58 protein-coding genes and 1 pseudogene (2 of these 59 running past the window's edge) are annotated in these 54,023 nt (G+C 66.9%); 20 read left to right on the top strand and 39 right to left on the bottom strand.

Annotated elements, in window-relative coordinates:
• Positions 1-647, bottom strand: the 5' portion of a protein-coding gene (locus AB4Y98_RS01780) for a hypothetical protein (protein ID WP_363733400.1). The gene continues 331 nt to the left of window position 1, outside the view; 647 of the gene's 978 nt are visible here — the first part of the coding sequence; its start codon is at positions 645-647; its stop codon lies beyond the left edge, outside the window.
• Between the two features lie 2 nt (positions 648-649).
• Positions 650-2,230, bottom strand: a complete 1,581-nt coding sequence (locus tag AB4Y98_RS01775; RefSeq protein ID WP_312109781.1) for an AAA family ATPase — start codon at positions 2,228-2,230, stop codon at positions 650-652.
• 117 nt (positions 2,231-2,347) lie between these two features.
• On the opposite strand from AB4Y98_RS01775, the gene AB4Y98_RS01770 reads away from it, so the two are divergent.
• Both AB4Y98_RS01770 and AB4Y98_RS01765 read left to right on the top strand, forming a co-directional pair.
• The gene (locus AB4Y98_RS01770) at positions 2,348-3,460 is read left to right on the top strand and encodes a DNA glycosylase AlkZ-like family protein (protein ID WP_442243632.1); all 1,113 of its coding nucleotides are present in this window, start codon (positions 2,348-2,350) and stop codon (positions 3,458-3,460) included.
• A gap of 159 nt (positions 3,461-3,619) precedes the next feature.
• Positions 3,620-4,310 (top strand): annotated as a pseudogene (locus AB4Y98_RS01765) (exodeoxyribonuclease III).
• On the opposite strand, the gene AB4Y98_RS01760 reads toward AB4Y98_RS01765, so the two are convergent.
• From AB4Y98_RS01760 to AB4Y98_RS01715, 10 genes are all read right to left on the bottom strand, one after another.
• The gene (locus AB4Y98_RS01760; protein ID WP_442243631.1) at positions 4,307-6,025 is read right to left on the bottom strand and encodes a sensor domain-containing diguanylate cyclase; all 1,719 of its coding nucleotides are present in this window, start codon (positions 6,023-6,025) and stop codon (positions 4,307-4,309) included. The pseudogene AB4Y98_RS01765 and the gene AB4Y98_RS01760 sit on opposite strands and share 4 nt — an antisense overlap.
• Before the next feature lie 70 nt (positions 6,026-6,095).
• Positions 6,096-6,290: a hypothetical protein gene (locus AB4Y98_RS01755; RefSeq protein ID WP_025874451.1), complete on the bottom strand. Its 195-nt coding sequence runs from the start codon at positions 6,288-6,290 to the stop codon at positions 6,096-6,098.
• Complete coding sequence (locus tag AB4Y98_RS01750) at positions 6,287-6,922, bottom strand: DNA-3-methyladenine glycosylase (RefSeq protein WP_442243630.1); 636 nt, start codon at positions 6,920-6,922, stop codon at positions 6,287-6,289. The genes AB4Y98_RS01755 and AB4Y98_RS01750 overlap by 4 nt, the downstream gene beginning before the upstream one ends.
• A gap of 70 nt (positions 6,923-6,992) precedes the next feature.
• On the bottom strand, positions 6,993-7,943 hold the full coding sequence (locus AB4Y98_RS01745; protein ID WP_442243629.1) for a cation diffusion facilitator family transporter: 951 nt from the start codon (positions 7,941-7,943) through the stop codon (positions 6,993-6,995).
• A 117-nt stretch (positions 7,944-8,060) separates the two neighbouring features.
• Positions 8,061-8,657, bottom strand: coding sequence for a nucleotidyltransferase family protein (locus tag AB4Y98_RS01740; RefSeq protein ID WP_442243628.1), 597 nt, complete (start codon positions 8,655-8,657; stop codon positions 8,061-8,063).
• A complete protein-coding gene (locus AB4Y98_RS01735; RefSeq protein ID WP_442243627.1) occupies positions 8,654-9,646 on the bottom strand; it encodes an XdhC family protein in 993 nt (330 codons plus the stop codon). The genes AB4Y98_RS01740 and AB4Y98_RS01735 overlap by 4 nt, the downstream gene beginning before the upstream one ends.
• Complete coding sequence (paoC, locus tag AB4Y98_RS01730) at positions 9,643-11,844, bottom strand: aldehyde oxidoreductase molybdenum-binding subunit PaoC (protein ID WP_442243626.1); 2,202 nt, start codon at positions 11,842-11,844, stop codon at positions 9,643-9,645. Before paoC ends, AB4Y98_RS01735 begins: the two co-directional genes overlap by 4 nt.
• A complete protein-coding gene (locus AB4Y98_RS01725) occupies positions 11,841-12,797 on the bottom strand; it encodes an FAD binding domain-containing protein (protein ID WP_223482540.1) in 957 nt (318 codons plus the stop codon). Before AB4Y98_RS01725 ends, paoC begins: the two co-directional genes overlap by 4 nt.
• Positions 12,794-13,438: an aldehyde dehydrogenase iron-sulfur subunit PaoA gene (paoA, locus tag AB4Y98_RS01720; protein WP_032974655.1), complete on the bottom strand. Its 645-nt coding sequence runs from the start codon at positions 13,436-13,438 to the stop codon at positions 12,794-12,796. The genes AB4Y98_RS01725 and paoA overlap by 4 nt, the downstream gene beginning before the upstream one ends.
• A gap of 144 nt (positions 13,439-13,582) precedes the next feature.
• Positions 13,583-16,378, bottom strand: coding sequence for a PAS domain-containing protein (locus AB4Y98_RS01715; protein WP_442243625.1), 2,796 nt, complete (start codon positions 16,376-16,378; stop codon positions 13,583-13,585).
• Between the two features lie 158 nt (positions 16,379-16,536).
• Between AB4Y98_RS01715 and AB4Y98_RS01710 the strand changes: the two genes are divergently transcribed.
• Positions 16,537-17,319, top strand: a complete 783-nt coding sequence (locus AB4Y98_RS01710; protein WP_248150105.1) for a CHAD domain-containing protein — start codon at positions 16,537-16,539, stop codon at positions 17,317-17,319.
• 91 nt (positions 17,320-17,410) lie between these two features.
• Here the strand turns inward: AB4Y98_RS01710 and AB4Y98_RS01705 are convergent, their stop codons facing one another.
• The 13 genes from AB4Y98_RS01705 to AB4Y98_RS01645 all read right to left on the bottom strand — a co-directional run bounded on the left by AB4Y98_RS01705 (position 17,411) and on the right by AB4Y98_RS01645 (position 31,112).
• Positions 17,411-17,671: a hypothetical protein gene (locus tag AB4Y98_RS01705; protein ID WP_025874461.1), complete on the bottom strand. Its 261-nt coding sequence runs from the start codon at positions 17,669-17,671 to the stop codon at positions 17,411-17,413.
• Positions 17,668-19,017 (bottom strand): TFIIB-type zinc ribbon-containing protein, encoded by a 1,350-nt coding sequence (locus tag AB4Y98_RS01700; protein WP_442243624.1) that lies wholly within the window; start codon positions 19,015-19,017, stop codon positions 17,668-17,670. Before AB4Y98_RS01700 ends, AB4Y98_RS01705 begins: the two co-directional genes overlap by 4 nt.
• Positions 19,018-19,041: 24 nt before the next feature.
• The gene (locus tag AB4Y98_RS01695; protein WP_442243623.1) at positions 19,042-20,190 is read right to left on the bottom strand and encodes an SPFH domain-containing protein; all 1,149 of its coding nucleotides are present in this window, start codon (positions 20,188-20,190) and stop codon (positions 19,042-19,044) included.
• A gap of 218 nt (positions 20,191-20,408) precedes the next feature.
• Positions 20,409-22,847, bottom strand: a complete 2,439-nt coding sequence (locus AB4Y98_RS01690) for an aminotransferase class V-fold PLP-dependent enzyme (protein ID WP_363733384.1) — start codon at positions 22,845-22,847, stop codon at positions 20,409-20,411.
• Positions 22,848-23,048: 201 nt separating this feature from the next.
• On the bottom strand, positions 23,049-23,582 hold the full coding sequence (locus AB4Y98_RS01685) for a lipocalin family protein (protein WP_442243622.1): 534 nt from the start codon (positions 23,580-23,582) through the stop codon (positions 23,049-23,051).
• 14 nt (positions 23,583-23,596) lie between these two features.
• Positions 23,597-24,673 (bottom strand): SAM-dependent methyltransferase, encoded by a 1,077-nt coding sequence (locus AB4Y98_RS01680; protein ID WP_442243621.1) that lies wholly within the window; start codon positions 24,671-24,673, stop codon positions 23,597-23,599.
• A 5-nt stretch (positions 24,674-24,678) separates the two neighbouring features.
• Positions 24,679-25,455 carry a DUF1295 domain-containing protein gene (locus AB4Y98_RS01675; RefSeq protein WP_442243620.1) on the bottom strand — a complete coding sequence of 259 codons (777 nt, stop codon included), beginning with the start codon at positions 25,453-25,455 and terminating at the stop codon, positions 24,679-24,681.
• The gene (locus AB4Y98_RS01670) at positions 25,455-25,997 is read right to left on the bottom strand and encodes a DUF2878 domain-containing protein (RefSeq protein ID WP_025874468.1); all 543 of its coding nucleotides are present in this window, start codon (positions 25,995-25,997) and stop codon (positions 25,455-25,457) included. The genes AB4Y98_RS01675 and AB4Y98_RS01670 overlap by 1 nt, the downstream gene beginning before the upstream one ends.
• 1 nt (position 25,998) lies before the next feature.
• Entirely contained in the window at positions 25,999-27,264 is a 1,266-nt protein-coding gene (locus tag AB4Y98_RS01665) for a cyclopropane-fatty-acyl-phospholipid synthase family protein (RefSeq protein WP_363733378.1), read from the bottom strand.
• Positions 27,261-28,028, bottom strand: coding sequence for a DUF1365 domain-containing protein (locus tag AB4Y98_RS01660; protein ID WP_363733377.1), 768 nt, complete (start codon positions 28,026-28,028; stop codon positions 27,261-27,263). The genes AB4Y98_RS01665 and AB4Y98_RS01660 overlap by 4 nt, the downstream gene beginning before the upstream one ends.
• Positions 28,025-29,302 carry an NAD(P)/FAD-dependent oxidoreductase gene (locus AB4Y98_RS01655; RefSeq protein WP_313248365.1) on the bottom strand — a complete coding sequence of 426 codons (1,278 nt, stop codon included), beginning with the start codon at positions 29,300-29,302 and terminating at the stop codon, positions 28,025-28,027. Before AB4Y98_RS01655 ends, AB4Y98_RS01660 begins: the two co-directional genes overlap by 4 nt.
• 1 nt (position 29,303) lies before the next feature.
• Complete coding sequence (locus tag AB4Y98_RS01650) at positions 29,304-30,260, bottom strand: acyl-CoA desaturase (RefSeq protein ID WP_025874472.1); 957 nt, start codon at positions 30,258-30,260, stop codon at positions 29,304-29,306.
• A gap of 84 nt (positions 30,261-30,344) precedes the next feature.
• Positions 30,345-31,112: a hypothetical protein gene (locus tag AB4Y98_RS01645; protein WP_442243619.1), complete on the bottom strand. Its 768-nt coding sequence runs from the start codon at positions 31,110-31,112 to the stop codon at positions 30,345-30,347.
• 144 nt (positions 31,113-31,256) lie between these two features.
• On the opposite strand from AB4Y98_RS01645, the gene AB4Y98_RS01640 reads away from it, so the two are divergent.
• From AB4Y98_RS01640 to AB4Y98_RS01625, 4 genes are all read left to right on the top strand, one after another.
• Positions 31,257-31,880, top strand: a complete 624-nt coding sequence (locus AB4Y98_RS01640; RefSeq protein ID WP_025874474.1) for a sigma-70 family RNA polymerase sigma factor — start codon at positions 31,257-31,259, stop codon at positions 31,878-31,880.
• Positions 31,877-32,551: a ChrR family anti-sigma-E factor gene (locus AB4Y98_RS01635; RefSeq protein ID WP_442243618.1), complete on the top strand. Its 675-nt coding sequence runs from the start codon at positions 31,877-31,879 to the stop codon at positions 32,549-32,551. The genes AB4Y98_RS01640 and AB4Y98_RS01635 overlap by 4 nt, the downstream gene beginning before the upstream one ends.
• 19 nt (positions 32,552-32,570) lie before the next feature.
• Positions 32,571-33,254, top strand: coding sequence for an NAD-dependent epimerase/dehydratase family protein (locus tag AB4Y98_RS01630; RefSeq protein WP_442243617.1), 684 nt, complete (start codon positions 32,571-32,573; stop codon positions 33,252-33,254).
• A 71-nt stretch (positions 33,255-33,325) separates the two neighbouring features.
• Positions 33,326-33,637 carry a hypothetical protein gene (locus AB4Y98_RS01625; RefSeq protein WP_442243616.1) on the top strand — a complete coding sequence of 104 codons (312 nt, stop codon included), beginning with the start codon at positions 33,326-33,328 and terminating at the stop codon, positions 33,635-33,637.
• Here AB4Y98_RS01625 and AB4Y98_RS01620 read toward each other — a convergent pair.
• Both AB4Y98_RS01620 and AB4Y98_RS01615 read right to left on the bottom strand, forming a co-directional pair.
• Complete coding sequence (locus AB4Y98_RS01620; protein ID WP_363733372.1) at positions 33,634-34,119, bottom strand: TspO/MBR family protein; 486 nt, start codon at positions 34,117-34,119, stop codon at positions 33,634-33,636. The two genes, AB4Y98_RS01625 and AB4Y98_RS01620, sit on opposite strands and share 4 nt — an antisense overlap.
• Before the next feature lie 80 nt (positions 34,120-34,199).
• Positions 34,200-36,395, bottom strand: a complete 2,196-nt coding sequence (locus tag AB4Y98_RS01615; RefSeq protein WP_442243615.1) for a hypothetical protein — start codon at positions 36,393-36,395, stop codon at positions 34,200-34,202.
• A 120-nt stretch (positions 36,396-36,515) separates the two neighbouring features.
• Here AB4Y98_RS01615 and AB4Y98_RS01610 point away from each other — a divergent pair, with 120 nt between their 5' ends.
• Positions 36,516-38,369 carry an XVIPCD domain-containing protein gene (locus AB4Y98_RS01610; RefSeq protein ID WP_442243614.1) on the top strand — a complete coding sequence of 618 codons (1,854 nt, stop codon included), beginning with the start codon at positions 36,516-36,518 and terminating at the stop codon, positions 38,367-38,369.
• Positions 38,370-38,417: 48 nt separating this feature from the next.
• Here the strand turns inward: AB4Y98_RS01610 and AB4Y98_RS01605 are convergent, their stop codons facing one another.
• From AB4Y98_RS01605 to AB4Y98_RS01585, 5 genes are read right to left on the bottom strand one after another with little or no spacing between them, the layout of a single operon-like run.
• Complete coding sequence (locus AB4Y98_RS01605) at positions 38,418-39,407, bottom strand: alpha/beta fold hydrolase (RefSeq protein WP_442243613.1); 990 nt, start codon at positions 39,405-39,407, stop codon at positions 38,418-38,420.
• Positions 39,404-39,730, bottom strand: a complete 327-nt coding sequence (locus tag AB4Y98_RS01600; RefSeq protein ID WP_033831163.1) for a DUF6958 family protein — start codon at positions 39,728-39,730, stop codon at positions 39,404-39,406. Before AB4Y98_RS01600 ends, AB4Y98_RS01605 begins: the two co-directional genes overlap by 4 nt.
• Positions 39,723-40,259: a GFA family protein gene (locus AB4Y98_RS01595; RefSeq protein ID WP_134832598.1), complete on the bottom strand. Its 537-nt coding sequence runs from the start codon at positions 40,257-40,259 to the stop codon at positions 39,723-39,725. The genes AB4Y98_RS01600 and AB4Y98_RS01595 overlap by 8 nt, the downstream gene beginning before the upstream one ends.
• A 28-nt stretch (positions 40,260-40,287) precedes the next feature.
• Positions 40,288-41,208 (bottom strand): TolB family protein, encoded by a 921-nt coding sequence (locus AB4Y98_RS01590; RefSeq protein ID WP_442243612.1) that lies wholly within the window; start codon positions 41,206-41,208, stop codon positions 40,288-40,290.
• A complete protein-coding gene (locus AB4Y98_RS01585) occupies positions 41,205-42,269 on the bottom strand; it encodes a hypothetical protein (protein ID WP_442243611.1) in 1,065 nt (354 codons plus the stop codon). Before AB4Y98_RS01585 ends, AB4Y98_RS01590 begins: the two co-directional genes overlap by 4 nt.
• An 88-nt stretch (positions 42,270-42,357) precedes the next feature.
• On the opposite strand from AB4Y98_RS01585, the gene AB4Y98_RS01580 reads away from it, so the two are divergent.
• From AB4Y98_RS01580 to AB4Y98_RS01565, 4 genes are read left to right on the top strand one after another with little or no spacing between them, the layout of a single operon-like run.
• Entirely contained in the window at positions 42,358-43,287 is a 930-nt protein-coding gene (locus tag AB4Y98_RS01580; RefSeq protein WP_442243610.1) for a LysR substrate-binding domain-containing protein, read from the top strand.
• On the top strand, positions 43,284-43,745 hold the full coding sequence (locus tag AB4Y98_RS01575; RefSeq protein ID WP_025874482.1) for a helix-turn-helix domain-containing protein: 462 nt from the start codon (positions 43,284-43,286) through the stop codon (positions 43,743-43,745). The genes AB4Y98_RS01580 and AB4Y98_RS01575 overlap by 4 nt, the downstream gene beginning before the upstream one ends.
• A gap of 11 nt (positions 43,746-43,756) precedes the next feature.
• The gene (locus AB4Y98_RS01570; protein ID WP_132825028.1) at positions 43,757-44,188 is read left to right on the top strand and encodes a VOC family protein; all 432 of its coding nucleotides are present in this window, start codon (positions 43,757-43,759) and stop codon (positions 44,186-44,188) included.
• Positions 44,185-44,415, top strand: coding sequence for a hypothetical protein (locus AB4Y98_RS01565; protein ID WP_099842541.1), 231 nt, complete (start codon positions 44,185-44,187; stop codon positions 44,413-44,415). The genes AB4Y98_RS01570 and AB4Y98_RS01565 overlap by 4 nt, the downstream gene beginning before the upstream one ends.
• Positions 44,416-44,496: 81 nt before the next feature.
• Here the strand turns inward: AB4Y98_RS01565 and AB4Y98_RS01560 are convergent, their stop codons facing one another.
• Positions 44,497-45,237, bottom strand: a complete 741-nt coding sequence (locus tag AB4Y98_RS01560) for a DNA/RNA non-specific endonuclease (RefSeq protein ID WP_363733365.1) — start codon at positions 45,235-45,237, stop codon at positions 44,497-44,499.
• Between the two features lie 659 nt (positions 45,238-45,896).
• Here AB4Y98_RS01560 and AB4Y98_RS01555 point away from each other — a divergent pair.
• From AB4Y98_RS01555 to AB4Y98_RS01540, 4 genes are all read left to right on the top strand, one after another.
• Complete coding sequence (locus AB4Y98_RS01555) at positions 45,897-46,478, top strand: hypothetical protein (RefSeq protein ID WP_363733363.1); 582 nt, start codon at positions 45,897-45,899, stop codon at positions 46,476-46,478.
• 123 nt (positions 46,479-46,601) lie between these two features.
• A complete protein-coding gene (locus AB4Y98_RS01550) occupies positions 46,602-46,949 on the top strand; it encodes a hypothetical protein (protein WP_363733362.1) in 348 nt (115 codons plus the stop codon).
• Between the two features lie 124 nt (positions 46,950-47,073).
• The gene (locus AB4Y98_RS01545; RefSeq protein ID WP_442243609.1) at positions 47,074-47,838 is read left to right on the top strand and encodes a DUF72 domain-containing protein; all 765 of its coding nucleotides are present in this window, start codon (positions 47,074-47,076) and stop codon (positions 47,836-47,838) included.
• Positions 47,831-48,643 carry a DNA-formamidopyrimidine glycosylase family protein gene (locus tag AB4Y98_RS01540; RefSeq protein ID WP_312785867.1) on the top strand — a complete coding sequence of 271 codons (813 nt, stop codon included), beginning with the start codon at positions 47,831-47,833 and terminating at the stop codon, positions 48,641-48,643. Before AB4Y98_RS01545 ends, AB4Y98_RS01540 begins: the two co-directional genes overlap by 8 nt.
• Here the strand turns inward: AB4Y98_RS01540 and AB4Y98_RS01535 are convergent.
• From AB4Y98_RS01535 to AB4Y98_RS01515, 5 genes are all read right to left on the bottom strand, one after another.
• Entirely contained in the window at positions 48,613-49,206 is a 594-nt protein-coding gene (locus AB4Y98_RS01535; RefSeq protein WP_442243608.1) for a cysteine hydrolase family protein, read from the bottom strand. The two genes, AB4Y98_RS01540 and AB4Y98_RS01535, sit on opposite strands and share 31 nt — an antisense overlap.
• A 120-nt stretch (positions 49,207-49,326) precedes the next feature.
• Positions 49,327-49,581, bottom strand: a complete 255-nt coding sequence (locus AB4Y98_RS01530) for a hypothetical protein (protein WP_051501597.1) — start codon at positions 49,579-49,581, stop codon at positions 49,327-49,329.
• Positions 49,582-49,691: 110 nt separating this feature from the next.
• Positions 49,692-49,979 (bottom strand): hypothetical protein, encoded by a 288-nt coding sequence (locus AB4Y98_RS01525; protein ID WP_088100018.1) that lies wholly within the window; start codon positions 49,977-49,979, stop codon positions 49,692-49,694.
• Positions 49,980-50,051: 72 nt separating this feature from the next.
• Positions 50,052-50,549 carry a YciE/YciF ferroxidase family protein gene (locus tag AB4Y98_RS01520; protein WP_032974702.1) on the bottom strand — a complete coding sequence of 166 codons (498 nt, stop codon included), beginning with the start codon at positions 50,547-50,549 and terminating at the stop codon, positions 50,052-50,054.
• Positions 50,550-50,696: 147 nt separating this feature from the next.
• Complete coding sequence (locus AB4Y98_RS01515) at positions 50,697-50,966, bottom strand: hypothetical protein (protein ID WP_032974703.1); 270 nt, start codon at positions 50,964-50,966, stop codon at positions 50,697-50,699.
• 175 nt (positions 50,967-51,141) lie between these two features.
• Here AB4Y98_RS01515 and AB4Y98_RS01510 point away from each other — a divergent pair, with 175 nt between their 5' ends.
• Positions 51,142-51,612: a BLUF domain-containing protein gene (locus tag AB4Y98_RS01510; protein ID WP_354275320.1), complete on the top strand. Its 471-nt coding sequence runs from the start codon at positions 51,142-51,144 to the stop codon at positions 51,610-51,612.
• A complete protein-coding gene (locus AB4Y98_RS01505) occupies positions 51,609-52,055 on the top strand; it encodes a hypothetical protein (protein WP_313248406.1) in 447 nt (148 codons plus the stop codon). Before AB4Y98_RS01510 ends, AB4Y98_RS01505 begins: the two co-directional genes overlap by 4 nt.
• Positions 52,056-52,107: 52 nt before the next feature.
• Here AB4Y98_RS01505 and AB4Y98_RS01500 read toward each other — a convergent pair whose 3' ends face one another.
• A complete protein-coding gene (locus tag AB4Y98_RS01500) occupies positions 52,108-52,347 on the bottom strand; it encodes a hypothetical protein (RefSeq protein ID WP_394195610.1) in 240 nt (79 codons plus the stop codon).
• A 248-nt stretch (positions 52,348-52,595) separates the two neighbouring features.
• Here AB4Y98_RS01500 and AB4Y98_RS01495 point away from each other — a divergent pair, with 248 nt between their 5' ends.
• On the top strand, positions 52,596-53,129 hold the full coding sequence (locus AB4Y98_RS01495) for a sugar dehydrogenase complex small subunit (protein ID WP_088100014.1): 534 nt from the start codon (positions 52,596-52,598) through the stop codon (positions 53,127-53,129).
• A 46-nt stretch (positions 53,130-53,175) separates the two neighbouring features.
• A protein-coding gene (locus AB4Y98_RS01490; protein ID WP_442243607.1) for a GMC family oxidoreductase crosses the window boundary here: on the top strand, positions 53,176-54,023 show its 5' portion. Its footprint extends 793 nt past the window's final position; only the first 848 of its 1,641 coding nucleotides appear in the window; the start codon lies at positions 53,176-53,178; its stop codon lies off the right edge, out of view.

The raw sequence follows: 54,023 nt of genomic DNA, 5'->3' as shown, positions 1-54,023 counted from the left end.
CCGCGCAGGTCGACGCTGCCCTGCCGCGGATTCCACCAGCGGTCCTGCTCAAGCTGGACCCGGACCGAGGCCAGATCACCCGCATCGATGCCCAGCACGGCGGCGACCGTATTCGCGGGCAGGGCATCGATACGGGCAAGGGCAGGGCGGCGCAGCTGCACCATCCCCGCCTGCCAGGCACAGAGCGCCCCGATGTCGCGCAGTTCCGGCAAGGATGTGCACACGCCTGCATGCGCAGCCATCGCATCGATCCACTGCGCGACGCGAACGTCCGGACTGGCGCCCAGCCGCACCACCGCATTGCTGATGGTGCCGAGGGTCTCGCGCGGAGCGTGGGCCAGCAACGGGGCGAGGGCCGGGGCCAGCGAGCGCCAGGCCTGCTCGACCCACGGGAGACGCGCCTTCGGGCCGGCATGGCCTTGCGCCACCAGCTCCAGACCGATCTCGAAGGCGGCCTCGCACATGCTCTGCGTTGCCGACGGGTGGTGGCGCTGGATGGCCTGGCAGAGGGGGTCGATGGTCTGGGTGACGAACGCGCTGAAGGCGGCCATGTCCAGGCCGGGCCAGCGGTGGCGGGCATCGGCCACGGCCTGGTTCAGCACGGAACGGCGCGCGGCCAGCAGCTCGGCGAGAACGGCGGAAACCACGATCAGCGTGCCCGCAGCCAATGCAGGTAGTTGGTGTAGCGCTGGTGCAGGTACTTCAGCTTCAGCAGGTCGTCGTACAGATGGCCGTACAGCTTGCGTCCCTTCACCCGTTCCTCCACCAGACGCTCGATGCGGGTCAGGCGCTTGCGCGTTTCCGTCTCGGTCATCCCATCCAGGCCCCGCTGGAACTGTGCCGACAGCTCGCCCACCGGATCGTCGCGATCCAGATCCAGCCGGTCATATTCGGCATTGGAGGCATCGAGCAGCCAGCGCAGCCAGCTGAGCCGATCGCTGCGATAGGGCGCATTCTCCGGCAGGGCGAAGAAGGGAGCATCAAGGTCCGGTTGCAGCTTGTCGTTCAGCACGAAGGGCAGTACCTGGCGCACATCCTCCAGGGCAACGGCAGGGCTGCCGCGGAAGTACGCCATGGCCTTGGCGAACATCAGCAGGGTCATCAGGTTGCGCACCGACAGGCCGTTGCGGGTCTGGCAACCCAGGTCCTTCATGCGATCGCGGCCGCTGTCGGCGGCCGTTGCCTGCGCCCATTCGGTGCCGGCCAGGCGCACGGTGTCCTTGGTCAGGTACTCGAACTGGGCGCCAGCGGTTTCCATCAGCTCGAACTGGCTGCTGAAGAATTCGATGCGGCGGCGCACGTCCTGCGGTACCTCGACCGCGCGGATCTCCTGCAGCAGCTGGTCGCCCTCGGCCTCGCTGAAGATGATGTCACGCGGCACGACTTCTTCCGGGCGGATGTCCTGCTCGATGCGCAGCAGCATCTCTTCCAGGAACCGCGGGTTGAATGCCAGTGCCTGCACCACCACGTCGATGCGATCGCGCAGGGCTTCGATCACCTGATACGTGCCGCCGCCGCGATCATCATTGGCGGTCAGGTACCACGCCGATTCCGGGCATTCGTAGACGTGGTTGAGGATCTCGGCGTAGTTGTCGCCCATCACCGTCAGCAGGGCGCTCTGGGTGCGGGTGGGAATGCGGTTGTATTCGTCGATGATCTTCACCCGCATGCCCAACCACGACCGCCAGGCAATGCGGATGTCCGCCATGTCCTGCGCGGCCACCAGGTCGGCGGGCAGGGGGTTGCCGAGCAGATCGGCGATGGTCATCTGCGGGTGCCCGTGCTGCATCGCCCGGCGCACCTCGCGGACCGGATAGCCGGCCAGGACGCCCATCAGGATCGCGCTGGCGGTCTTGCCGCGCCCTGGCCCACCCACGAACAGGCACTTGCGGCGGGTGGCGAAGGTCAGCAGCGGCAGCAGCACGTAACTGGAATAGCTCTGCGCCGATGGCAGGGTCAGCGGCCGCCGTGTGTCACCCACCGCGAACGAGGCGGAGGGGCCTTCGTGGTACTCGATGTCGTAGTGCGGGCTGATGATCGCGTTGTTGACGATCCAGAAGTAGGCCTGGCGCAGTTTCTCGTCCAGCCGCAGCGGCGCGGCGGCTGCATCGTCCTGCAGGCGCACCGGCCCTTCGTACAGTTCGGCCACATCGAATGTGCGCGGTGCAGTGTCGGTGCGCGGGTTGGTCGGCGCCTGCGACAGGCGCTGGAACAGGTTGAACGGTGGCACGCGATTCCCTTGGCTGTGGCCTGCTGGGGAGATTGTAAGCGGCGCGCCAGCGGATCCGGTGCGCCTTGCGCGGATGACGTCCTGCAGCGGGGCGGCCGGCAGTCCTACAATCGGCCCATGCCGACCTCGCCGACCCTCGATGATCTGCGCCGCTACGCCGTAGCCCGCACGCTGTTCACGCCTACCACGTTGCTGACAGCGATCCGTCGGCTGGGCTTCGTGCAGGCCGACCCCATCCGTGCGCCCGCACGCGCCCAGGACCTGACCCTGCGGCACCGGGTGAAGGGCTACCGGGCCGGGGACCTGGAGCGCCGCTACAGCCGACTGCCGATCGAGGAAGACTTCCTGGTCAACTACGGCTTCCTGCCGCGTGAACACCTGTCCCTGATGCATCCCCGGGTGTCCCGCAGGCCATGGGACGCGAGCACGCGGCGCAAGGCAGCCGACGTGCTGGCGTTCGTGCAGGAGCGGGGGGCGGTGCATCCGCGCGAAGTCGACCAGGCGTTCGCGCATGGCCGGGTGACCAACTACTGGGGCGGCACCAGCAACGCCAGCACCCACCTGCTGGACGGCATGCACTATCGCGGCATGCTGCGCATCCATCGTCGTGACAGCGGTACCCGCATCTATGCCGTTGCGGCACATGCACCGGCGGATGGCGGCAAGGCTGCACGCCTGCAGCGCGCCACGGCACTGATCGATCTGGTGGTGCGCAAGTATGCGCCGCTGCCTTCGGCGAGCCTCACCTATCTGGCGCGGCTTCTGGGCTATGGCGCACCGCATCTGGCGGAGGAGATCCAGCAGGCACTGCGGTTGGCGCGCGAGCAGCTGGCGGGCTGCAGCATCGATGGAGCCACCTGGTACTGGCCGGCCGACGAGAACCCCCGTTCGCGGCGCTACCAGGCCGATGAACAGGTGCGGCTGCTCGCGCCGTTCGATCCGGTGGCCTGGGATCGGCGACGGTTCGAACTGCTCTGGGGCTGGGTGTACCGGTTCGAGGCCTACACCCCGGCGGCCAAGCGTCGCTTCGGCTACTACGCGCTGCCGCTGTTGTGGCGCGACCAGGTGATCGGCTGGGCCAATGTCGCGGCGAAGGATGGACAGCTGCAGCCCAGCTTCGGTTATGTCGATGGCAGCGCACCAGGGGACGTGGCATTCAGCAATGCGCTGGAGGACGAGCTGGACCGGATGGCGAACTTCCTGCCAGGGACGGGCCCGGCAACGCCGTGAACCTGCGTGTGGCGTCCTCCACGCTGCCTGCATGCCGCCTCGCCAATACTGCAGGCCCGCCGCCCGGGTACTTCCGCAATGGCTCGCCGCAAGACACTGCGCATTGCCACGTTCAACGTCAACGGCATCGGCACGCGCTTGCCGCATCTGCTGTCCTGGTTGCAGCGTGAAGCGCCCGACGTGGTGGCACTGCAGGAGCTGAAGGCGGTCGATGCCGCCTTTCCGGTCGACGCGCTGGAGCGGGCAGGGTATGGCGCGCTGGAACGGGGTGGCGATACTGGCCCGCGATGCCATGCCGATCGAAAGCCGGCGTCGCCTGCCCGGCGAACCGGCCGATACGCAGAGCCGGTACCTGGAAGCTGCCGTGCATGGCGTTGTGGTTGCGGCGCTGTACCTGCCCAACGGCAATCCCCAGCCGGGGCCGAAGTTCGACTACAAGCTGCGATGGATGCAGCGGCTGATCCGCCATGCGCGCACCCTGGTCGATCTTCCGCACCCGGCACTGCTGCTGGGGGATTTCAATGTCATTCCAGACGACGAGGATGTGTACGACCCGGCCTCGTGGCGGCGCGATGCGCTCATGCAGCCGGAGGTCCGCGATGCCTTCCAGCGGCTGCTGGCGCAGGGGTGGACCGACGCCCTGCGCACGGTGCATGGCGACCAGCGCATCTACACCTTCTGGGACTATTTCCGCCAGCACGCCGAACGCGATCGCGGCCTGCGCATCGATCATCTTCTGCTGAACCCGGTACTGGCCAAAGGGCTTGAGGATGCGGGTGTCGATCGTTGGGTGCGGCTGCAGGAGAAGGCCAGCGATCATGCGCCTACGTGGGTCACCGTTACCCGCTAGTCGGCACTCCCCTGCGGACGCATCTCGCGACGTACCCTGGCCCGCGTGCGATACAGCCGGCTGTCGGCCTTGTGGATGGTGTCGGCCACGGGTTCGCCGGGGACGTTGACGGCGGCGCCCATCGAGAACGCGGTGGAAGCACGCGCGGCGTTGCCCGCATACCAGGCTTCCAGCGCAGCCAGCCGCCCGGCCGCCGGTTCGATCAGCGCCACAAGGAACTCGTCGCCGCCCAACCGCACTGCCGCCTCATTGGCCTGCAGCGGCGCGCGCAGGAAGTCGGCGAACTCGACCAGCACCGTGTCGCCACGACGGTGCCCCAGGGTGTCGTTGACCTGTTTGAAGTGATCCAGGTCGAACACCAGGCAGGCCCACGACCGTGAGGCGACGTCGTCGAGCCGATGCAGGTACCGGCGGTTGTGGCACTGGGTCAGCGGATCCTTCAGCGACAGTTCGCGCAAGCGCTCTTCCTGCAGGCGCAGCGCGGTCACGTCCTGGGCGTGGCCGAGCACGAACGGGGGATGGGTCTCGGTGTCCAGTACGTTGTTGTAGGCCCAGTAGCGGCGGGTGCCATCGGCGGCGAGCAGTTCGATCACGCCTGCGTCGGTATGGTTGGCTTCGATGCGCCGCAGGTAGGCCTTGAAGGCCTCGCGCTTTTCCGGCGGCATCAGGTCGCACAGGCTGCGGCCAACCATCTCGCTTTCCGGGTAGCCCAGCGACTGCACGGCTGCCGGATTCACCGATGTCACGGTGCCGTCCAGCATGTGCGTGCAGATCAGGCCCAGGCTGTAGTGGAAGAGACGGCGATAACGCACTTCGCTGGCTTCCAGCGCGTCCACCACCGCGCGTTCTTCGGTGATGTCCTGGATGGCACCGACCAGCCGTGGCAGGCCCTCCACCTGTTGGCGGGTGCCCACCACGCGGGTCCAGATGCTGCGGCCATCGGCGGTTGTCATCGGCAGCTGCACTTCCCAGGGCGTGCCCTGTTCGGTGCAGCGCTGCACCGCCGCCTGGATGATGCTGCGGCTGTCCGAACGATAGAACGACAAGGCCGATTCGAATGTCGGCTGGTAGCTGGAACGCACGCCGTGGATCTGCTTGGTCTCGCGCGTCCAGCGCACTTCGCGGGTGGCCAGATCCAGCTCCCAGCCGCCGACCTTGGCGGCGGTGTTGGTACGCTCCAGGAAGTCCTCGCTGCGCTTGAGATCGCGATGCAGCGCCTGTGCCTGGTCGATCTGCCGCAACAGCGCACTGCGCTGCTCCAGCACCTGGGTCGTGACCCGGCCAAGATGGACCATCAGCTCACGCTGCGACGGCGACAGCACGCCAGGCAGGGTGTCGAGCAGGCACAGCGTGCCGATGCGCGCGCCATGGGCAGTGGCCAGAGGGATGCCGGCATAGTGGCGCACCCTGGGCCCGGCGGTGACCAGCGGGTTGTGGGCGAAGCGCGGATCCTGCCGCGCATCCGGAATCTCCAGCAGCGCGTCCTGTTCGATGGCGTAGGTACAGAACGAGATGGAGCGCGGCGTTTCGCTGACATCGCCCAGGCCGATGCTGGATTTGAACCATTGCCGTTGCTCGGCGACGATGGAGACCAGGCCGATGGGCATGCCGGTGGCGGCGCGCGCGGCGGCGACGATGGCATCGAACACCGGCTCGGGCGGCGTATCGAGCACGCCCAGCCGTTCGATTTCGCGAAGTCGGGTGGCCTCATCCATGGCTGTCCACGCTAGTACCCGGTCTGTTAGCGCCCTGCGTACGGCAGTGATGTCGTCGTGATGCGCCTGCTCATGGTTGTTGCAGGGACGCCTGCAGGGCGCTGGCCAACGCGGCGTCACCGGAGACGAGGTCTTCCCAGCGCAGTTCCAGGCCTTTCCGCCGCCCCTTCTCGACCAGCTTCAGTCCGCTCGGGTCCAGGGTCAGCGTATAGGCCTGGCCGGCGATGGTCAGTTCACGGCGCAACGGTTTGTCGAGAGGTGTCATCGGGGGCTCCTTCGCGTTGAGGCGGGGGCAGGGCGCACTGAAACGTGACGATGATCGCGAACATGCCAGCGCCAAGGAAAATCCACTGCCCGGGTGATGCCGATGCGTGGGCCTACCACCGGATCGTCGGGGGGCCGCGTGCCGTCATCCACGAGGGTGACGCCGTGGCTGGCGGTGACCAGATCGGCGCCGTCAAAGCGCCGGTCCAGGCCGAACGCCTGCGACAGTTTGCCGGGGCCGCTGGCGAGGTCGTGATCGTGGCGGGCAGCTGGCCGCAGCGGGTACATCCGTTCCTGTCCGGCAACCGGCTCTGCCGCGCGCAGCAGTACCGCAACACCCTCGCCGACCTCGCCGCAGACCACATTGCTGCCCCAGTGCATGCCGTAGGTGAAATACACATACAGGTGCCCGGCCTCGCCAAACATGCTGGCGTTGCGTGCGGTCCTGCCGCGATACGAATGCGCAGCGGGATCTTCACTGCCGGCGTAGGCTTCGACTTCGACGATACGCGCTGCACGGCCGTCGCTGCGTACCAGCAGCTTGTTGAGCAGGTCCGGTGCAACCACCGTCGACGGCCGCCGGTAGAAGGTGCGGGGTATCGGTATCCAGGTATCCGGCAGCCAATCCATCATGTCGCGGCAGTGCTCGCTTCCCAAGCCTGCGTCAGTGTGGCGTGGAGCGGGTGAAGCCGCCGCCATCGATTCACTCCGGGTCAGCCAGCGCCGCGCGCCGCCTGGCGAAGACTTCCGGCGCCTGCGGTTTCACGAACAGCGCCACCAGTTCCGGGAACTCCTGCTTCACCGCACCCTCGATGCGGGTGATGCAGGCTTCGATCTGCGGGGTGGTGCGGTCGTCCTCGAATTCGGCGCTGAGCATCGCCACCACCTGGTCCGGGCCCATCTGCATGGTGGTCACGCCGTTGGCACGGCGCAGGTCCGGATCGGTCACGGCCACCGCCATGATGCGTTGGGCAACGGCCGGGTGCGCAGGCTCGCCCACCAGCAGGCCCTTGGTTTCCCGCGCCAGCAGGAACGCGGTCAGCGCCAGCACGCCGGCAATGCACAACGAGGCGACCCCATCCAGTACCGGCATCTCCAGCAGCTGCGCGGCCAGCAGCCCGACGAGGGCAAAGCCGAGGCCGAGCAGGGCGGCACTGTCCTCCAGCAACACGGTGAAGGTGGAGGGGTCCTTGCTGCGGCGGAACGCCTCGAAATAGCCCAGCGTGCCCTTGCTGCGCCGGAACTCGCGCAGTGCAACCCACCAGGAGGCGCCTTCGAACAGGATGGAGATACCCAGCACGCTGTAGCTGATGGCGTGATTGGTGGCCGGTTCCGGCCGGCGGATGTGCTGGATGCCCTCATAGGCCGAGACGCCGGCGCCGGCGGCAAAGACCAGCAGGGCGACGATGAAGCTCCAGAAGTACAGCTCGCGGCCGTAGCCGAAAGGGTGCAGGGTGTCGGGGGCCTTCTCGGCACGGCGCAGACCGTACAGCAGCAACACTTCGTTGAGGGTATCGACCAGCGAGTGCACGCCCTCGCTGAGCATGGCCGAGCTGCCGGACAGGCCGGCGGCGATGAACTTGGCAATGGCGATGGCGAGGTTGCCTGCCAGTGCAGCGTAGATGACGAGGCGGGAGCCGGTGGGTGCGGCCATGTGCGGGAGGGCTGGCTGGTGGCGGGCGCTCCATCCTGCGTGGCGGAGCGTCCGCGCAGCGTGTATGCCAGGCTGCCGTGCGGCGCGGTCAGGCAAGGTCAGCTGCCGCGGCAGCATTCATGCAGACGCAGGATCAAGCCAGCCGAGCTCGCGCGCGCGGCGCAGGTCCTCGGGCGTATCGATATCGCATTCCAGCCCGGCGCCGGAGCACCGCGCAATCCCTTTTGTCTGCCGCAGCCGTTGGCCAAATCCCCCGCCTGCCGCTTCCAGTCCTGTTCCGGCAAACCAGGTCCCCGGCACCACCGCCGGCACGCCGATGGTGTCGCACAGTACCGTGGCGGCGCAGCCGGACGGTGCAGCGGCTGCTGCACCCAGCAGCGCGCGCAGGTGGTCCACGCGCAGCATCGGTTGATCGCAGATCATCACCAGCACCCTGGCGGCGCTGTACACGTGCGTAGCGGCCAGCGACAGGCTGCCGCCGACGCCAAGTCCAGGGTTGGGATTTCGAAGCCACTGTGCCGGCAGGCCGTGGAGTTCTTCTTCGAAGCGTGGGTGCTGGGGCAGTACCACGACCAGCGTGTCCGGCGATGTTTCCACTGCCAGCCGCACGCTGCGTCGCAACAGCGTCTCTCCGCCCGCGCGCAGCAGCTGCTTGGGCTGCCCCAGGCGCTGGCTGCACCCGGCTGCGAGTACCACTACTGCATGTCCGGTCATGGCGCGGCCAGGGGCGTTCCGTGCCGCCATGCCTGCAGCTGCGCGGCGATGCTCAAGGCGATCGCTTCGGGACCACGTCCGCCCAGTGGCAAGCCGATCGGCGAGCGCAGGCGCGGTTCCAGGGCAAGGCGCGTGTGGGTATCCAGCACGCTGAAAAGATCGTCCTTGCGACGGCGTGGCCCCAACAGGCCGATGAAAGGTACGCGCGAGCCTGCGAGCCGCTGGAGCGCGTCTCGGTCGAGCTCGAAATTGTGATGCATCACGAGTGCGGCATCGGCCACGTCGGCGGCAGCGGAAGAAGAATGCGAGCCATCGGCAAGGGACAGGTGCTCGCGCCAGCGGGGCCGCGGTTCTTCAACATGCGCGCACCAGCCCAGATGGTCCAGCAGGGGTAGCAGAAGCGCGGCCTCCGGGCCTGCTCCGTGCACGTGCACGACAGGCGACCGGTGCCACTGCAGCCGCCAGCGGTGGTTGCCGTCCAGCGGCTGCGGGGCGGCAGGGGGCACCGTGCGGGTGAAGGTGAAGCCGGCGCAGCGGGCGTCTAGCCGTCCATCAGCCTGCAGTGCCAGGTGCAGCGTGTGCGGCCCTTGCAGCCAGGTATCGAGAAGCTGTTCGATGCCGCCGAGCTGCGGCAACGGAAGCAGTGCCAGCCACTGGCGACCCCGGCATCCGGTGGCATTGCCGGAGAACAGCGCAGCGTCGTCGCGGTTGTCGATCTCCATCCATACGATGCGCCCGGCATCCACCGCGTTGGCGGCCTGTCGCGCCAGCTCCGGTTCCAGGCAGCCGCCACTCAGCCAGCCAACCTGTCGACCCGGTTCGAACAGCGCGCAGGTGCCCGCGCGGCTGTAGCTGGACCCTTCCGTCTGCAGCACCACTGCCAACGCAGCCGCGCGGCCGGTACGCGCCGCGTCGGCGGCGGCCTGCAGCACCGGGCGCGGGTTGCCGCCGTCCAGATCCAACGGGGCAGGGTGCAGCGCACTGGTCATGCGATGTCCGGCAGGCCGGCGAGCAGCTTGTCCAGGGTCAGCGGATAGTCGCGCACGCGGATTCCGGTCGCGTTGTACACCGCGTTGGCCACTGCCGCGCTTACGCCGCACAGGCCCAGCTCGCCAACGCCCTTGGCCTTCATCGGCGACGACACCGCATCGCTTTCATCGAGGAACACCACCTCCTGGTGCGGCACGTCGGCATGTACGGGTACTTCGTAGCCGGCCAGGTCGTGATTGACGAAGAACCCCAGCCGCCGATCCACCACCAGTTCCTCCGACAGCGCTGCGCCGATGCCCATTGTCATCGCGCCGATCACCTGGCTGCGCGCGGTCTTCGGGTTGAGGATGCGGCCGGCTGCGCACACGGCCAGCATGCGGCGGATCCGGCTTTCGCCCGAGGCCACATCCACGCCCACCTCGACGAAATGCGCGGCGAAGGTCGACTGCTGGTACTTCTCCTGCAGCGTGTCGAACTCGATGCTGTCTTCGGCCACCAGCTCGCCGGCCTGAGCGGCATCGGCAAGGGCGCGGCTGCGGCCCCCTGCGGTCACCTTGCCGGCTTCGAACTGCGCTGCCGCCGGGTCCATTCCCAGCGCCTGCGCGACCTTCGTACGCAGTGCCATGCATGCGGCGTAGACGCCTGCGGTGGAGCTGTTGGCGCCCCACTGGCCACCGGACCCGGCAGCCACGGGATAACGGGAATCGCCCAGCTTGACCGTGACCTGCTGCAACGGAACGCCGAGCATTTCCGCGGCCGTCTGGCCGATGATGGTGTAGCTGCCGGTGCCGATGTCGGTCATGTCGGTTTCCACGGTGACCTGGCCATCAGCGGCCAGGCGCACGCGTGCGCCGGATTTCATCACCAGGTTGTTGCGGAAGCCTGCTGCCACGCCCATGCCGACCAGCCAGCGTCCATCGCGCACGGCGCCCGGGGTGGCGCTGCGCCGCTGCCAGCCGAATCGTTCGGCGCCCGTGCGCAGGCACTGCACCAGCTGCCGCTGTGAAAAGGGGCGCTCGGGATTGGACGGGTCGACCTGGGTGTCGTTGCGGATACGGAATTCGATCGGATCCAGGCCGAGTTTGATGGCCATTTCGTCCATGGCGATTTCCAGCGCCATCAGTCCCGGCGTTTCGCCCGGCGCGCGCATGGCATTGCCTTCGGGCAGGTCGAGGGTGGCCAGGCGCAATGCGGCCAAGCGGTTGGGCCCCGCATACAGCAAGCGGGTCTGCTGGACCGCTTCCTCCGGCGAGCCGCCTGGCAGGTTGCCCGACCATGATTCGTGGCCGATGGCGGTCAGGCTTCCTTCCGGCGTTGCGCCCAGCCGGATGCGCTGCAGCGTGGCCGGGCGGTGCGTGGTGTTGTTGGCGATCAGCGGCCGCTGCAGGGCCACTTTCACCGGCCGCTTGGCAGCGCGTGCGGCGAGCGCGGCCAGCAGCGCATCGGAGCGCAGGAACAGCTTTCCGCCAAAGCCGCCGCCGATGTAGGGCGACACCAGCCGCACCTTGTCCTTGGCGATGCCCAGGGTGCGGGCCAGATCGGTGCGGCCCCAGTCGATCATCTGGTTGGAGGTCCACACCGTCAGCTGGTCGCCTTCCCAGGCAGCCATCGTGGCGTGCGGCTCCATCATTGCGTGCGACTGGTCCGGGGTGTGGTAGGTCGCGTCGAGCGTAACCGCCGCCTGGCTGAAGGCCTTCTCGAAATCGCCGACGCGCGCATCGGGCTCCGGTGTCTGCAGGGAAGCGCCTGCCTGCTTGGCGTCCGCCAGATCGAAGTGGCCACGCTGCGGGGCATAGCGGATGCGGATCTGTCCGGCCGCAGCGCGGGCCTGTTCGAACGTTTCGGCCACCACCACCGCCAGTGCCTGGTGATAGTGGTGCACCTTCGGACCACCCAGCAGCGGCGCGGCGTTGCGCTTGACCGGATGCAGCGGCCCGGCGGTGTCGGCGGTGACGATGGCCAGAACGCCGGGCGAGCGCCGCGCCGCCTCCAGCTCCATGCGGGTCACGGAGCCGGTGGCAATCCCCGCGCCGACCACCACACCATAGGCGGGGGCGGACGGGGTGGCGTCATGCCATTCGTGTGCGTAGGTGGCCTTGCCGGTGACCTTCAACGGGCCGTCGATGCGATCGTGCGGCTTGCCGATGACGGTCTGCGCATCGATCGGATTGCGACCTGCAGGGGTGTCGAATTTCATGCCTCGGCCCTCACGTCCTGCAGGATGGAAGCCAATGTGCGTTCGGCCAGCGCCAGTTTGAAGGCGTTCTGTGCGGTGGGCGCAGCACCCTGCAGCAGCACCGACATCACGGCGGCGGCGCCCTGCGGCAGGGCCGCATCGGCCGCAGCGCTGTGCCACGGCTTGTGCGCGACACCGCCAAGGGCGATCCGGCCGCTGCCATCGGGCCGCAGGATCGCCGCCACCGACACCAGGGCGAACGCATACGATGCGCGGTCGCGCACCTTGCGGTACACGTGCACGCCACCCGGGGGCGGCGGCAGGACTACGGCGGCGATCAGCTCGCCCTTGTCCAGCACGGTGTCGATATGCGGCGTACGGCCAGGAGCGCGATACAGGGCGTCCAGCGCGATGTTCCGGCGCGATCCGTCGGCGCGGACGGTCTCCACCGATGCATCCAGCGCCATCATCGCCACCGCCATGTCGCTGGGGTGGGTGGCGATGCAGTGCTCGCTGGCGCCGATCACGGCCAATTGCCGGCTGAAACCTTCGCGCGCGCCGCAGCCACTGCCGGGCAGCCGCTTGTTGCAGGGCTGTGCGGTGTCGTAGAAATAGGGGCAGCGTGTGCGTTGCAGCAGGTTGCCGGCGGTGGTGGCCTTGTTGCGCAGTTGACCCGATGCGCCGGACACCAGTGCGCGGGTCAGCACCGCATAGTCGCGCCGGATGCGCCGGTCGGCCGCCAGATCGGTATTGCGTACCAGCGCGCCGACGCGCAGGCCTCCCTGGCTGGTGGGCTCGATGGTGTCCAGGTCCAGCCCGTTGACGTCGATCAGGTGGGCGGGCGTCTCGATCTCCAGTTTCATCAGGTCCAGCAGGTTGGTGCCGCCGGCAATGAACCGAGCGCCCTGGGTACGCGCCGCTGCCGCTGCCGCCTCGGCGGGAGACCGGGCGCGCTCGTAGCTGAAAGCTCTCATGCGCTGGCCTCCCCGACGTCCTGGATGGCCTCGATGATGTTGGAATAGGCGCCGCACCGGCAGATGTTGCCGCTCATGCGCTCGCGCAGTTCTTCGGCGGTGAAGGCGCTGGGCGCGTCCAACGCGGCGCTGACGTGGCTCGGTATGCCGGCCTTGATTTCCTGCAGCACGGCGACGGCCGAGCAGATCTGCCCCGGGGTGCAGTAGCCGCACTGGAAACCGTCATGCTTGACGAAGGCCGCCTGCATCGCGTGCAGCCGGTCTGGCGTGCCGAGGCCTTCGATGGTGGTGATCTTCGCGCCCTGGTGCATCACCGCCAGCGTCAGGCAGGCATTGATGCGCCGGCCGTCCACCAGCACCGTGCAGGCACCGCACTGGCCGTGGTCGCAGCCCTTCTTGCTGCCGGTCAGGTGCAGGTGCTCACGCAGGGCGTCGAGCAGGGTGACGCGGGTGTCCAGCCGCAGCGATCGCGCTGTTCCGTTCACCTCGAAGTCCACCTGCATCAGTTCCGGTGCCCGTGCACCTGTCCGGTCCGGCTCCGCCGCAGCGACCACGGCAGGCAGGGCCATGGTGGTGGCCGATCCCGCGCTCAACTTCAGCAGTTCCCGGCGCGAAAGGGGAAGGTGTGACGGTGGGCTCATCGTGGCTCCTCGCTGGCTGCGGCAGGCTGGCTGGCGGATTCAATGCCGGGACAGCATGGCCGTGCCGCGGTAGGCATGCGGTGAAGCATGACCCGGTCGCGCATTCATCCGCTGCCGGCTGCGGCGCAACCTGCGTGGCGGCCTTCAGCCATCGCCGGCCAGCGCGATCCTTACCCGCGAGGCCAGTTCGCCGATGGTGAACGGTTTGCCGATCAAGTGAACCTGCGCATCCAGCACGTTGTTGTCGACCAGCGCGTTGCGGCTGTTGCCGGTGGCGAACAGCACCTTCAGCTGCGGATGGCGCGCGCGTGCCTGCTCGGCCAGCTGCCGTCCATTGACCTCGGGCATCACCACGTCGGTAAACAACAGCGCGACCTCTGGATGGGCCTGCAGCAGCGCCAAGGCGCTGGCGGCGCCATCTGCGGCCAGTACCCGATAGCCGAGTTCAGTGAGGGCATCGACCGAGAACGCGCGGACGGCCGCATCATCGTCCACGACGAGAATGTGCTCGCGCCCACCGTGCAGGGTCGGCGCATCGTCGTCCGATGCGGCAGCGGGCATGTCGACGTCGGCCAGCAGCCGCGGCAGGTAGACCTGTACCCGCGTCCCTTTGCCGGGCGCGGAATCGAGTTTCACATGCCCGGCCGATTGCTGGACGAAGCCATACACCTGCGACAGCCCGAGCCCGGTGCCCTGGCCGACCTGCTTGGTGGTGAAGAACGGATCGAACGCGCGCGCCATCACCTCCGGCGTCATCCCGTTGCCGTCGTCGGTCACCGCGATCACAACGTAGTCGCCTGCAGGCACGCCCGCATGCGCCGATGCGGTGTCGAGGTCGACGCGCTGGTTGCGGGTCTCGATCTTCAATCGGCCGCCGGAGGGCATCGCATCGCGCGCGTTGACCGCCAGGTTCAGGACCACGTTCTCCAGCTGGTTGGCGTCGGCATGGGTCCACCACAGGCCCGCGCCGAGTGCGGTTTCAAGGATGATGCTGCTGCCAAGGGAATGCACCAGCAGGTCGGTCATGCCGGCCACCAGGCGGTTGGCATCCATCGCCACCGGCTGCAGCGGTTGCTGGCGCGAGAACGCAAGCAGGCGCTGGGTCAGCTGGGCGGCGCGCTGCGCGCCATCAAGTGCCATTTCAATGTACCGGCTGGCGCGCGCGTCGCTGTCGCCGAGGCGCAGCGCCAGCAGGTCGAGCGGCCCGATCACCGTCGCCAGCATGTTGTTGAAGTCATGGGCGATACCACCGGTCAGCTGGCCGACCGCCTCCATCTTGCGGCTCTGCCGAAGCGCCTCTTCCACCCGCAGGCGCTCGGCGACTTCGGCCCGCACACGTGCCTCCAGCTGCCCGTTCAGCTCCTGCAGGCGCGCATCGGCGGCCTTCCGCGCGGTGATGTCGATGGCCACGCCCAGCACGCGCACGCACCTGCCGAACTCGAAGATGCCGCGGCCCTTGGCGGCGACCCAGCGGACGATGCCATCCTCCTTGCCGACGGTACGGTATTCCACGTCATAGGTCTTGCGTTGCTCGGGATCGCAGGCGGCGGCGAACGCGGCCAGGGTTGCCGCGCGGTCGTCCGGGTGCAGTCCGGCACGGAAGTCGTCCATGGTCACCGGCGCACCGGCGGAGATGCCGAACATGGCCTTGGTGCGCGCCGGCCAGATCAGCACGTCCTGCACCATGTCCACGTCCCAGAACCCTTGCTCGCCTGCTTCGGTGGCCAGCCGCAGGCGCTCTTCGCTGTCGGCCAGCGCCGCTTCGGCGGCCTTCCGACCGGAGAGATCCAGCATGGCCCCGATCATCCGCAGCGGGGTGCCATCGGCGTCGCGCAGGACCGTTCCGCGATCCAGCACCGACGCATAACTGCCATCCGCGCGCTGGAAACGGTACTCGTCCGTCCAGCCGCTGCCGTTCCCGTCTATCACGGCGTGGATGCCGTGATCGATGCGCGCGCGGTCATCGGGGTGGATGTGCTGCAGCCACCATTGCGCGGTCGTGTTCTTCTCCGTGTGGCCGAACAGGCTGGCCAGCGCTTCGTTCCAGATCACCTGGCCATCGGCGATGCGCCAATCCCAGATGGCATCGTTGGTGGCCTGTGCGGCCAGCCGGTAGCGTTCTTCGATATCACGACGCTCGGCTTCGGCGGCCTTGCGGTCGGTGATGTCCAGCGACGTACCGACCAGGCCGATCACGGCGCCATCGGCGTCGCGCAGCGGCGATTTGGTCGACAGCCACCAGGCCCGGCGACCATCGGGGAAGCTCACTTCCTCCTCCAGCTGCTCACTGTTGCCGCTGGACATGATGCGCTCGTCGGTCGCCATCACCGACGCCGCCTGCGCGGGGTCGCCCAACAGCTCGGCATCGGTGCGCCCGATATATTCCCCCGGCGGCAGGCCGATCAGCTCGGTGGTGCCATGGTTGCCGATCAGCAGCCGGCCTTGCCGGTCCTTGGCATACATCACGCCCGGTGCCGCCTCCACGAACGAGCGCAGCAGCGCCTGCGCCTGGTCGCGCTCGGCCTCGACGCGCAGGCGCTCATCGATGTCGATCAGCACGCCCGGGAAACCCAGCGCGCGGCCCTGGGTATCCAGATCGACCCTGCCGATGCTTTCCAGCCAGTGGTAGCTGCCATCGGTGGCGCGCGCGCGGTACTGGTGGGCAAAGCGCCCGCCCGTCTGCACGGTCTGCTCAATCGCCGCCGACAGCGCGGGCAGGTCCTCGGGATGCACGGCGCCCAGTACGTCCTGCAGGTGCAGTTTCCGCTGCGCCATTGCCGGGTCCAGGCCGAAGGCGCGGGCCAGGGCTTCATCGACCGTGAGCTGGTCGCCCTGGACGTCCCAGAACCAGGTGCCGACGATGGCCCCGGCGGCCAGTGCCATGTTGACGCTGTCGGTGGCCCGGCTGTCGCGGGTGGCAAATGAGGGCAGGGACGTCACGTTGATCTCGAGCGGGAGGAGGGGTGCTGCGCCAGCGTGGCGGGATCAGCACGGGCGAAGGGGCGCAAGTCTAGGCAGCGCCGCGTCACGGCTGCGTGGTGCCGGTGCCCGACGGGGAGCAGGCTACACTGCGGCTCCCATCCCGGCAGGGAACATCGATGTCCGCAGCAGAAGCCGGCGAGGCCTTTCGCCAGAGAGCGCTGCATGAGTGTGCCGCGATCGCTGCGGCGTTGTCGTCGGCATCCGACCCGCACCCGGCCATCCATTCCGCGCGCAAGGCCATCCGCCGATTGCGGTCCCTGTTGGCGCTGCTGGAGCACGCAGCGCTGGACGTCGAGGCTGCCGACCTGGGATTGAAGCGCCTGGGTGATGGCCTGTCCCGCCTCCGTGATGCGCATGTGGTGGTCGAGGTCGCCCGGCAACTGCAGGAGCGGGTTGCCGATCCGCGATGGAACGGCGTCATCCGGATGCTGGTCCTGCGTCGTGAGGGGCTGCTGCAGGCGACCCTGCAGCGTGACCCGGGGTTTGCACGCCGCCTGCGTGTCCTGGCAGCGGTGCAGCAGCAGTTGGCGGTCCAACCCTGGCATCAGCTGCGGCGTGGCCCGCTGCGCCAGAATCTTGAGCGTAGCTGGCGCCGCGTGGACAAGGCTGCCGCACGGGCGAAACGCGACGGCGGTGCCGCGGCGGTCCACCGCTGGCGCCGACGCGTGCGCAGGCTGCGCATGCAACTGGATATCGCCTGCGACCTGCAGCTGCACGTGCCGCACAGCAGGCCGCTGCACGCCTCGGGGCATCGTTACAAGGCGCTGCATCGGCTCAGCGACGAGCTTGGCCGGCAGCAGGACCTGCGGCTGCTGCGCAACCTGGTGCGGGCGATGCCTGCCAGTGACGGCAAGCGCTCAGTGATGCAGCAGATCAACGGAGAGGTGGCGCCGGACTGAATCGAGGGGCGTCGGGACGTACGGCCACCTGACGTCCCGGTTTGCTTCGGAGGCTGGGATGGCCCCAGCCCCCGAAGCGCTGGCGGAGCGTTCAATCGTCTCCGCTGCTCACCCGCGCCACCCGCTTTCGATACTCATACACGTTGTCGCCGCGGATCCGCTTTTCCTGCGTGCCCGAGATCGAATCGACCCGGCGATCCGAGCCGGTCACCGGCTTGGCATCGATCTCGGTCTCGTGTTCGAACGAATGCGATTTGTCGGTGTTCCGGTAGAAGCGGTACAGCGCCCAGTACAGCGCAGTTGCGCCGGCCGGGCCTGCGGCCAACAACCAAAGACCACTGTCATCACTCATGTGCTGGCCACCAGGAAGGCAATTGCGAGGGCTTCGATGATCGTACCTGCGGTCAGCGCCGCCAGCAGCATCTTCCACTGCTGCACGGGCACGCTGCCCATGGTTTCACTGGTCCGGCCGTTCACCGCGATGTAGTGCAGCATGCCGCCGTTCTTGCCGGGCTGGTGGTACGAATACAGCCACACCGGCAGGTACATGGCTACCCAGCGGGTGCCGTGCACTTCCAGTTGCTCCTGTTCCCAGCGCACGCCACGGTCGTAACGGCGCACCGTTCCTTCCACCTGCGCGCGGGCGATCGACAGCAGCTGGTCTTCCAGCCGCGGCTGCAGCTTCTCGACGTCCAGGTTGCGCTTTTCCGAAGTGAACCCGGCCAGGTACGAGGCGTTCCACTTCACCGCGTTCTTGGTGTCGAACGGCAGAATCGTGTTGATGATGTTGTTGGTGTTGGCGCGCGTGTCCAGGTTGCCGCGCTCGGCAGAGGATTCCAGCGGCAGGTCGTCCACGGTGAAATCGACTTGGCGTTCCACCTGGTAGATATCCGCGTCGTAGTAGGTCTGCTTGTTCTTCTCGCTGCCACGGGTGTACTCGCGGGTCTTGATCTCACCCTTGCCAGCCACCGCTGCGCTGACATTGCCGTCGACGATCATGTAGGGCAGGTACACGCCCACCACGTTTTCCGGGGTGAACTGTTCCTTGAACGCCTTGAGCGCGAACATCCGGCGCTTGTCGACGAACTGGCGGATGCGCGCGACCGCATCCTCCTTCTTGATATGGAACGGCAGCACGGCGTCGGGCACCGCGCCGTTGGCGATCTGTTCGTTCACGCCGAACACATGCCGGCACCAGTGGCAGCGCGCCGTCATCGTGCTTTCGGTGTTGACCGTGACTTCGGCGCCGCAACCGGTGCACTTGAAGGTCATCAGCGCCGAGGTGTCGGCATCGATATCGCGTGCGCCCGATGCGATGACGGTGCCACGCAACTGGTCGATGGCTTCACCCAGCCCGAATTCCTCCTCCACCCGCGCGCCATGCCATTCGTGACGGCAGTACAGGCAGACCAGGATGTCGGTGCCCAGTTTGGGCCTGATGTCGGTGGCGCCGCACTTGGGGCAGCGGTTGAGGCCGTCTTTCAGTTCGGCCGCAGCGGTGTCGATGGCGACCGGGTCGGGCGCCTCGACTTCGTTGCGGATGGCCTCAGGCAGCTTGGAGGTATCCAGCGGGAAGCTGCCGGGCAGGGGAGGAACATCCTGCGGCGAACCGGGGCCGTCCAGCACCGCCGCCGGCAGGGGCGGGGGTGCTGAAGCGGATCGGGGCAGCGGCGGAGGCGTGTTTCTGGGATCGGACATGGTGGTTGCGCGTCCTGCGTCTTCTTACAGTCCCAGCGCCTTGGCCTTCAGCGCGTCGTAGTCGGTCTGGGTGATCAGGCCCAGGTCGAGCATTTCCTTGGCCTTCTTCAGCTTGGCTACCGGGTCGTCGGCGGCAGGGGCGACCGGGGTTGCCGGCTGCTGCAGATTGCCCGCGCCGAACATGCCCGACGCCATGCCCACGCCGACAAGGCCGGCGGCACCGCCGTTCTCACCGGCGGACTGGATGCCCTGGGCGACGCTGGCCTGCAGGTTGGAATTGCCACGCGAGCCGGACAGCGCATCGGCGCGCTGCACGGTCTTCAGCAGTTCGCGGGTGTTGGCGTCGTACTCGATCGAGACGATGGCGGTCTTGACGATGGCCAGGCCACGATCGGACTTCCACTGGTAGCCCTGTTCGACGGCGGCCGACAGGCTCTGCGCAAAGCCCAGCGAATCCTGCTGCAGCTTGGTGATGCGGTTGCCCTTGCCCGGATCGTTGGTGTACAGGCTGAACGCCGGCGCCAGCGAACCCACCACTTCATTGAACAGCTGGCTGGCAGCAGCATTGTCCAGGTCGGTGAAGTCGAACACCTGGCCCGGCCGCAGGTAGCTGGCCGGCACGAAGTTCTTCACGAACAGGATCGGGTCCACGATCTTCAGCGTGTACGAACCACGAGTGACCGCGCCGACCTGGGTGTTGAGGAAACCGTCGTCCCAGTAGATTTCCGACTGGGTGCCGAAGCGGTTGTCCGGCAGTTCCTTCAGCGAAACGAAGAAGGCAGCCTGCTGCGAGCCCGGCTGGCCGCCGAACTTGAAGCGCTCCCAGCTCTGCTTGATGAAGGTGCTGACCAGGCCGTCGCCGGCGAAGATCGACTGCGAGTTCAGATCGTCCGAGCGCCACTCGTAGCCACCCGGCTCGGCCACGAAGGCAGTGATCGCGCCATCCTGGAACAGCAGCAGGCCGTAGCCCTCGGGCACGACGATCTTCGAACCGTTGCTGATGATGTTGGAGGAGCCGCTGGTGTTCGAACCGCGCCCGGCATTGGTGCCCTGCGGCACCGCCGCGAACAGGGCTGCCGTGGACGGCAGGCCGGTCGGCACGGTGTAGAAGTCCTTCCACTGGTCGGCCAGCACACCGCCGACTGCACCCTTCACCGCTTGTACCAGACCCATGACCCACTCCCTGTAGTTGCCGGACAGGCACCACGCCTGTCGTGCTCGGCTGACTATAGAGGAGGCAGGCTGCATGCGGCTAGCGGCTGGGTGGACCCCCATTCATCTCGCGTCACTGGCCAGGGTGCGGTTGATCAGGTCTGGCCGATCAGCGGCACCCGTTCCGGAGCCCATCGCCGCAATGCGACAGTCCAGCCTGGGCACGGCCCCGCAGCGACTCAAGCCTGCACAGTGCTGGCAACCCGGGGTTCCGGAGCCGGTGCCGATGATTGCTCCATCACACATTCAAGGCCTGAAGCATCTGTGTCCAGCAGGCAGGTGGCGAACAGCAGGAAGCGATACGCATCGGTGAAATTCGATCCCAGCCCGAACGAAATCCTGACCGCACCGCAATCACCCTTCTCCAGGATCTTCTCGTCGAATGTGGTGCAGTCGAGAATCTTCCCGGTCTTGTCCAGTTCACAGTGCTCGGCGCCTGCGGTCGCGTAGGTCGCCTGCTGGACGGCGCCCAGGTTGCAGAAGCAGCCATTGCGCAGGGTGATGCCGAACCGATCTGCGGCGCGCTTGATGCGGGCGTGCGGCAGGATGGAGCCATAGCAGTCGAAGAAGTTCAGCATCAGCGTCGCGCCCCGCTGCGCAGCGGGCGGGCCATAGATCTGGCACAGCGGCAACTCGCCACGGATGTGGTGGCGAAGCGATGACAGCTGCGACTGCAGCCACTCGGCCAACGCACGCGAGCGCAATGCGACCGCTTCCACTCCGCCCAGCGCGGCCACGAATTCAAAGCCTCTGGCGATGGCCGGGAAGGCCGCGTAGTTGGGCGTGCCGACTTCGAATCGCTGGCCCGCATCTCGGTACAGCAGGCGATCGGTGGGTGACCACGGCCCGGAGTAGTAGCACACGCCACCACCGGCAAACGACGGCGGTTTCAGCAGGTCGAGAGCGGCCCGCCGGGCGAGCAGGCAACCCGCGCCGGTGGGGTAGCCGAATATCTTGTAGAACGACGCCACCACGAAATCGGGGTGATGACGGCCGCAATCAAGCCGGTACTGCGGCACAAGGGCCGCCGCGTCACACAGCACCGTCGCGCCGTGCGCCTGGGCCCGCTCGATCCAGGCCAGATCGTGCCGGGCGCCGGTCGCATTGGATTGCGCGGGAAAGGCGAGCAGATGAGGCGCGCCGGGCTGCAGCCGCTGCAGCGCACGCCACATCAGCCCTTCATGCAGCAGCAGCTCGTCATCCAGCGGAATGTACTTCACCTGCGCGCCCTTCGCCGTAGCGTACTCGCGCAAGCCGTGTACCGAGGTGTGATTGTCCTTGGTCAGCAGTGCCTGCGACCCGGCCTGGAACGGGAATGACTCGGCCACCAACCGGATTGCGCTGCTGGCATTGGCGGTGAACAGTATCTCGTACTCCTCCGGCGTGGTTCCGAAGAAGGCGTGGATCTGCTCACACGCCCCATGAAGTGCGTCCTGGGATGCTTTCGATCCGCTGTGCGGATTGCCGAGAATCGTCCGCTTGAGTGCCTGGTAATCCTGCTCAAGCAGGCTGTCGGGTGGCAATGTTCCGCCCACGTGATCCAGATAGGTCACCTGTTGCTCATCCAGCCGCGCATATTCCTGCTGGCGCATGGCCTCGACCTGATCATGGGGATAATCGGGGTGGTCGGCGAGGAACCGTGCGCGAGCGCTTTCGAAGCCGCGCATCGCGCGCGCATCCTGCTGCAGTGGCAGGTGGAACGCCAGCAGGGGTGAGAAATCCGGCGCCCGGAGGGCGGCCTGCGCAGGGGTGTGTGCAGCATCGACACAGCCGCGCAGCAACCAGGCTTCCACCTGGTAACGCCGGTCTGGCACTGCTGCATGGACGGCGTCCAGCATCGCGTCCAGATAGCGCTCCCTGCTGGGGGCGTCGCACTGGTTGAACTCCTCCAGAAGGATGCAGGCGTTGAACAGGAACTCGCGCACATCGGCGTCGCCCATGGCAAACGCGAGGGGCCGCAGTTCAGCCATCTCGCCCTCGCGCGGGGAAAGTCCTTCGATCGCGAACGCGCGTGTGATGGGCGACGGGTCGGTCAGGCTCAGGGCTGCATCCATCAGCCGGGAGGGCATGCCAAAGTGCTGCCGGGACTGTTCGCGGGCCAGCTCGAACAGCTGGTTGTAGTGGAATGCCGTGGCGTAGACCCGTCCGCCAGGGCGGAGCACGCGCCTGAACTCGCGGGCGACGCGCGCCTTGTCCGGCGGGAACATCAGGCCGAACCCGCAGACGATGACGTCGAAGCTGGCGTCGGCGAAGGGCAGCTCCGCCATGTCCACATCGGCAAGGAGGGGCACGTTGCGCTGCACCTCATCGCTCAGCACGCCGCGTGCCACGTTCACAGCGATCGCTGAGAGATCGGTGGCGACCAACCGTAGGCCGAGCGGCCTGCTCAGGTGCTGGTAAAGGTTTGCGGTGATGACCCCGGTGCCGCAGGCGACCTCCAGGACGTCGGACGCGTTGAAACCGGCCCGGATGTCGCCAGCGATCTCCTCGGCCAGCAGCTTTCCGTACGGACCGAAAATGCGCTGGCTCAGTACGCGCTCATAGAACTCCATGAACGTGCTGAGAGACCATTTCCGTTCGGATACAACCTTGCACTGATGCGGCGAGACATCCTGCATGGCACGCTCCCTGTGGCCGGAGGCCGGTGAATCTTCGCCGCCTTTATTGCATGGGAGTAAATGTCTTTAAGTGATATTAATCACATAAAGCGGGATTGATAATCCGTGAAAGGCCGGGCAGCCCTATATTCCCCCATTCATGGGGCAACGGCCGATTCGGCGCTTGCATCATTCTGTTCTGCAGCATCGCTTCGCGCAGGCTCAGCGCACCGACTGCGGCACACGGCGCAGCTTGCCGGTGTCGTATCCCATTGCCTGGATGCGGGCGACCGCCTGCTGGTAGTCCGCGTCGCTCACCTGCGGCGTGCGCGCCATGTACCACACGTAGTCACGCTTGCTGCGGGCCACGATGGTCTGGGTGTAGCCCTCATCCAGCCAGGCAATCAGGTATTCGGCCTGGATGGGCCAGATGAACTGCATTCCCCAGACCGCACCATTGCCGTGTTTTTCCACACGGCCCACCGGGTGCATCGACTTCTGTGGCGACTGGAAGCTGCCCTTGCGATAGGTGAAAGTGGTCTGGATGCGGCCATCGGCCTGCAGCGCGTAGCTTTCCACCGCGTCGAAGGCCTCGCGCTCGGGCCAGGACGGAATATGGGCGATGACATACCAGTCGCCCATGAAGCGCGGCACGTCCACCTTCGGAGGCAGCGGGATGGGGCGGGTGTCGTGGCTGCTGCAGCCTGCGCCGAACAGGGCAACGGCCAGCAGCGGGAACAGCGATGAGATACGCATGAGGGCGGTCTCCTTCAACGCGGGCGGAACAGGTAGTGGGCGACCAGCCATTGCTGGCCGTCGTCGTAGCCGAACAATTCGGCGCAGGCCATCCAGAACATGCGCCAGCGCTGCCACCAGATGCGTGCCGCCGCTTCGTCGCCATAGGTCTGTGCCAGCACCGGCAGCAGCTGTTCACGGGCGTCATCCTGGTTGGCCAGCCAATGGTTGGCCGTGCGCTGGTAGTGCGTGCCGTCCAGCAGCCAGCGCTGGTCCAGCACCAGGTCGCGCTGGAAGTGCAGCAGCGTGTCCGCTGCCGGCATCAGGCCGCCGGTGAAGAAGTGCCGGCCCATCCAGTTGTCGTCGCCCTCGGTCTCGAACGGATACATCAGCGTGCGATGGGCGAAAATGTGCACGAACAGCGCACCGTCCGGCTTCAGCCAACGGGCAATGCGGCCCAGCAGGCGGTCGTAGTTGCGGACATGCTCGAACATCTCCACCGACACGCAGCGATCAAACGCAGCGGCAGGCAGGTCCAGCTGGTTGACGTCCCGGGTGAGTACCTCGACGTTGCCGAACCCGCGCGCCTCGCACTGGGCCAGGATATGGCTGCGCTGGCTGTGCGAGTTGGACACGGCGGTGATGCGCGCGTTCGGGTAGCGCTCGGCCATCCACAGTGTCAGCGAGCCCCAGCCGCAGCCCAGCTCAAGAATGTCCTGGCCGTCGGCCAATCCGGCGCGCTGCCCGTACAGCTCCAGCATCGCATCCTCGGCCTGGTCCAGCGTCTCGCGGCCGGTGCGGTAGTAGCAGCTGCTGTACTTCAGGCGACGCCCCAGGCAGCCCTGGAAGAAGGCGGCAGGCACTTCGTAATGCTGGCGGTTGGCCGCATCCACGTGCAGTGCCAGTGGGCTGCCAGCGAGCTCGGCGATACGGCGGCTGAAGCGATGCGCCTGCTCCTCCATGCTGCCGCTCGACTCCTCGGCCAGGCGTTGCGCACACAGGCGGCGTATGCCCGCGCGCAGCGCCGCATCGGGCAGCCAGCCACGCTCGGCCCAGCCGGTAAGACCGGCTTCCGTATCGGCAACCGGAGCAAGGGACGGGGTGCTGTTCATCGGGATCACTCCTTGGGGCTGCGCGGAAACCAGGGGAAGAACATCGGGGTACTGCGCTGGTAGTCGCGATAGTCATCGCCTCGACTGCGCAGCGCCTGTTTCTCGGTGAAGGGAACGCCACTGAGGTAGCGCAGGAACACGTACATCAGCACCGGCCCGGACCAGGCCAGCCACCACAAGGGTGAGCCGGCTGCCAGCAGTACATAGGTGAACCAGTGCAGCCACTCGAAGAAGTAATTGGGATGGCGCGTGTACCGCCACAGTCCTTGGCGGCAGGTCCGGCCCCTGTTCGCCGGGTCGRCCCGGAAGCGTGCCARCTGACGGTCGGCCAGTGCTTCGCCGCCCACGCTGAGCAGCCACACGACGACCGCCGCTGCGATCCAGCCAGGCATGTCGCTGTGGGGATTGCCGGCCACGGCCGTGAACGGCAGCGCAAACAGCACCACCAACAGCGCCTGCGCCATGAAGAAGCCGAAGATCCTGCCCTGGTGGCCGTGCCAGTGTTCGCGCAGATAGCGATAGCGACCGTCTTCTTCCTCGCTGCGTACGCGGCGCCACAGATGCAGGGCGAGACGACTTCCCCACAGGCCACCGAGCACGGCCAGTGCGATGCGTGGCTGCAGCGCGCCATCGCCCAGCCATGCAAGCAGCAGCGCGCCTGCCGCCACGCCCTTTGCCCACAGCACATCGACGATGCCGATGTTGCGCTGCCTGCGCTGCCAGGTCCAACCCCAGGCCATGATCACCACGGCGTACAGCAGTACCCACCACAGAATGCTCATCAGGCGGCTCCGATCAATGGGGTGTCACGATTGCTGGGCGTTCCGCGACGGGCGACGGCGCACAGCAGCGACAGTGCCACGCACCAGCCCAGCGCCAGTGTTGCCACGCCCAGCCAGGCCGGGGCGGTGAAATGTACGGCCTGGAAACCCCGCGCCGCAGACAGATACGCCAGCGGCGCCAGCAGGCCCAGGGCCACCGGCAGCATCCAGTGCCGCTGCAGGAACGCCATCGACGCCGTCAGCGTCATCGCAAAGGCCGCCCACAGCGCGAAAATCCACGGTGGCGGCACCCATCCAAGCGGTGCGGCGGCGTACTGCACAGCACCGCTGGCTGCAGCGCTGCCATCCACCAGCCAGGCACACCCCAGCGCGAGCAACAGCAGGCGCAGCTCCAGGCGTGGCCGCGTCGAGGCAAGCAACTGGCTGCCGACATAGAGCGTGGCCGACAGCAGGGCCGGCCATTGCCAGCCGCGGCCGGCTCCGGCAACGGCGCACAGCCATACCAGCTGGTTGCCGATTACGTTGACCCAGGTGCGGCGCATGTCAGCCGGCCCGTTGGCCATGGACGTCCGTCTCGGGACGGTAGCCCGGCCGCGCCAGCAGCAGATGGGACACGCCGATCGAGCGCTCGAGGAAGCCGCCCTCGCAGTAGGCCAGATAGAACTCCCACAGCCTGCAGAAGCGGTCATCGAAACCCTGCGCACGTACCGCCGGCAACTGCGCCAGGAAGCGCTGCCGCCAGGCGCGCAGGGTGAGTGCATAGGAGTGGCCGAAATCCTGCTGGGCGATCAGCTGCAGGTCGCAGGCCCGGGTCTTGGCGGCCAGGATGGCGTTGATCGAGGGGATGAAACTGCCGGGAAACACGAAGCGCTTGATGTAGTCCACGCTGCGGCGCGCCTGCTCGTAGCGCTGGTCCTCGATGGTGATGGCCTGCAGCAGGGCCACGCCATCGGCCTTCAGCAGCCGCTGCAGGGTCGCCATGTAGGTGTCCAGATACTCGGCACCGATGGCCTCGATCATCTCGATCGACACCAGCTTGTCGAACTGGCCCTGCAGATCACGGTAGTCCTGCATCAGCAGGGTCACGCGCTCCTGCAGGCCCGCCTCGGCCACACGCTGGGCGGCAAGCGCGTGCTGTTCGGCGGAGATGGTGGTGGTGGTCACATGGCAGCCGTAGTGCTGGGCGGCATGCAGGGCGAACCCGCCCCAACCGGTACCGATCTCGACGACGCGATCACCGGGTTGCAGCTGCAGCTGCTGGCAGATGCGGTCCAGCTTGCGGCGCGAGGCGGTTTCCAGCGAGTCGCCGGCATCGCTGAACACCGCCGAGGAGTACATCAGGTCCGGCGACAGGAACAGCGCGAAGAAGTCATTGCCCAGATCGTAGTGGGCGGCGATGTTGCGGCGACTGCCTTCGCGGCTGTTGCGCCGCAGGCGGTTCCAGCCGCGCAGCAGCCAGCCACCGATCCGCGCCGGCCCGCGTTCCATGCCATCCAGCAGGTCGCGGTTGAGTACCAGCAGCCGCACCAGGGCCACCAGGTCATCGCAGTGCCAATCGCCGTGGATGTAGCTCTCACCCGCGCCGACGCTGCCCTGCGCGGCCACCTTGCGGTAGAACGCCATGTCGCTGATGGTCACCGTGGCCTGCAGTGCGCCGGCACGATCACCGAGGATGACCTCGCCCAAAGGGTCGCGTACCCGCAGCCCGCCTTCGCGCAGCGGCGCCAGTACCGCCAGCAGCCTCCGGCGCAGGAATGCGTCCACCGCGCCGGGGCGGGGCAGGGCAACGGAAGGATTCAGCTCGTTCATCGCGGTTTCTCGGCAAGAGCGGGGTGGTCATGCACGGGATTGCGCTTCAGCCACAGGCGCAGTGCCTGCCAGTGGATGGCGGCTACCACCTGCACGGTCATCAACGGGTGGAATGCCAGGACCCGGGCCAGGCCGCGGCCATCGAGCGGGCGTCGCTGCATCGCCTGGGTGGCATCGAACTGCCGGACACCGTCGCGCCAGACCTGCATATGTACGCGCAGATCATCGCCGGGCGCGGTGAAGCGCCAGTCGTAGCGGCAATCCATCGGCATGAAGGGGGAAACGTGGAAGGCTTTGTCGAACTGCCAGCGCAGGGCACGCCCCTGCGGCTGTGCACTTTCAACGGGCAGCACATAGGCGTGCCGTTCCTTCCACGGTGTGTTGGTGATGTCGGCGACGATGCAGTCCAGGGTGCTGCCGTCGGCCCGGTAGCAGTAATAGAAGCTGACCGGATTGAACACGTGGCCACCGAAGCGCAGGTGCGCCAACAGACGCACCGGGCCGTCCGGGCGCCGCCCCAGCACGGTCGCGGCATGATCACGCACGGCGTCTGCAAGTGATGTCGCGGGATCGCCGAGATAGTCGCTGCGGCGGAACTCTGCCAGGTTGCGTCGCCCGACCGACCATAGCCAGCGCCCGGCGAATACCTGGTCCAACTCGTCCAGGTCCAGCAGCAGCTGCGCGATGGGGTAGCGGAAGGCATGCGGATGCGGATGGTGCCGGCGGTGGACCACCTGCCCGATGTAGAGGGCGCTGGCGCTCATGCGGCCACCTCCACCTGCAGGGGAGGCGGCGCGCCGGCATTGCGCAGTTGCAGCGCATCCACTACGCGGCGGGCACTGCGGATTCCATCTTCGTGGAAGCCCCAGCCCCAATACGCACCCGCAAACCAGGTGTGCCGCCGGCCCTGCAGTTCGGCCCAGCGCCGCTGCGCGTCCACCGCAGCCGGATCATGCACCGGATGCGCGTAATGCAGACGGCGCAGCACCTTGGCCGGATCGATGGCCTCGCTGCGGTTGAGGGTCACCACCAGCGGCGTATCACCGGGCAGCCCCTGCAACAGGTTCATGCAGTAGCTGACCGTGCAGGGTGCGGTGGGGTCGCGCGGTACATGCGCGTTCCAGGCCGCCCACGCCTTGCGGTTGGCGGGCAGCAGCGAGGCGTCGGTGTGCAGTACGGCCTCGTTGGGTTGGTAGCGGATCGCGCCGAGCACCGCATGCTCGATCGGATCGGCGTCGGCCAGCAGGGCAAGGGCCTGGTCGCTATGGCAGGCCAGGATCACTTCATCGAAGCCTTCAATGCCGGTTGCGGTGTGTACGCGTGCCCCCCAGGGCATGCGCTCGACCGCATGCACCGGGCATTCCAGCCGCTCGTGCACCCGCCAGCGCGCGCGCAGGGCGTCCACGTAGCGCGCCGAGCCGCCCTTGACCACGCGCCAGGGCGCGCGCCCGGTCATCTGCAGCATCTGGTGATTGGCCATGAACTGCACCAGGTAACGCGCCGGGAAGTCCAGCACCTGCGCGGTCGGCGAGGACCACAGCGCCGAGGCCATCGGCAGCAGATGTTCCTGCACGAACGCTTCGCCATAGCGCTGGCTGTGCAGGTACTGGCCCAGCGTGGGGCCCTGTTCCTCGCCCAGCAGCAGGGGCGCGTCGCGATAGAAGCGCCGCAGGTCGGCCAGCATTCCCCAGAAACGCGGTGAGAGCAGGTTGCGGCGCTGGCAGAACAGGCCATCCAGCGACGTGGCGTTGTACTCCACGCCGCTGCGCTCGCTGTGCATCGAGAAACTCATCGTGGTGGGCTGCGAGTCCACCCCAAGTTCATCGAATAGGGCCGACAGCAGCGGATAGTGCAGGGCATTGAAGACGATGAACCCGGTGTCGACCGCCATCCTGCGGCCGTCCACCGTCACCTCGTGGGTGTGGGTGTGGCCGCCCAGGTAGTCGTTGGCCTCGAACAGGGTGACGTCATGCTCGCCGTCCAGCCACCACGCGCTGGCCAGACCCGCGATGCCGGAACCGATGATCGCGATACGCATGTCAGTGCCTCGCCTTGGCCAGTACCCAGGCCGGGATCGGCTTGAGGCCCTTCACCAGGCCCAGCGCAGCCATTGCGCGCAGGCCATACCAGCTGATGTCGATCTCCCACCAGCGGAAGCCCTGGCGGGCGGTGCCGGGAAAGAAGTGATGGTTGTTGTGCCAGCCTTCGCCGAAGGTCAGCAGCGCCAGCCAGAGGTTGTTGCGGCTGTCATCACGGGTCTCGAAGCGGCGCCGGCCGAATCGGTGCGCCAGCGAATTGATGGTGACCGTGGCGTGGAACAACACCACGGTGGAGATGAAGAAGCCCCAGACCAGCAGCTGCGGGCCGGAGGTATGCAGGCCCGGTGCCACACGCTCGAGCACCGCGCCCACACCATACAGCGCAGCGGCCAGCAACACGGGAACCACGGTGTCGAACCGGTCCAGCCAGCGCAGCTCGGGGTAGCGGGCCAGATCGGGAATGCGCTGCAGATCGGTGGCAAAGGCGCTACGGGTGAGGAACCAACCCATATGGCTGCGCCAGAACCCGCCCTGGCGCGGGGAATGCGGGTCCTGCGGTTGATCGGCGTGGCGGTGGTGGTGGCGGTGGTGCGCTGCCCACCAGAGCGGGCCACGCTGCACGCTGGCGGCGCCGATGACCGCGAACACGAACTGCACGGTGCGCGATGCCTCGAACGTCCGGTGCGAGAAGTAGCGGTGATAGAACGCGGTGATGGCGAACATCCTGATCGCGTACAGGAACACTGCGACGGCAACCGCTGTCCAGGACACGCCCACCCAGATCACCCCGAGGCAGGCCACGTGCAGCAGCGCGAAGGGCAGGGCGCGCAGCCAGTCGATGCGGTCACCCTGGCTGCCGTCGATCGCCGCTTCGCTTCCGGCATCGGTGTCGAACCAGCGCTGGAAGGTGCGCAACAGGCGCGAACGTCTGCGGAGTGGAGGCGCTGCGGATGCCATGGACGGAAGCCCGAGGGAGTCGATTGCCTACCTCTACGCGTTGCAGTGCAGGTTGGATGCAGTGGATTGCAGCTGACTGCATGTTCACCTGGTCGTAACACCGCAGCTGGCTACCAGCGGTCGCTGCAGCTCAGTGCGCCAGCGCTGCTCCGGCTGCTCGGTTGCGGGCGCGGCAAAGCGCACGGTCACCTGCGGATAATCGCCACGTGCATCGCGCAGGTTGCTGGTACCACGGAACTCGAGCAGGCGGCGATCAGCATCGGCGTAGACCAGCGACAGACGTGGGGCCACCGCGCCGAACCAGGTATCAAGGCGGACATTCACCGCATGGGCGGAAAGCCCCTGCCAGCGCACCGGGCCCAGGTACTGCACCTGCACGGGGTAGAAGCGTTGCCGGCCGGGCACCAGAAAAGGAAGGCTGACGGGTGCTCCATCCTGCAGCGTGCGCCAGTGGGCCCGCACGGCGGCATCGAAGCCGGCGTCGATCACGGCATCCGGGGGCAGCGGCAGCTGCCTGGTTCGGGAAGGCGTGGACGTGTCCTCCTTCCAGTCGACCCGGACCACGCCGGGGTCGACCCTCACATCGGCCGCTTGGCCGCTGCGGGCGTCCTGCAGCACATAGCCCCGCACCTGCGGCCGGGTGGCGGCGGGCATCTGCTTGCGGGCGAAAGGTTGGCCCGCAGGGCAAAGGTATTCCACCCAGCGTTCGCTGCCATCGCCGGCGCCGCGCTGCCAATGCACTTCGCGGTAGGCAATGACTCCGTTGGCCAGGGTGGCCACGCCCTCCGAACGCAGCAGCGGCGCGGCCGAAGCGGCGCAGGGCATGCAGAGCAGCAACCAGGCAAGACGCATCGGGGCGATCCATGGGAGGCTTGCGGGCCTGTACGCGCGACGGCGCCGGCTGGATGCACGTTGGCACCCATCCCGGGTGCATCCAACAGGCGCCACCGTGCGTAGAGGGAAGGACTCCTCTTCACCCAACGGCAGCCCCCGCCGATGTACCGTCCTCCCGCCAGTCCCTCCCATCCCTTCGACACCGCGCGGATCGTGTCCAGTTCACAGCAGCCCAGCAACGAGCCAACGAACTGGAACGGCGAGATGGATGGCGTCGCCAGGCTGCGCGATCGTGACTGCTTCATGCGCATCTACGACCATTTCATGCCGCGCCTGTGCATTTATCTGCGTGGCCTTGGGGCACCCGCAGCGGTGGCCGAAGAGCTGGCCCAGGAATGCCTGCTGCGCCTGTGGCTGCGCGCGGCCGAGTTCGATCCTGCCCAAGGTGCGCTGAGCACCTGGTTGTATCGCATCGGCCGCAACCTGCACATCGACCGCGTGCGTCGCGAACGCAGCTGGATGCAGGTGCAGGAAGCCGTGGAAGACGCCGCTGCCGCCGACGTCGGCGAGCGCAGCAGCGCCGAGCAGTTTGCCGACCATGCCCGCCTGCGCCAGCGCATCAATGAACTGCCGGCCACGCAGGCGCGTCTGGTTCGCATGTCCTACTTCGAGGCCAAGAGCCACAGCGAGATCGCGCAGGCGCTTGGGATGCCTCTGGGCACGGTCAAATCACACCTGCGACGAGCGTTCCTGCAGTTGCAGTCGAAGGTCGGGGGTGCACCATGAATCCGCACCACCACCTGCATGAGTCGACGCTGATGAGCTACGCCGCCGGTGCTCTGCCGGCACCGTTGAGCATCGTCGCCGGCACCCATCTGGAGCAGTGCCCGCACTGCCGCCAGCGGCTGCGCGAAGCGGAGGCCATCGGAGCCGCACTGCTGGAGCAGACCCAGCCCGTGGCGGACGAGGCGCGGCGGGCGGGCCTGCGCGAAGCGATGCTTGCGCAGCTCGTCGAGGTCCAGGCCGACGCGGTGCCAGGCCCGCTACGGTCGATGCCGCGCGAACGCCCTGAGGCGGATCCGGACCATCTGCCGACGTCGCTGCATCCGTACTTCGGCGATTCGCTGGGCCGTCTGCACTGGCGCTGGATTGCACCTGGGGTGCATTGCATCCGTGCCGAACAGATGCCGTCGCTGATCATGCTGAAGATCGCGCCGGGCAAATGCCTGCCGATGCACAGCCATGGACGCAGCGAACTTACACAGATCCTGCGGGGTTCCTACAATGATGCGCTGGGTCTGTTCGCACCCGGCGATGTTGCCGATCTGGATGAGGATGTCGAACACCAGCCGGTAACGGCGCCTGGTGTACCGTGCATCTGCGTTTCCGCGCTGGATGCGCCGCTGGTGTTCAGTGGTTGGCTGGCCCGCAAAATCCAGCGCTTTGTGAAACTCTAGGCTTCTTTGAGGTCAACGCATGCACGAAACACGCCCGCTGCGGATTCTGCTGACCGGTGCGACCGGTCTGGTCGGGCAGGGCGTTGCCCGTGCCTGCCTCGCTTCGCCGCAGGTGGCGCAGATCGCCGCTCTGGTCCGTAGCAAAGGCGGGCTCGACACTCGTATCGAGCAGATCGTGCTGGCGGATTTTCAGCACGCCCGCGACGTGGGCCTGCAGCTGACTGAATTCGACGCTTGTTTCTACTGCGCCGGCGCGCCACCGGTTGGCACCGCCGAGGATGAGTATCGGAAGGTGACGCTCGATGCCACCCTCGCCGTAGCTGCAGTGTGGGCGGAAGCGAATCCGGATGGCCGGTTCCTGTATGTCTCCGGCGCCCATGCCAATCCAGACAGCAGGATCATGCCGCTGCGGATCAAGGGCGAGACCGAGGCCGCGTTGGCGCAGCTCGCGGTGCGCACCGTCATGCTGCGCCCCGCCGGGGTGCGCCCGGTGGCGGGGACCGGCACCCGTCATGCGGCGTTGAAGCCGCTGTATCGCGTTGGCGGTCCCCTGATGGCGGCGGCGGGCCGCGTCCTGCCCTCACTGGTGACCAGCAACGAAGCCATCGGCCGCGCGATGATCGTGCTGGCGATGATGCCGGAGCCGCCGCCGGTGCTGGAATGTGCGCAGATCAACCGGCTGGGTGGCGCTGCTGCAGCCTGATGGGTGCGGTGCACATCTGCTGCACATCGCGCCTACTACAGTCGTCGCTCATCCTTCTGTGACGCATCGACGTGAACCTGCAGCCATCGTCTTCCCTGCTTCGCCCATCGCGCCCAGCGCCTGAAAACGGTCGTTTCGACCTGCTGGATGTCAATGCATTGCAGGATCCCGGCAGCGGCCGCATCGTCCATCTGTATTTGCTGGTGGCGCGCTGCCTGTGCTGCGAGGTCGTATTCAAGGCGCAGGAGGGCGATGGGCTTGTCAGCACGTCTGCCGCGCGTGTACTGCGCTGCCCGACCGGCTGCGGTGAGCAGGCCTTCAGGGGCAGCGCGCTGCGCCAGTGGCGGCCCGCAGCGCAAGGCCCTCAGGCATTGCCCGGCTAAAGCACGGCCGGATTGGCCTGCCACACCGCGTAGTTGAGCGCGCTGGCGAACGTCACCCATGCCAGGTAAGGCAGCAGCAGCCATGCCGCCGCCGGACGCACGCGATGGAAGGCAACGATCGTGGCCACGATCAGCGCCAGCAACAGTGCGATGTCAGCGAACGCCAACGCCCCCTGTTTCCAGCCGAAGAACAGCCAGCTCCACAGCACGTTGAGGGCCAGCTGCAGCAGATAGAGTGCCAGCGCAGGCGCGGCCGCGCGCCATCCGCCCTGGCGCCACACCAGCCACGCCGCCAGCGCCATCAATGCGTACAGCACCGTCCACACCGGACCGAACACGCTGGCCGGCGGTGCCCATGCCGGCAACGTCAGGCTTGCGTAGAAATCCGCTGCCGAGATCGAGGCACGCGCGCCCAGTGCGGCCGCCAGAAAAGTGACGCTGGCCCAGCCCAGAAGGCCAACTGCTTGCCTGCGGACATTCATGGTGTCTTTCCTCCTGCACAATCGCGAACTTCGGTAGTGCGTTGTACGTAAAGGCGTCGCGACTGGATGCAGCCTTCGGGTCAGTCCGCCGTGCCACCGTCGCTGGCCGCTGCAGCACCGGGCAGCAACGCGGGCCGACCGTCGAACCATTCCCGCGCACCGGCCAGATGCCATTGGCGGCGCTGCCCATCCAACTCGATGCCGGCACCCAGCAGGCCCCAGCGAAGGTAGAGGTCGCCACGCTTGCGCTGGTCCAGCAGATCCAGCCGCGCACGCAGCGAAAGGCGCTCGTTCTCCGCCTGCAGTCCATCCAGTACCAGATGCCCGGCGCGCCAGCGCAGGCGGGTATGCGCATCCACCTGGCCGGAGTCGAGCAGCGACAATGCCCAGCGCGGGTAATCGCTGCGCTCGGCAAACAGCGCCAGCAGCGGGCCAGCGTCGCGCATGGCAAGATCCGCGCGTGCGTCCACCTGGAACGGTGACTGCGCATCGATGTCACCGCGGGCGATGGTGACCCGGCCCCACCACGGCTGTGAACGCTGCTGCTCACCCACCTGCACGTTGCGCAGCTCGATCACGCTCCCGCCCAGATCGAACCGGCGCTGGCTGAAATCGCCACGTCGCAGCCTGCCATCAACGCGGGCGTCGCCCTGCAGGCCAAGCCCGGCCACCTGCAGGCGCGCGCGTTGACTGCGCAGGCGGACACTGCCGTTGCCAACCCGGCCCTGGGTATCCAGTTCAACGTCACCGCTCACCTGGCCGGCGCCTCCCAGCAGCCGCACCTGGCCGTTGCCCAGGTAGCGGTTGTAGGCGGTGAGGTCTGGAATGCTTGCGTCATCGAAGCGCAGCTGCGCGCGCACGCCCTTGCGCAGCTCGCGCAGGCGACCGTCACCGGTGAGTGTCAGTGCCAGGTCGCGCCCATCGAACAGCGTGGCACCCTTGGCGCCGCCTGCACGCGCATTGAACGTGGGAAGCTTCACTGCCAGTACGGCGTGCGTCGGCGTCCCGGCCTGCAGTTGCCCATGGGCGCTGGCCGTTCCCTGCATGTGCACGCCGGCCACTTCGGCCACCGCCCGCGCCGCAGGAATATCGACGCTGCTGCCAGCGGCCAGCTCGCCGTTCTGCAGGCGCAGGTCGGCGCGCAGCACGCCACCGCCCTGCAGCTGGAACCAGGGTTTCTGCACGAACAGTGCGGGAATCCAGTTGAGCGAGGTGAAGGTCCATTCGCCCTTGACCGTCCCGGAGGTGCGGCCCAGCATCTCGCTGGGTTCGGCGAATGGAATGTGCCGCCCGGTGATGGTCACATCCGCGTCCAGCGCAGCGCCTGTGCCCTCGCGCTGCGGCAACCGCGCCTGCAGGCGGATGTCGCGGGCGGTATCCAGCTGCACTGCCAGCGTTCCGCGGTCGGGGGCGCCAGCTCCCATCTGCAGGGGAACCCGCCAGACCGCATGGCTGCCGGGCTGAAGCGCGCCCTGGTCCAGGGTGATCTCGGCCTGCAGCTGCCCCGGCACGGCGGCGCTGGCAATGGAAGGACGTTGCGTGTCCGTATCCAGGCGCAGGCCCTGGCTGCGCGCCTGCACCTCCAGCACGGCATGCAGCAGCCCCAGCTTTGCCAGCCCGGGTGCCTGGTCGCGGTAATGCCGTGGGTAGGAGAACTGCGTCTTCAACTGCATGTCGCCGAGCAGCTGGGTGCCGTCAAGGCTGGCGTCGGCATCAGCGAACGCCACCTCCGAGTCCAGCAGTTCCGAGGGACCACCACGCAGCTGCTTCACGAAACCGACCGTGCCGCTGCCCTGGCCAACGATCAACAGCTTGCCCACGCGGACGCTGCGGATGGTTTCGCTATGAATGGCATCGAACCGCAACGTCCAGCCGCGATCGCCGCGCGGTGGTGAGGGAATGGCCTCCTCCACGCGCGCGATCTCGGCGGCCACCCCGGTCGCGTGCAGCGACGGCACGCGCACCTCGCGCTGGAACAGCGGCAGCAATGCCAAGCGTGCACTGGCGCGGTCCGCGCGCAGCACATACACGGTGTGATTGACGTGGCCGCGCATCTGCACATTCCAGGCGATGACATGCCCCGGCAGCAGCGTGATCGCCGGGCCGGTGGTCATCACGAACTTGTGCGGTTTGCGATTGGTGACCTGATCGAACAGCGGCGTATTGAGGAAAACATTGCCCGCCAACAGGTACAGCAGATACAGGCCCAGCAGGTACGGCAGCAGCTTGCGGCCGTGACGGCGCCATCGCTGCGGGCGGGCGAGGGAGTGGGGCATGGACCCTCGGCGTGGAATGGGATGGCCATCACTATCGTGGATGCGGCTGCGGCGCGATGTGAACGTGCTGCGCACACCGCGTCCTATAATCAGCGCGTCACTGTTCAAGGAGGTCACGGCATGAATGCCCGGACCAGCAAGGAAGGCGCAACCCAGGATGCGCCGCGCGATGCCGCCTCGGCGTCGTTCGATCCGGCCTACACCTCGGCCAACAGCGAGGTGCGGGCCGCCGCCGGTGGTTACTCGGTCACGTTGAACGAGGGCGACGGCGCGTTGAAAGTGGGTACCGAGCACAAGCGCGCAGTGTCCAGTCTCGCATCGCAGTTCCAGGGGACGTCGCTGAACATGGCCGGCAGCCCGACGCCCGATGGCGGCAGGGATTACCTGCTCACGATGGAGTCGGTGGTCGGGGCAAGCGCGAAAGGTGCCGGCTTGCAGGACACCAGCAGCACCGGCGTACGCGGGCGCTACAGGGTCAGCCTGCCCAGCGAGGCGGTGGACGTCGATCCCACCCGCATCAACCCGTTCGATCCGCAGACCATTCCCAAGGGGGGCAGCGTCACCCTGGATGGCCAGCAGTTCACCGGCACCGCACTGGAAGGCAGCTTCCGCAACATCGCCATGCAGAGCCAGACGACCGAGGCGAGCGGTGCCAGCTACCGCGTGGATCGCCTGGATGATGGCCGGGTGCGCGTCTCCACCGGGCCGAACGAGGCGGTGGAAGCCTTCAACGGCATGGGATTCAGTGCCGGCAGGTTCAGCGCGATTGCCGGTCGCCAGGACGCGCTCGGCCACGCTGCCGTCCGCACTGCCACGTTCGACCTGGATCAAGCCGAAGGCCGCCAGGCCTATGAACAGTTCATCGACAACGGCAAGCTGAGCGGCCAGACCCCGGGCGTGCAGGATCTGGCGACGGTCGAGCGGCTGGGCATGAGTTCGCAGACGCGGCTGAAGGTCGGCTATGGCGACACGTTCGGCCTGGACCTGGCGGGTGCACGCAACAGCGGCGACGTGGTGCAGGTCAGTCGGGAAGACGGCAGCCGCATCGAACTGCGCAGCGTGCAGTACAACGGCAACCTGCCGGCAACCCGGGTCAGCGCCTACGGCGCCGACGGCCAGGAAGACAGGGCGCAGCGCCGCTATGAATTCACCTTCGACCTGCGCGGCCATGCGCAGGGTGAGCAGATTGCCGGAATGGTCAACGCGGCACTGTCCGGCGACCCCAGCGGTGATCGCGGACCGGTGAAGGCCGGTGAGCTCACTACCCTGAGCTTCAGCGAGGCCCAGATGCGCACGCTGATGGAGCGTACCCAGTCGATGGTCGGGGACAACCCGATGCTGGGGCCATCGTGGCAGGTGCTTGCAGAGGACGGCAACGGCAGGCCGCAGCAGGATGTGGACGCCTTTGCACTGGGGCTGGCGCGCAACCAGGGGCAATCCACCTATGGCATGGCCGAACGCCTATTCCATATCGCCGCGGCGGGCGGCAAGGATCTGCAGAAGATCGACGCTGCCGTGCAGGGCGAGCACCTGCAGTCGCTCGCGCCGCCCTCACCGCTGCTGCCCCGTCAGGACCCACGGCACACCGCCAGCCCGGACCACGGCATGTGGCTGCAGAGCCAAGGCGCTGTGAGCAGCCTCGACCAGGCGATGGGGCGCCAGCCTGATGAGATGAGCGAACGGCTGGGCATGGCCCTGCTGGTCGCGGCCAAGGCCAAGGGCATGCAGCGGATCGACGAGGCCGTGCTCAGTGACGACGGCAGGTACGCGTTCGCGGTGCAGGGCCAGCCGCACGCCGCAGATCGTCAGATCGCCCGCACCGATACTGCGCAGGCAGTGGCTACGCCGGTCAGCGAGCACGTGCGCGAGCTGCAGCAGGGCCAGTCGCTGGCGGCAAGCTCTGAGCAGGTGAGCCAGCAGCAGGAGCGGGAGCAGATGTCCCAGGAACACGCTGCACGGGCCATGGCGCGTTGAGTCGGGCGCGCCAGCCCGGCGGCTGGCGCATCGGGTCAGCCAGGCCTATCAGGCTCGCCAAAGCGCCCGGGCCTCATCGGCAAGCAGCGCAGGCTGTTCCTCAGGCCAGAACAGGCGTCCGCCTTCCACCCAGCGGATACCGCGCGATGCCGGCAGCGTCTGGTGCAGCCACTCGGCCCAGCGGCCTGGAAAGAGGGGATCGGCTGTTCCCCACACCATGCGCGTGGGAATCGTACTGCGTTGCAGCGAGGCTTCGATGGCCACCAGAGGATTGGGCTCGAACGCGGCGAGGTGGCCATTGAGCTGCTGTTGGCGCAGGGGCGAGGATACCAGCGGGCGGAAACTGTATACGATGGCCTCATCGCTGAAATGTGCCGGATCCACATAAGCCGAGCCACCGATACCGGCCGCTGATCGCGCGTAGCCGCGATCCTGCAGGTGGCGGACAATCTTCTGGTGATAGGTGCCTGCGCGTGCGGCGGCCAGCGAGTTCTTCATCTGCACCGGCGGGCTGTTCTGGTGCACGTCGCAGTTGGTCAGCAGCATCGTGCGCACGCGGCTCGGGTGCTGCACAGCGAACAACTGGGCCACGGTGCCGCCACTGTCATTGGCAACCAGGTCGACCATCGCAACGGACAGCGCATCAAGCAACGCAACGAGCATGTCGCTCTGTGCCTGCGGGGACAGGTCCTGCGTGGCCGCCACCGCGCTGTGGCCCAGGCCCATGAAATCCGGTGCAATGCAGCGGCGGGACGAGGAAAGCTGCGCGATCGCATGCCGCCACTGGAACCCACTCAACGGGAACCCGTGCAGGAACAGTGCGGCCGGACCCTTCCCTTGTTGCACGCAGGCGATGCGCCCGAACGGTGTGCGGACCCAGCGCCGGCGGGCGGCGAACGCTGCGGCATCCATGGGCTCGCGCAGGCTCGCGCTGGCGCCGCGCACGCTGGGCGGCCATCCCATGGCCAGCAACAGTCCAGCACCGATCAGCAGTGACCTGCGCGACGATGAAGGCGCATCGTTGGACGGACCGCTCATGACGTCACCGCCGTTCGACCGACGACCGCATGCTTGAACAACCGCACGGGCTTGCCCGCTGCGCGCTCGATCACGCCCTTGGCTTCCAGATCCAGCTGCACGGCCTTCAGCCACCAGCCTGCGGTTGCGCCTGCGGGGAACAGATCTGCAGGCAGCGCCGGCAGCAATGACTGCTTGGCAATGGCAACGGAAACCCCGGGCGGCGTCTGCGGCAGCACGCCGAGCAGGGCGCTGCGCATGGCGCTGTACTTGCCCCGGTCGACCCACTGGGTCCTGCCGGGCGAGGTGATGCTCTCGATCTCGATCTTGTCTGGCTCAGCCATGGACCTCTCCTTCAATGCGGATATCCGGGCTGCGCAGGCCCATCGCAATCCAGGCCTTCATCAACCGGGCATAGAAGCGCAGCGAGTGTTGCTTGAGGTTGGGTACATCGGCGGGCAGCACGGAGGGATCGGGCAGATCGCCCACCATGGTGCGCATCTGCAGCGGCGGCCGGGCATCCTCCGGCCACAGGCCGCCATACAGGCTCAGCCAGTGGCCGCCGGTCAGTTCAAGAAACAGGGGCGTGTTGCAGCAGGTGGCCAGCACGCGACGGGTGCCGGCATCGGCTGAGAGGCGGAACGCGGCCAGGCGCTCCACTCCTGCCAGGAACTCCACCCGGTCCTTGCGATACATGACGAACCGGGTAGTTCCATGCGGTCCGAGCAGCCGCTGGGCGCCGGGCAGGCGCTGCAGGCGCAGGCCTGCGGCGCGGCAGCTGTTGCAGCAGCAGTCGACGCAGGCGATGGGTGTGCCGGTCAGGTTCAACGTCACTTCGCCACAGCGGCAGGCAACCTGTTGTGCGGAAGGCATGTGGATGCTCTCTTCGGGGGCTCTTTTTCTATCGACGAACCGGGGGGGCCGGAATCGACAGGGACGGTGGCAGCCGATAGCTCACCCGGTACAGGTCCAGGCTGGCGCCATCGCCGCGACGCGTTGAATAGGTGAGCGTGCCAGGGCGGGACCAGTCGAGCATGGCCCCATAGCTGTCGCTCGCACCGTCGTTGACGGGTGCGGGCAGTCGCATGCCGGGCGCGTAGCGGTCACCGAACGCGCGTGCCGCGAACTGCTCGACCCGCGAACTGCCGAAGTCCTGTGCGCGTGCGAAAACGATGGTCCGGCCATCGCCCAGGAAGGTGGCGTCGAACTCCTGCGCGGCCGTGTTGACCGCGCCTTCCACCGGCCGCGCAGGTTGCAGTTGGCCGTCGTCCACCCGCGCGACATACAGATCGTGGCCACCGGCGCCACCTGCTCGGTCGCTGGAGAACAGCAGGGTGCCACCGTCGGGTCCGAGCATCGGCGCAAACTCGTTGGCGGGACTGTTGACGGTAGACCCGAGATGCTCAACGGCACCGAACTGCAGGCCCTGCACGGGCACCCTGTACAGGTCGTCGCCGCCCAGGCCACCGGGGCGATCGGAGCAGAACAGCACGAAGCGGCCATCGGCGGTGAACGCAGGGTCGAAATCGCGGCCGGGTGTGTTGAACGAAACCGGGCGCGCGGGACTCCACTGGCCGTGATGCAGATGCGAAAACCAGATGTCATGGCCACCTTCGCCGCCAGGCCGGTCACGGCTGAACCAGAGCGCCGTGCGTCCGTCGGGGCTCAGCGTCAGGCGGACTTCGCTGTATCGGGTCGACGCGATGCCTGGTGCGAAACGCTCTGCGTGAGGGTCGAGTGCCAACGCCTCCCGGCTGGCATCACCCCCCAGCAGTCCAGCGACCGCGACCGCAAGCGCGACCAGTGAGGCAAGCGCATTCATGCCTGCCGCTCGAAATCGCTGATCCAGTTGGTCTCCCAGGTCGCTCCGCCGTCTGCGGATGCCGCCTGTTCCCAGCGTGCGGAACGCGAGGTGATCCGCGACCAGATCACCCGCGTTCTGATCGGTTGTCCCCGCAGCTGGTCGTCTCCCATGAACGTGCCGACGCCATCGACAAAACCGCCGCGGACCGGTGCGCCGATCCGCGTGGGATCGCGGCCATCCAACCACCAGCTCGACCACTGGCCACTGCTGGCATCCCATGCGCGGATGCCCATGCCGCGTACGGTCGCAGCGGGGAAGTTCATGACGTTGTCGCCAACGTTGCCGAAGCCGCCCAGCACCGGCCAGTTTTGCAGCGTGCCATCGAAGTGGTCCCAGCGGTTGCTGCCAGACAGGCGTTCGCGCAGTCGCTGATGCTGCACGCTCCAACGGCCGACCAGGAAGTCGAAGTCGCGGGGCGCATCCGATTGCAGCGGCAGCGGCGAGGGTATCGCTGCCGTGCGGGTGAACCAGTTGCGCCAGTTCACTTCCCAGTGGACGCCGTTGTCCGCGGAGAATGCCTGCTCCCACCACGGCTGCGCAGCGTGGATGTCGTGCCAGCGGAACCAGACCTGGATGGGCTGGCCCTTGAAGGAATCCGCACCACGGAAGCTGCCGCCTGTACCGCTGAAGCCGCCACGCACTGGCGCTTCGAAGCGGCTGGGAGCGCGGCCATCCAGCCACCAGATTGCCCAGGTGGCGGAGGCCGGATCGAAGGCACGTACACCCAGGCCGCGGTAGGCGCCGCCGGGCAGCTGCATCAGGTTGTCATCGATCGTGCCCAGCCCGCCCAGGGTCAGCCAGACCGCACTGGTGCCGGTGAAGTCCACCCAGCGCGTGTCGGCCACCAGGCGTTCCTGCAGCCGGCGGTGACGCACGTTCCAGTTGCCCTGCAGCCAACGCCAGTCATTGGCATGGTCTCTGCCGGCATGGGCAGGGGTGGCGCCCAGCGGCAGGCACAGCCCGAAGGCGCCGGCACCGTACAACGCGGCAAGGCCGCCCAGAAATCCACGTCGCTGCATGTCTGATCCCCGTTGTCCGAGGCCTCATCTTCGGCGTCGTATGGGGGATTGACCACGCGGATATCGAGGCTCAGGCTAAGCCACACTTATGGTCGCCCACCGCCACCTGCCGTCGCTCGTTGCCATCCGTGCCTTCGAGGCCGCGGCGCGGCTGGGCAGCTTTGCGCGGGCCGCGGAAGAACTGGACACCACGGCGGCATCGGTCAGCTATCACGTCCGGCGCCTGGAAGAGCAGACCGGTGCACGACTGTTCCTGCGCCACGCCCAGCACGTCGAACTGACCGAGGCCGGTGCCAGCGTCGCAAAGGAGGCTACCCGCGCCTTCGATGCCCTGCGTGCCAGCTTCATGCGTGCCGCCGACATGGATGCCACCCGCCTGCGCCTGACCGCACTGCCTACGTTGGGCACCAGTTGGCTGACGCCGCGGCTGGGTGGCTTCCGCGCCCGGCATCCGCAACAGGTGCTGGAGCTTGATCTGTCGGCGGAGCCGCAGGACCTGGCAGGCGGGCGTTTCGATGCGGCCATCCGCAACGGTCACGGCGACTGGCCGGGGCTGCACGCCGTGGAGCTGTTCCCCAGCGTGTTCACGCCACTGTGCGCGCCCGCGCTGCTTGAAGCCGCCACCGGCCTGGGCGGTGCGCGGCTGCTGGATGTGCCATTGCTGGGGCGTCCGGACTGGTGGGCGCTATGGTTCCAGGCATTCGCGCAGACGCCGGCACCCGGGGCGGAGCGCTTCGCCACCAACTTCGCTGCCGAGCATCTGGACGTAGCCGCAGCGATCGCCGGCCAAGGCATCGCCATCGGCTCGCCGATCCTGTTCAAAGCCGAGCTGGATGCGGGGCGCCTGGTACAAGCCCACGAAGGCGTGGCCAGCGATGGCCGCAGCTTCTGGTTTGCCAGCCCGGCAGGACGCAGCAACGCCCCGAAAATCGCGCACTTCCGTGAGTGGCTGTGCACCGAGGCAGCGGCGGCCCGGCATGCTGCACGATCCCTGCTGCGCAGGGTGGCCACGCCATGACCCAGAGCCCGGAACTGCTGCGCCGCCTGCTGCGTGCAAAAGACCACATGGACCGGGCCAGCCATGAAGACTGGCCGGTGGCGCGGCTGGCCGGGATCAGTGCGGTTTCCGCGGCCCATTTCGCGCGCTCGTTCAAGGACGCGTTCGGGGTGCCGCCGCATCGCTATCTGCTCAGCCGCCGCATCGAGCGCGCTGTCGCCCTGCTGCGCGATACCGACCTGCCGATCACCGAGATCGCACTTCAGACCGGGTGGACCAGCCTGGGCACCTTTGGCCGCATCTTTCGTGACATCACCGGCGACAGCCCCGGCGCCCTCCGCGACCGTGAGCGGACCGATGCCCCGGCGCAGGGCCCGGTGCCGGAGTGCCATGCGCGTGCCGCACGGCGCCCGGACCTGAAGATCGCAGTTTTGGAGAAGCGCCGCCGCACCGGCCTTGTTAGCGTAGATCCCACCTGAGGGAGGATCCTATGACTGGCATGGTGAATGTGGTCGGCCTGTATGTGCACGACCAGGATGCGGCACTCGATTTTTACGTCAACACACTCGGCTTCCAGGTGCATACCGATGTCGGCAACGGCGACTATCGCTGGCTCACGGTGCATTCGGGCGGCGAGGGTGGTTTCCAGCTCGGCCTGTTCAAACCGGGGCCGCCGGTACACGATGCGGCCACTGCGCTGACCCTGCAGCAGATGGTGGCCAAGGGTGCGATGCCGCCGCTGGTGCTGGCGGTGGACGATTGCCGCGCCAGCTACGAGCGGCTGCTGGCACGTGGGGTGGAATTCACCCAGGAGCCGGTGGAGCGCTATGGTGCAGTGGATGCCGGATTCCGTGATCCGTCCGGCAATGGCTGGAAGATGATCGAGCGCCCTGCGAAGACTGTCGCGAGGACGCCGCAGTGAGGGCCGGCAGCTGGGCGCGTCCCGTGCACCGCTGGACGTCTATCGTCTTCACCCTGACAGTGATAGCCAACTTCGTGGCGCGCTGGATGGGGCAGGGCGAACCACCGGACTGGCTGACCTACTCGCCGCTGCCGCCGTTGTTCCTGCAGCTGTTCACCGGGTTGTATCTGTTTGCGTTGCATTACCGCCGCAGGCCGGATGCCGCTCGCGCCGGCGTCGCACCCTGACGCGGGGTGCGGAGTCAGATCAGGCAGGGTCCTCACGCAGCGCAGGCCCGGCGGAGAAGGCTCTGCCGGGCCATCCGGCGCTCAGCTCAGATCACATTCGCTCGGCAGCGGCCAGCTGGCACTGGGCAGCATGTTCTTCAGCGACGCCGGTGCATTGATGGCCACGTAGCTGGCGCCCAGCAGCTCTTCCAGATCCGCGATGGTGACCAGATAGCTATCCAGGCCACCCAGTCCCGCTTCATTGGGAATGATCCAGCTGATGGCCTTGGCGGTCCCGGTGTTTGGATCCTTGGTGATGATCGTCTTCCAGAAGAATTCCGGGGTCGGAATACCATGGCTGGCCAGGAAATAGTCATTGGACGCATCGCCGTAGACAACGCCACCATAGACGTCTACCGGAGCGATGTCCCTATAGCATTCGGCCACGTTCTCGGCCTTGACCCAGGCGCCCTGATTGAAGCTGGAAACCTGCGGCACGATGTTTGTCATGTAGTTGGCGCGACGGATGTAGGTGGCGTCGTAGTCCATGTGATTGGACGTCACCAGATGTCCCCGGTCATAGCCGGACCGCACGCTGGCATACGAGGCGGTGCTGGCCTGGCCGAGGCAGCCTGCCGGCAGGTCCGGGTCCTTGTAGAAGCTGGACGGGCGGGCCGCCGAGCCGGTGTCAGCCACCAACGTGTATTCGTACCGTGTCGCGCTGTGGATGCTGCAGTCATAGGTCAATACGAACCCACCCTTGTTGAGGGTCACAACCTGGGCATGCGCAGCCCCGGCAAAAGTGCTGAAAACAAGGGCAAGGAAGAACGTGGCAAGGCGCATTGCGGATCTCCATGGATATGGGCAAGGCGCAGCCGTCCACCACGGCAGGCCAGGCCTTTCCGTGTGAAGGACGATGCGGTGACAGGTGTTGGGGATGCGTCCCGGCCGTAGCCGGTACTGCCTGGGATCTCGACCGCGCACTGGCGTCAGGAAAGCTGTCGCGGTGTCGTTAGCGTCATTTTTTGGCGTCAACAGGTCAACGACCAAAGTGCGAAGGTGTGACTGCGCGCAAGCACTGGGCTCCTGTCAGATCCGAGTGCCCATGCATGAAAGGAAGACCTGTTAGTGGCGTGGCCGTTGCCCGGTTGATAGCTGTCCGCAGGGCGCGTGCCGACGATTGACGTGACGCATCACGGCCGGGCAACGCGATGCCCGTAGCGGCCGCGTCGCGCTGGCGCTATGCTCGCCGGAAAAAGGGCATTCCCAGATGAAATGGACTTCCATCGCGGCCGCAACACTCTGCGCGCTGCTCACGAACAGCTGCTTGCGCGATATCCCTTCCAACGCCAGTTGGCCGTTCCTGCGCCGGGCGCACCGTCCACCGACGCGCTTGAAGAAGAGCTGAGAACCTCGGCGAGAACTGCAACGTCTACCTCGCGGCGCCTCTGCAGATGCGGTAGAACCTGCATGTCGCCCGGCATTTCAATGGAACCGGACAGATGAAGCGAACGATTGCAATGGTAGCGCTGTTGATGCTGTCGACAGCGGCGAGCGCGGGCGTGGAAAACATCAAGGAATCGAAGAAACTCAAGCCGGACGAAGGCATCCTGGTCACTTCGGTCACCTGCGCAGATCAGATCAACTTCGTGCAGCTCTACCTGTCCGGAAACGCGTCGACCGGCTTCTGGGGTCCGTACAGGTTCGATTCCGTAGCCACCTGCGCAAAGGGCCTGAAGACCCGCCCCGTCAAGGCTGGCCGCTACTACATCGGCTGGGTTGGCATCGGGCAGCAGGGCGTCGCCATTGCCGAGCCCCAGGCGGTCAGCTTCACGATCGAGGCAGGCAAGCTCAATTACATCGGTGACATCTACGTCGGCGACGTTTCACCCTTCCGCCTGGACAACGAAACACTGTTGCGGACAACCGGCAATCTGGTCAGCGTCGTCGATCAGGAGGCACGGGCGCGAGCTGCCTTGGCAGCCGATCATGCCTGGTTGCTCTCACGCTATGAATTTGTCAGTGCTCCCGCGGCGGCGCCGCCGAGAGTTGAAGAAGGTAACCAGCATCCGGCCAGGCCTTGAGATCAACGGCTCACGCGGGGAAGCAGGCAGGGATCGACCTGCACGCAACGGCCATCCCTTCTTGACGGCGCCTTGGCGCCGGACGTGGATACTTCCGCCGTCATTGGCCGAGGAGGACTGGAAATGGGTAGCACCGAGACCACCAGGGCGCCGCGCATTCTGCGCGTGGAAGTGATGCCGCTGGACTGCGGGGAAACCGCAGTCGTGGTGGAACTGGCATCGCCCCCCGGCAGGGCCTGGGAGAAGGCACTGAAGCGCGTGATTTCTGAAGCCGAGGGGCTTGAATCGGCGCAGTCGCGCTGTGACGGCCGCTTCGTCTACATCATCGGTATCGAGCCCGGTGGCCGTGGCACGCTCCATCGGGTGAACCAGGTCCTGGCCGCCACCCACGAACGCGTTGCACCGCGCAACGGACATTCCATGCCGATGCCACAGCAACCGGCAGGCGCCATGGTCAACGCCAGCCTCTGAGCAGCGATGGCCGATACACGGCAACCGGCCGGCTGCAGGCCCGCCACGCCCGGCGGCACAGGCTTCACGCCGCAGCCAACGTGTGTTCACCATGTTGCTACGGGCCTGTCGCCACCGTAGCGCCATGGCACGTGAACTCCGTCATCCGCGACCGGGCCACCCGGTCGCCGTGGGCTGCGCAGGGTGGTCGCTGCCCACGGACATCGCCCACGCGTTCGCTGCGGGAGACAGTGCGCTGCAGCGCTATGCGTCGCGCTTTCCGATCGTGGAGATCAATTCGTCGTTCTACAGACCACATCAGCCCGCCACGTATGCGCGCTGGGCGGCCAGCGTGCCGCACGGTTTCCGTTTCTCGGTGAAGATGCCGCAGGCCATTTCCCATGACGCGCGCCTGCGCGGTGCTGCGCCGTTGCTCGACACGTTCCTGCATGAGGTGGGGCATCTGGGGGATCGGCTGGGCGCCCTGTTGCTGCAGCTGCCGCCGAGTCTGGCCTACGATGGCCGCACGGCCTCGGCCTTCTTCCGGGCGGTGCGCCGGCGCAGCGCCATGCGGGTCGCCTGCGAACCACGCCACCCGAGCTGGTTCGACGACAAGGCCGACGCGCTGCTGGATGACCACGGCATTGCCCGGGTCGCGGCCGACCCCGCCCGGGTTGCAGGGGCTGATCAGCCGGGTGGAGCCAGGCACTGGAGCTACTGGCGGTGGCACGGGCAGCCGCGCATGTACTACAGCGCCTACCAGCAACCGCAGCTATGCAGTCTGGCGGCCGCCGCGATACAGGCGGCCCAGGCGGGGGAGGCGTGGATCATCCTTGACAACACGGCGCATGGCCACGCCGTGCCCAATGCACTGCAACTGCAGTCCATGCTGGAGCACGCCAATGCCTGAAGGTCCTTCCATCGTGCTGCTGCGCGAGGCCGCCGCCAGGTTCAAGGGAAAGACCGTCCGTGGCGTCAGTGGCAACAGCACGCTCGACCTGGCCTGCCTGGAGGGACGCCGGGTGCGGGCCGTGCGCAGCTGGGGCAAGCATTTCCTGCTGGAGTTCAGCCACGTCAGTCTGCGCATCCACCTGATGATGTTCGGCAGCTGGCGCATCGACGAACGCAAGGAGACGCCAGCGCGGGTATCGCTGCGCTTTGACAACGGCGAACTGAACTTCTACACCTGCTCGGTGAAGCTGATCGATCAGCCGTTGGACGAGGTCTACGACTGGCGCGCCGACGTGATGAGCGACCTGTGGGACCCCCGGCTTGCCCGCCGTCGCCTGAAGTCGATGCCCGATGTCCTGGTCTGCGATGCCCTGCTGGACCAGACGCTGTTCTCCGGCGTGGGCAACATCATCAAGAACGAGGTGCTGTTCCGCATCCGGGTCCACCCGGCCAACCCTGTTGGTGATCTTCCGCCGCGCAAGCTTGCCGAACTGGTCAAGCAGGCCCGCGAATACAGTTTCGACTTCCTACGCTGGAAGCGCGGGTTCGAGCTGAAAAAGCACTGGCAGGTGCACACCCGGCGGACATGCCCCCGTTGTGGTGGTCCGGTCAGCAAGGTCTACATGGGCACCACGCATCGGCGCACCTTCTTCTGCCCGGTATGCCAGGTCGATTATCGCGCTGGGACGCCGCGGCCGCCGGCGAAGAAGCGCACCCTGGCGAGAGGACCGGTTCAGCGCGGTGGTGTCAGGCCCGTGCGTTGATATGAGGACGTGGATGACAGCGAAGTGATGATCTGACGGTTGCTGAGTACTTCGACGGCGCCCGATCGCTGCAGTGTCTCCAGGGCCGGCTGGCGGCGGTCCGGCAGGGCGGCGACCGCGTCCCGGGCGACCACCGTCGCGTACTCGCGCGAGTTGGCATCGATGGCAGTGGCCAGCACGCACGCGTCCAGTGCCATGCCGGCCAGCACCAATCGCCGGGTGCCGAGCTTGGCCAGCAGCACCGGCAGTGGCGTGGCGAGGAAGGCGGAGTGCTTCGGCTTGAGGATGAAGTAGTGTTCCTCGCTGGGGGCAAGGTACTCGACGATCCGCGCCGGGGCTCCGCCCCTCTGCCGGCAGGCCTCGACCAGCTGCGGGAAGTCGCGCTGCCAGTTGCCGAAATTGTCATTGGCGTAGATCACCGGCGAGCGGTGCGCGTCGAATGCAGCACGCAGGCGGGCGGTGCGCTGGGCTGCACGTACGGCGTACGGAGCCAGTTGCCGCCCCTGTGGAAAGTCGAACAGGCTGAAAAGATCGATGATGAGCAGGGCGGTGGGCTGTTCCATGGCGGGCTCCGAGGTGTCAGGCCTCCACTGCCTGTTCGTCTTCGGCACCACGCACCAGCGCGCCGGAGCCGCCTGACGGGCGCGGGCTGCCCGGCCCCCTCGGCGGGAGCGCAGGCCCGATCACTGGCCAGCTCCGTCGTCCCCCTCACCCTTGTCGTGCCGAGCGGGCGCCACGCGCTTGCCAAGCCGTTGCGCCTGCTCATCCGGCGTGGCGGCGGCGACGAAGGGAGAGATTGGATCACTGGCCGGGAACGTCTCCGTCAACGCCTGATCATGATTGGCACTGTTGTGGGCCTTGGCCTGTCCAGCGCTGCCAGCAGGCACCGCGGCCGTGTGGTCATCCGGATGGGGCAGGTCTTTCTGATCGCGCTGCATGACATTTCCTCATTCTCATTGATTGGACCGCATGGTCCCGGGGGCATTGCAACGGTAAATGTGAACGCGTGAGTACCCGCATCAAGCCGGTGTAGACGCAACGTCAACAATCAAGGCGTCCTTCCAGATGAGCTCGAAGCCGTTGCACGGTTGCGGCGCCACGCCAGCAGCTGTCCGATCAGCGCGGTTGCCAGCAACAGCAGGTTGGTGACCACGAACACGGTGGCGCCGAGCAGCGCGCTGTAGATCGTGAACAGCGTAGACGCGGTCATCTGCCCGATGAAAAGCCACTTCGAGACGGCTTCCGGGTGAGGCGAGTGCCATTGCTTGACCATCTGCCGGACCAGCGTGGCCATCAGTACCGCTGTGGCGGTCCATCCAAGTAGATCAGGATGCATACGTCATCCTCGCGCAGAAGCGCGCCGCCCCTTGGGGAGCGACGCGTGGGCTGATCTGCGGTGCACCTGCGATCACGCGGCCTGGGCGGCCTTGGCGTTGCCGCCGCTCTTGGCCAGCAGGGTCAGCTTCTCGTCCGTGGCCTTTTCTTCTTCCAGCGTTTCCAGCAGCAACGGCACAGCGTCCTTGTATCCGAGCTGCTTGGCCAGCGCGGCGATGGTGCCGTAGGAAGCGATTTCGTAATGCTCGACTTTCTGCGCGCCGCCAATCAGTGCTGCATCGCGCACCGGGCCCTTTTCAATGCTCTCGATGACTTCCTTGCCTTCTTCCACCAGGCCCTCCATCGCCGCGCACTTGATCCGCTTCAGGCGGATGCCCAGTACCTCCACGACCTGGTCGATGCGCTCGATCTGGCCCTGGGTCTCCTCCAGGTGCGTCTCGAACGCGGCGGCAAGTGCGGGGTTCTCTGCGGCGCGGGCGAGGCGCGGCAGGGCCTTGGTCAGCTGCTTCTCGGCACTGTAGATGTCGGACAGTTCGTGGATGAAAAGGTCTTCAGCGGTCTTGATGGCCATGGTGCGCTCCAGCAGGGAAGGAGCGACGAGGCTATCCCGGCCGGTGTTGGGGTGCGGGGTAGATGCAGTGAACGGCGGATGCGCATCGAGCGCGCAGATGCATGCATTCCCCTCACGCCGGGCACTGGGCGCGCGTCGGAACCAAGCTCAGCGTGGGTCGGCCGCTGCTGCAGATTGGCCGGTTGCCGCCAGGTGTTCGCCGTCCACCAGGCGCGCATTGCTGACGGCCTGGTGAGAGCCGCACCTTCCGCAGGTCAGCAGCGTGCCCCCTGTCATCCGCTTGAGCTCCGCGTCGGCGCGGGACACGTGGTGGCACTGGTTGCAGCGGAAGGCGATAGCGGTGACCTGATCGATGCAGCCTCGTGCATCGGTCGCGTAGTCCACYGAAAAGACGTAGAAAAGTCCGGTGTCAGGCATGAAGTCGATCTCGCGGGCGGACCTGTTTCATGCCATGGGGCAGCAGTGCATGGCGTGAATCCTTTTCGGGTTCGTTTTCACATTTCACTGAATTGTTTTGTTTCAGGCTGCGCCTGCTGCGCTGCCTCAACCGGCCTTCTGCTACGGTTGGGAGCCCACTGCAGGGAGGTCGAACGTGCCCATCAGAGCCGTTGTGTATACCAGCGAGGCGGCAGCGGATATTGCTGCCAGCCGGCTGGGCCAGACCGGGGGCAGGCTGTGCGGAATCGTGGATGACGCAGCACGTTTCAACCGTGATGCCGGCGTCACTGGCGTACTGCTGTTCGATGGCGCGCGCTTTGTGCAATACATGGAAGGCCCGGACGATGGCCTGCAGGTGGCATATTCCCGGGTGCTGGGTGCCAGCAGCCACAGCGGCCTGATCGAACTGCAGCGCGGCAGGGTGGGGCAGAGACGCCTGCCTTTCTGGCCCATGCGTTGGCTGCCGGTGGAACCGACGGAGCTGAGGCGGGTGGCCGGCGCGGACTGGACCGGTTTCGTCCAGCGCGAAGGCACCGCTGCGCCCACCACTACTGCCACGGGCATGGAGCTGCTGCGCGCCCTGGTTGAACCCTATACCGTCTCACCCAGTACGGAGTCGCCGTGACACAAGCAACTTTCCACAGCGGACACCACCGCCGGCTGGACGTTCTTGCCGGAGCGTGGGAGACCACCCTCATCGCGCTGCAACCCGACGGCAGCACGGGCGGGGTGTCGTTTGCATCGGACGTTTACACGTGGATGCCCAATGGTCACTTCCTGGTGCATGAGGTCGACGCGATGATGGACGGGCAGCGTGTGCGCTCCACGGAAATCATCGGCGTCGATGTTGAAGCCGGTGGTTTCTTCAGCCGCAGCTACGACGCTGATGGTGGCACCAGCGATTTCACGTCACGACTTGATGGCGGCAGGTACACCATCCAGGGCCAGTCCCAGCGGTTCGACGGCGTGATCAGCAGCGACCGGCAGTTGCTGACCGGGGAATGGGAGCATCGGGTCGGCGATGACTGGATACCGTTCGTCCGCATCGTGCTTGAAAGGGCCGAGTAGATTCGCTTGTTCCGCGGGCGCCCCCGATCGGGGGCTTCGCTGTTGGCCGCGCCTAGCGCTTGGGCGGTGACGGCGGCGCGGCTTCTTTCCCGCGTTCGGCCTCTGGCCCCGAGGCCTGGTCTTCGGAGGCGGCGGTGCCGCTGCCGCCGCCGGGCACGTTGCGCGCCGGCGCGCTGGCCGCTGGTGGGGTTTGCCGAACCGCATCGGCATGTTGTGCCTTATCGGTCGGTTCGCCTTGATTGCAGGCCGACAATACCATCGTCGCCACGGCACACAGCAGCAGTACCCGCATGGCCACTCTCCAGAGTAGGAAACCCCTTGTTTCTAGCGCTGAGCGCGTTGTGCGGGCGTGACGGGGGCGGCAGCGCACCGGCTGGAATCTGCCTCTGCTGGTGCCGGGAAGAAGGGTGCTTTGCCGCGCTGCGGCTCTTCCTGCTCACTCCGCGACGACGTTCAGGTGCGTTAAAGTTGCCCGCGTAGGTGCCCCCCCGCGTCGCGGTCAGGGGCAGCCGAAGAAGTGACGCATCAGGAGTCCACATCATGAGTGTTCCCGAGGGATTGGAAGGGAGTGGGCAAGGCCTGACGCGCAGAACCTTCCTGCTGGCCGTTGGCTCTGCTTCACTGCTGGTTGCCTGCAACGGCAAGGCGCCAGCAACCCATGCCGGTGCCACGCCAGCGAAACGGACGGACGGGCGCTTTCTGCAGCTCTCCCAGGCACTGACCGGCAAGTCCGACCTTGATCCGGCAACCGCCGCGCGCATCGAAGCCGCCTTCGCCAAGCTGCATCCCGACATGCACGCCCAGTTCCCCGCACTCGCGGCGAAGGCGCAACAGGTGCAGGGCCCTGAAGCGCTGCTGGCGGCCGCTGGCGATGCACGGCCGACAGCGCTGGCCATCATCACTGCTTGGTACACCGGCAGCGTAGGCAAGGGGCCGCAGGCCATCACCGTTTCCTATCGCGATGCGCTGATGCAGCGCCCGGTGGACGATGGCCTGTTCCCGCCCACCTATGCACAAGGCGGTCCCGCATGGTGGACGGCCGAACCGCCGGCGGCGGTACGCGCGCACGGCTGAGCCTGCGCTTCCAGCTCTTTTCCCGTAATTGTTATGGATTCCCCTCATGAAAGCTCCGGTTTTCCGTGATGGCGACGCCGATGCCGATGTTGTGATCGTCGGTTCGGGCGTCGTTGGCGCATTGATCGCCCACCAGTTGGTTCGTGCCGGAAAATCGGTTCTTGTGCTTGAGGCGGGCCCCCGCCTGCATCGTTCCGACGTGGTCGAGAACTGGCGCAACGTCAGCTTCGAACGGCGCATCGGCAGTGATTTCCAGGGGCCGTATCCACAGTCACCGCTTGCCACCGCGCCGCTGTACTTCCCGGCCAATGACTACGTGGGCCTGACCGGCCCCGACGCCAGCAGCTTCCATCAGGGCTTCATCAAGGCCGTGGGTGGCACCACCTGGCACTGGGCCGCCTCCTGCTGGCGCCACCTTCCAGTGGACTTCAGGATGCAGTCCACCTATGGGGTAGGGCGGGACTGGCCGATCAGCTACGACGACATCGAGCCTTACTACTGCCGCGCCGAGGAGGCGATGGGCGTCTCCGGGCCGAATGATCCGGCCAAGCAGAGCCCCTCCGAGCGATCCAGGCCCTACCTTGCCGACATGATCCCGTGGGGCAACGGTGACAAGGTGTTCGCCGAGGTGGTCAATCCGCACGGCTACAACCTGGTGCCCATTCCGCAGGGCCGCATGGTCACGCCCTGGAACGACCGGCCCGCCTGCTGCGGCAACAACAACTGCCAACCCATCTGCCCGATCGGCGCGATGTACAACGGCATCCATACCATCGAAGCGGCCGAGAAACTGGGTGCGCAGGTGCTGGCCGAAGCAGTTGCCTACAAGATCGATACCGACGCGCAGAACCGGGTAACGGCCATCCATTGGTATGACAACAACAAGGTCAGCCA

Origin of the sequence: Stenotrophomonas sp. 2YAF26, from assembly GCF_052114625.1 — a bacterium.
GTDB classification, from domain to species: Bacteria; Pseudomonadota; Gammaproteobacteria; order Xanthomonadales; family Xanthomonadaceae; genus Stenotrophomonas; species Stenotrophomonas indicatrix.
This window is presented reverse-complemented; position numbering and strand designations above follow the sequence as displayed.

Bases quoted from the DNA above. Each gene is read 5' to 3' on its own strand.
- AB4Y98_RS01770 (WP_442243632.1), top strand. From the start codon at position 2,348: ATGCCGACCTCGCCGACCCTCGATGATCTGCGCCGCTACGCCGTAGCC.
- AB4Y98_RS01760 (WP_442243631.1), bottom strand. From the start codon at position 6,025: ATGGATGAGGCCACCCGACTTCGCGAAATCGAACGGCTGGGCGTGCTC.
- AB4Y98_RS01755 (WP_025874451.1), bottom strand. From the start codon at position 6,290: ATGACACCTCTCGACAAACCGTTGCGCCGTGAACTGACCATCGCCGGC.
- AB4Y98_RS01750 (WP_442243630.1), bottom strand. From the start codon at position 6,922: ATGATGGATTGGCTGCCGGATACCTGGATACCGATACCCCGCACCTTC.
- AB4Y98_RS01745 (WP_442243629.1), bottom strand. From the start codon at position 7,943: ATGGCCGCACCCACCGGCTCCCGCCTCGTCATCTACGCTGCACTGGCA.
- AB4Y98_RS01740 (WP_442243628.1), bottom strand. From the start codon at position 8,657: ATGACCGGACATGCAGTAGTGGTACTCGCAGCCGGGTGCAGCCAGCGC.
- AB4Y98_RS01735 (WP_442243627.1), bottom strand. From the start codon at position 9,646: ATGACCAGTGCGCTGCACCCTGCCCCGTTGGATCTGGACGGCGGCAAC.
- paoC (WP_442243626.1), bottom strand. From the start codon at position 11,844: ATGAAATTCGACACCCCTGCAGGTCGCAATCCGATCGATGCGCAGACC.
- AB4Y98_RS01725 (WP_223482540.1), bottom strand. From the start codon at position 12,797: ATGAGAGCTTTCAGCTACGAGCGCGCCCGGTCTCCCGCCGAGGCGGCA.
- paoA (WP_032974655.1), bottom strand. From the start codon at position 13,438: ATGAGCCCACCGTCACACCTTCCCCTTTCGCGCCGGGAACTGCTGAAG.
- AB4Y98_RS01710 (WP_248150105.1), top strand. From the start codon at position 16,537: ATGTCCGCAGCAGAAGCCGGCGAGGCCTTTCGCCAGAGAGCGCTGCAT.
- AB4Y98_RS01705 (WP_025874461.1), bottom strand. From the start codon at position 17,671: ATGAGTGATGACAGTGGTCTTTGGTTGTTGGCCGCAGGCCCGGCCGGC.
- AB4Y98_RS01700 (WP_442243624.1), bottom strand. From the start codon at position 19,017: ATGTCCGATCCCAGAAACACGCCTCCGCCGCTGCCCCGATCCGCTTCA.
- AB4Y98_RS01695 (WP_442243623.1), bottom strand. From the start codon at position 20,190: ATGGGTCTGGTACAAGCGGTGAAGGGTGCAGTCGGCGGTGTGCTGGCC.
- AB4Y98_RS01690 (WP_363733384.1), bottom strand. From the start codon at position 22,847: ATGCAGGATGTCTCGCCGCATCAGTGCAAGGTTGTATCCGAACGGAAA.
- AB4Y98_RS01685 (WP_442243622.1), bottom strand. From the start codon at position 23,582: ATGCGTATCTCATCGCTGTTCCCGCTGCTGGCCGTTGCCCTGTTCGGC.
- AB4Y98_RS01680 (WP_442243621.1), bottom strand. From the start codon at position 24,673: ATGAACAGCACCCCGTCCCTTGCTCCGGTTGCCGATACGGAAGCCGGT.
- AB4Y98_RS01670 (WP_025874468.1), bottom strand. From the start codon at position 25,997: ATGCGCCGCACCTGGGTCAACGTAATCGGCAACCAGCTGGTATGGCTG.
- AB4Y98_RS01665 (WP_363733378.1), bottom strand. From the start codon at position 27,264: ATGAACGAGCTGAATCCTTCCGTTGCCCTGCCCCGCCCCGGCGCGGTG.
- AB4Y98_RS01660 (WP_363733377.1), bottom strand. From the start codon at position 28,028: ATGAGCGCCAGCGCCCTCTACATCGGGCAGGTGGTCCACCGCCGGCAC.
- AB4Y98_RS01655 (WP_313248365.1), bottom strand. From the start codon at position 29,302: ATGCGTATCGCGATCATCGGTTCCGGCATCGCGGGTCTGGCCAGCGCG.
- AB4Y98_RS01650 (WP_025874472.1), bottom strand. From the start codon at position 30,260: ATGGCATCCGCAGCGCCTCCACTCCGCAGACGTTCGCGCCTGTTGCGC.
- AB4Y98_RS01645 (WP_442243619.1), bottom strand. From the start codon at position 31,112: ATGCGTCTTGCCTGGTTGCTGCTCTGCATGCCCTGCGCCGCTTCGGCC.
- AB4Y98_RS01640 (WP_025874474.1), top strand. From the start codon at position 31,257: ATGTACCGTCCTCCCGCCAGTCCCTCCCATCCCTTCGACACCGCGCGG.
- AB4Y98_RS01635 (WP_442243618.1), top strand. From the start codon at position 31,877: ATGAATCCGCACCACCACCTGCATGAGTCGACGCTGATGAGCTACGCC.
- AB4Y98_RS01630 (WP_442243617.1), top strand. From the start codon at position 32,571: ATGCACGAAACACGCCCGCTGCGGATTCTGCTGACCGGTGCGACCGGT.
- AB4Y98_RS01620 (WP_363733372.1), bottom strand. From the start codon at position 34,119: ATGAATGTCCGCAGGCAAGCAGTTGGCCTTCTGGGCTGGGCCAGCGTC.
- AB4Y98_RS01615 (WP_442243615.1), bottom strand. From the start codon at position 36,395: ATGCCCCACTCCCTCGCCCGCCCGCAGCGATGGCGCCGTCACGGCCGC.
- AB4Y98_RS01610 (WP_442243614.1), top strand. From the start codon at position 36,516: ATGAATGCCCGGACCAGCAAGGAAGGCGCAACCCAGGATGCGCCGCGC.
- AB4Y98_RS01605 (WP_442243613.1), bottom strand. From the start codon at position 39,407: ATGAGCGGTCCGTCCAACGATGCGCCTTCATCGTCGCGCAGGTCACTG.
- AB4Y98_RS01600 (WP_033831163.1), bottom strand. From the start codon at position 39,730: ATGGCTGAGCCAGACAAGATCGAGATCGAGAGCATCACCTCGCCCGGC.
- AB4Y98_RS01595 (WP_134832598.1), bottom strand. From the start codon at position 40,259: ATGCCTTCCGCACAACAGGTTGCCTGCCGCTGTGGCGAAGTGACGTTG.
- AB4Y98_RS01590 (WP_442243612.1), bottom strand. From the start codon at position 41,208: ATGAATGCGCTTGCCTCACTGGTCGCGCTTGCGGTCGCGGTCGCTGGA.
- AB4Y98_RS01585 (WP_442243611.1), bottom strand. From the start codon at position 42,269: ATGCAGCGACGTGGATTTCTGGGCGGCCTTGCCGCGTTGTACGGTGCC.
- AB4Y98_RS01580 (WP_442243610.1), top strand. From the start codon at position 42,358: ATGGTCGCCCACCGCCACCTGCCGTCGCTCGTTGCCATCCGTGCCTTC.
- AB4Y98_RS01575 (WP_025874482.1), top strand. From the start codon at position 43,284: ATGACCCAGAGCCCGGAACTGCTGCGCCGCCTGCTGCGTGCAAAAGAC.
- AB4Y98_RS01570 (WP_132825028.1), top strand. From the start codon at position 43,757: ATGACTGGCATGGTGAATGTGGTCGGCCTGTATGTGCACGACCAGGAT.
- AB4Y98_RS01560 (WP_363733365.1), bottom strand. From the start codon at position 45,237: ATGCGCCTTGCCACGTTCTTCCTTGCCCTTGTTTTCAGCACTTTTGCC.
- AB4Y98_RS01555 (WP_363733363.1), top strand. From the start codon at position 45,897: ATGAAGCGAACGATTGCAATGGTAGCGCTGTTGATGCTGTCGACAGCG.
- AB4Y98_RS01550 (WP_363733362.1), top strand. From the start codon at position 46,602: ATGGGTAGCACCGAGACCACCAGGGCGCCGCGCATTCTGCGCGTGGAA.
- AB4Y98_RS01545 (WP_442243609.1), top strand. From the start codon at position 47,074: ATGGCACGTGAACTCCGTCATCCGCGACCGGGCCACCCGGTCGCCGTG.
- AB4Y98_RS01540 (WP_312785867.1), top strand. From the start codon at position 47,831: ATGCCTGAAGGTCCTTCCATCGTGCTGCTGCGCGAGGCCGCCGCCAGG.
- AB4Y98_RS01535 (WP_442243608.1), bottom strand. From the start codon at position 49,206: ATGGAACAGCCCACCGCCCTGCTCATCATCGATCTTTTCAGCCTGTTC.
- AB4Y98_RS01530 (WP_051501597.1), bottom strand. From the start codon at position 49,581: ATGCAGCGCGATCAGAAAGACCTGCCCCATCCGGATGACCACACGGCC.
- AB4Y98_RS01525 (WP_088100018.1), bottom strand. From the start codon at position 49,979: ATGCATCCTGATCTACTTGGATGGACCGCCACAGCGGTACTGATGGCC.
- AB4Y98_RS01520 (WP_032974702.1), bottom strand. From the start codon at position 50,549: ATGGCCATCAAGACCGCTGAAGACCTTTTCATCCACGAACTGTCCGAC.
- AB4Y98_RS01500 (WP_394195610.1), bottom strand. From the start codon at position 52,347: ATGCGGGTACTGCTGCTGTGTGCCGTGGCGACGATGGTATTGTCGGCC.
- AB4Y98_RS01495 (WP_088100014.1), top strand. From the start codon at position 52,596: ATGAGTGTTCCCGAGGGATTGGAAGGGAGTGGGCAAGGCCTGACGCGC.